Source organism: Sporocytophaga sp. (assembly GCF_017745095.1).
GTDB lineage: Bacteria > Bacteroidota > Bacteroidia > Cytophagales > Cytophagaceae > Sporocytophaga.
Genome location: NZ_JAGHZZ010000005.1, coordinates 1 through 57671, shown reverse-complemented (window position 1 = coordinate 57671; position 57671 = coordinate 1). Strand labels below are relative to the sequence as shown.

Annotated in this window: 44 protein-coding genes, 1 tRNA gene and 2 rRNA genes; 21 read left to right on the top strand and 26 right to left on the bottom strand. The window is 35.5% G+C overall.

The window, feature by feature from the left end; all coding sequences use genetic code 11:
* Nucleotides 1-28: 28 nt before the first annotated feature.
* From J7604_RS09140 to J7604_RS09100, 9 genes are all read left to right on the top strand, one after another.
* A complete protein-coding gene (locus J7604_RS09140; RefSeq protein ID WP_293894460.1) occupies nt 29-880 on the top strand; it encodes a hypothetical protein in 852 nt (283 codons plus the stop codon).
* Nucleotides 881-1035: 155 nt separating this feature from the next.
* On the top strand, nt 1036-3144 hold the full coding sequence (locus tag J7604_RS09135; protein ID WP_293894458.1) for a T9SS type A sorting domain-containing protein: 2109 nt from the start codon (nt 1036-1038) through the stop codon (nt 3142-3144).
* A gap of 240 nt (nt 3145-3384) precedes the next feature.
* Nucleotides 3385-4056, top strand: a complete 672-nt coding sequence (locus J7604_RS09130) for a hypothetical protein (RefSeq protein WP_293894455.1) — start codon at nt 3385-3387, stop codon at nt 4054-4056.
* A 100-nt stretch (nt 4057-4156) separates the two neighbouring features.
* Nucleotides 4157-4795, top strand: coding sequence for a hypothetical protein (locus J7604_RS09125; RefSeq protein ID WP_293894452.1), 639 nt, complete (start codon nt 4157-4159; stop codon nt 4793-4795).
* Nucleotides 4796-4874: 79 nt separating this feature from the next.
* Nucleotides 4875-5426, top strand: a complete 552-nt coding sequence (locus tag J7604_RS09120; RefSeq protein WP_293894449.1) for a hypothetical protein — start codon at nt 4875-4877, stop codon at nt 5424-5426.
* A gap of 14 nt (nt 5427-5440) precedes the next feature.
* A complete protein-coding gene (locus J7604_RS09115; RefSeq protein ID WP_293894446.1) occupies nt 5441-5758 on the top strand; it encodes a hypothetical protein in 318 nt (105 codons plus the stop codon).
* A 187-nt stretch (nt 5759-5945) separates the two neighbouring features.
* A complete protein-coding gene (locus J7604_RS09110) occupies nt 5946-6968 on the top strand; it encodes a T9SS type A sorting domain-containing protein (protein ID WP_293894443.1) in 1023 nt (340 codons plus the stop codon).
* A gap of 589 nt (nt 6969-7557) precedes the next feature.
* A complete protein-coding gene (locus tag J7604_RS09105; RefSeq protein WP_293894440.1) occupies nt 7558-8892 on the top strand; it encodes a T9SS type A sorting domain-containing protein in 1335 nt (444 codons plus the stop codon).
* A 266-nt stretch (nt 8893-9158) separates the two neighbouring features.
* Nucleotides 9159-9557 carry an immunity 22 family protein gene (locus J7604_RS09100; protein ID WP_293894437.1) on the top strand — a complete coding sequence of 133 codons (399 nt, stop codon included), beginning with the start codon at nt 9159-9161 and terminating at the stop codon, nt 9555-9557.
* Nucleotides 9558-9619: 62 nt separating this feature from the next.
* Here J7604_RS09100 and J7604_RS09095 read toward each other — a convergent pair whose 3' ends face one another.
* From J7604_RS09095 to J7604_RS09085, 3 genes are all read right to left on the bottom strand, one after another.
* Nucleotides 9620-10849 carry a hypothetical protein gene (locus J7604_RS09095; protein ID WP_293894434.1) on the bottom strand — a complete coding sequence of 410 codons (1230 nt, stop codon included), beginning with the start codon at nt 10847-10849 and terminating at the stop codon, nt 9620-9622.
* Between the two features lie 285 nt (nt 10850-11134).
* Nucleotides 11135-14380, bottom strand: coding sequence for a WG repeat-containing protein (locus tag J7604_RS09090; RefSeq protein ID WP_293894431.1), 3246 nt, complete (start codon nt 14378-14380; stop codon nt 11135-11137).
* Nucleotides 14381-14388: 8 nt separating this feature from the next.
* Nucleotides 14389-15750, bottom strand: a complete 1362-nt coding sequence (locus J7604_RS09085) for a hypothetical protein (RefSeq protein WP_293894428.1) — start codon at nt 15748-15750, stop codon at nt 14389-14391.
* 307 nt (nt 15751-16057) lie between these two features.
* Here J7604_RS09085 and J7604_RS09080 point away from each other — a divergent pair, with 307 nt between their 5' ends.
* Together J7604_RS09080 and J7604_RS09075 are read left to right on the top strand one after the other, a co-directional pair.
* A complete protein-coding gene (locus tag J7604_RS09080) occupies nt 16058-17557 on the top strand; it encodes an arylsulfatase (RefSeq protein WP_293894425.1) in 1500 nt (499 codons plus the stop codon).
* An 8-nt stretch (nt 17558-17565) separates the two neighbouring features.
* Nucleotides 17566-19077 carry an arylsulfatase gene (locus J7604_RS09075; protein ID WP_293894422.1) on the top strand — a complete coding sequence of 504 codons (1512 nt, stop codon included), beginning with the start codon at nt 17566-17568 and terminating at the stop codon, nt 19075-19077.
* Nucleotides 19078-19449: 372 nt separating this feature from the next.
* Here J7604_RS09075 and J7604_RS09070 read toward each other — a convergent pair whose 3' ends face one another.
* The 3 genes from J7604_RS09070 to J7604_RS09060 all read right to left on the bottom strand — a co-directional run bounded on the left by J7604_RS09070 (nt 19450) and on the right by J7604_RS09060 (nt 28345).
* Entirely contained in the window at nt 19450-20409 is a 960-nt protein-coding gene (locus J7604_RS09070) for a type IX secretion system membrane protein PorP/SprF (RefSeq protein WP_293894419.1), read from the bottom strand.
* Between the two features lie 242 nt (nt 20410-20651).
* The gene (locus tag J7604_RS09065; protein ID WP_293894416.1) at nt 20652-26822 is read right to left on the bottom strand and encodes a gliding motility-associated C-terminal domain-containing protein; all 6171 of its coding nucleotides are present in this window, start codon (nt 26820-26822) and stop codon (nt 20652-20654) included.
* Nucleotides 26823-28271: 1449 nt separating this feature from the next.
* A tRNA-Met gene (locus tag J7604_RS09060) sits at nt 28272-28345 on the bottom strand.
* Between the two features lie 115 nt (nt 28346-28460).
* Here J7604_RS09060 and J7604_RS09055 point away from each other — a divergent pair.
* Entirely contained in the window at nt 28461-28856 is a 396-nt protein-coding gene (locus J7604_RS09055; protein ID WP_293894413.1) for an START-like domain-containing protein, read from the top strand.
* A 109-nt stretch (nt 28857-28965) separates the two neighbouring features.
* Here the strand turns inward: J7604_RS09055 and J7604_RS09050 are convergent, their stop codons facing one another.
* A complete protein-coding gene (locus J7604_RS09050; protein ID WP_293894410.1) occupies nt 28966-30420 on the bottom strand; it encodes a hypothetical protein in 1455 nt (484 codons plus the stop codon).
* Between the two features lie 154 nt (nt 30421-30574).
* On the opposite strand from J7604_RS09050, the gene J7604_RS09045 reads away from it, so the two are divergent.
* On the top strand, nt 30575-31159 hold the full coding sequence (locus J7604_RS09045) for a hypothetical protein (protein ID WP_293894407.1): 585 nt from the start codon (nt 30575-30577) through the stop codon (nt 31157-31159).
* Nucleotides 31160-31345: 186 nt separating this feature from the next.
* Here J7604_RS09045 and J7604_RS09040 read toward each other — a convergent pair whose 3' ends face one another.
* Nucleotides 31346-31633: an HU family DNA-binding protein gene (locus J7604_RS09040; RefSeq protein ID WP_028978625.1), complete on the bottom strand. Its 288-nt coding sequence runs from the start codon at nt 31631-31633 to the stop codon at nt 31346-31348.
* Nucleotides 31634-32132: 499 nt separating this feature from the next.
* On the opposite strand from J7604_RS09040, the gene J7604_RS09035 reads away from it, so the two are divergent.
* Both J7604_RS09035 and J7604_RS09030 read left to right on the top strand, forming a co-directional pair.
* A complete protein-coding gene (locus J7604_RS09035; RefSeq protein WP_293894401.1) occupies nt 32133-34526 on the top strand; it encodes an MMPL family transporter in 2394 nt (797 codons plus the stop codon).
* A gap of 69 nt (nt 34527-34595) precedes the next feature.
* On the top strand, nt 34596-35513 hold the full coding sequence (locus J7604_RS09030; RefSeq protein WP_293894398.1) for a cation diffusion facilitator family transporter: 918 nt from the start codon (nt 34596-34598) through the stop codon (nt 35511-35513).
* A gap of 9 nt (nt 35514-35522) precedes the next feature.
* On the opposite strand, the gene J7604_RS09025 is transcribed toward J7604_RS09030, so the two are convergent.
* From J7604_RS09025 to J7604_RS09015, 3 genes are read right to left on the bottom strand one after another with little or no spacing between them, the layout of a single operon-like run.
* Entirely contained in the window at nt 35523-36266 is a 744-nt protein-coding gene (locus tag J7604_RS09025) for an MBL fold metallo-hydrolase (RefSeq protein ID WP_293894395.1), read from the bottom strand.
* A gap of 21 nt (nt 36267-36287) precedes the next feature.
* Nucleotides 36288-37157 (bottom strand): hypothetical protein, encoded by an 870-nt coding sequence (locus tag J7604_RS09020; RefSeq protein ID WP_293894393.1) that lies wholly within the window; start codon nt 37155-37157, stop codon nt 36288-36290.
* A gap of 39 nt (nt 37158-37196) precedes the next feature.
* The gene (locus J7604_RS09015; RefSeq protein WP_028978629.1) at nt 37197-37994 is read right to left on the bottom strand and encodes a M48 family metallopeptidase; all 798 of its coding nucleotides are present in this window, start codon (nt 37992-37994) and stop codon (nt 37197-37199) included.
* A 201-nt stretch (nt 37995-38195) separates the two neighbouring features.
* Between J7604_RS09015 and J7604_RS09010 the strand changes: the two genes are divergently transcribed.
* Nucleotides 38196-38726 carry a DUF4468 domain-containing protein gene (locus tag J7604_RS09010; RefSeq protein ID WP_293894387.1) on the top strand — a complete coding sequence of 177 codons (531 nt, stop codon included), beginning with the start codon at nt 38196-38198 and terminating at the stop codon, nt 38724-38726.
* 3 nt (nt 38727-38729) lie between these two features.
* Here J7604_RS09010 and J7604_RS09005 read toward each other — a convergent pair whose 3' ends face one another.
* The 4 genes from J7604_RS09005 to J7604_RS08990 all read right to left on the bottom strand — a co-directional run bounded on the left by J7604_RS09005 (nt 38730) and on the right by J7604_RS08990 (nt 41524).
* On the bottom strand, nt 38730-40130 hold the full coding sequence (locus J7604_RS09005) for a deoxyribodipyrimidine photo-lyase (RefSeq protein WP_293894384.1): 1401 nt from the start codon (nt 40128-40130) through the stop codon (nt 38730-38732).
* Between the two features lie 22 nt (nt 40131-40152).
* Nucleotides 40153-40422 carry an acylphosphatase gene (locus J7604_RS09000; protein ID WP_293894381.1) on the bottom strand — a complete coding sequence of 90 codons (270 nt, stop codon included), beginning with the start codon at nt 40420-40422 and terminating at the stop codon, nt 40153-40155.
* Nucleotides 40419-40937 carry an O-acetyl-ADP-ribose deacetylase gene (locus tag J7604_RS08995; RefSeq protein WP_293894378.1) on the bottom strand — a complete coding sequence of 173 codons (519 nt, stop codon included), beginning with the start codon at nt 40935-40937 and terminating at the stop codon, nt 40419-40421. The genes J7604_RS09000 and J7604_RS08995 overlap by 4 nt, the downstream gene beginning before the upstream one ends.
* 185 nt (nt 40938-41122) lie before the next feature.
* Nucleotides 41123-41524: an Hsp20 family protein gene (locus J7604_RS08990; protein ID WP_293894375.1), complete on the bottom strand. Its 402-nt coding sequence runs from the start codon at nt 41522-41524 to the stop codon at nt 41123-41125.
* A gap of 156 nt (nt 41525-41680) precedes the next feature.
* On the opposite strand from J7604_RS08990, the gene J7604_RS08985 reads away from it, so the two are divergent.
* Together J7604_RS08985 and J7604_RS08980 are read left to right on the top strand one after the other, a co-directional pair.
* Nucleotides 41681-42127: a DUF2383 domain-containing protein gene (locus tag J7604_RS08985; protein ID WP_293894372.1), complete on the top strand. Its 447-nt coding sequence runs from the start codon at nt 41681-41683 to the stop codon at nt 42125-42127.
* 117 nt (nt 42128-42244) lie between these two features.
* A complete protein-coding gene (locus J7604_RS08980) occupies nt 42245-43015 on the top strand; it encodes a phosphatase PAP2 family protein (protein WP_293894369.1) in 771 nt (256 codons plus the stop codon).
* On the opposite strand, the gene J7604_RS08975 is transcribed toward J7604_RS08980, so the two are convergent.
* The 3 genes from J7604_RS08975 to J7604_RS08965 all read right to left on the bottom strand — a co-directional run bounded on the left by J7604_RS08975 (nt 43012) and on the right by J7604_RS08965 (nt 45023).
* Nucleotides 43012-43932 (bottom strand): YihY/virulence factor BrkB family protein, encoded by a 921-nt coding sequence (locus J7604_RS08975; RefSeq protein ID WP_293894366.1) that lies wholly within the window; start codon nt 43930-43932, stop codon nt 43012-43014. The two genes, J7604_RS08980 and J7604_RS08975, sit on opposite strands and share 4 nt — an antisense overlap.
* Before the next feature lie 85 nt (nt 43933-44017).
* Nucleotides 44018-44503 (bottom strand): hypothetical protein, encoded by a 486-nt coding sequence (locus J7604_RS08970; RefSeq protein ID WP_293894362.1) that lies wholly within the window; start codon nt 44501-44503, stop codon nt 44018-44020.
* A 106-nt stretch (nt 44504-44609) separates the two neighbouring features.
* Complete coding sequence (locus tag J7604_RS08965) at nt 44610-45023, bottom strand: response regulator (RefSeq protein WP_293894359.1); 414 nt, start codon at nt 45021-45023, stop codon at nt 44610-44612.
* Nucleotides 45024-45170: 147 nt separating this feature from the next.
* Between J7604_RS08965 and J7604_RS08960 the strand changes: the two genes are divergently transcribed.
* Together J7604_RS08960 and purB are read left to right on the top strand one after the other, a co-directional pair.
* Nucleotides 45171-46055, top strand: coding sequence for a cation diffusion facilitator family transporter (locus J7604_RS08960; protein WP_293894356.1), 885 nt, complete (start codon nt 45171-45173; stop codon nt 46053-46055).
* Between the two features lie 258 nt (nt 46056-46313).
* The gene (gene purB, locus J7604_RS08955) at nt 46314-47669 is read left to right on the top strand and encodes an adenylosuccinate lyase (protein ID WP_293894353.1); all 1356 of its coding nucleotides are present in this window, start codon (nt 46314-46316) and stop codon (nt 47667-47669) included.
* A 31-nt stretch (nt 47670-47700) separates the two neighbouring features.
* On the opposite strand, the gene J7604_RS08950 is transcribed toward purB, so the two are convergent.
* A complete protein-coding gene (locus tag J7604_RS08950; RefSeq protein ID WP_293894350.1) occupies nt 47701-49914 on the bottom strand; it encodes an amylo-alpha-1,6-glucosidase in 2214 nt (737 codons plus the stop codon).
* Nucleotides 49915-49916: 2 nt separating this feature from the next.
* Nucleotides 49917-50981 (bottom strand): glycosyltransferase family 4 protein, encoded by a 1065-nt coding sequence (locus J7604_RS08945; RefSeq protein ID WP_293894348.1) that lies wholly within the window; start codon nt 50979-50981, stop codon nt 49917-49919.
* Between the two features lie 120 nt (nt 50982-51101).
* Here J7604_RS08945 and J7604_RS08940 point away from each other — a divergent pair, with 120 nt between their 5' ends.
* Nucleotides 51102-51863: a class I SAM-dependent methyltransferase gene (locus tag J7604_RS08940; protein WP_293894346.1), complete on the top strand. Its 762-nt coding sequence runs from the start codon at nt 51102-51104 to the stop codon at nt 51861-51863.
* Between the two features lie 2 nt (nt 51864-51865).
* Here J7604_RS08940 and J7604_RS08935 read toward each other — a convergent pair whose 3' ends face one another.
* The 6 genes from J7604_RS08935 to J7604_RS08910 all read right to left on the bottom strand — a co-directional run.
* On the bottom strand, nt 51866-52837 hold the full coding sequence (locus J7604_RS08935; RefSeq protein WP_293894344.1) for a glycosyltransferase: 972 nt from the start codon (nt 52835-52837) through the stop codon (nt 51866-51868).
* Complete coding sequence (locus J7604_RS08930) at nt 52834-53808, bottom strand: glycosyltransferase family 2 protein (RefSeq protein ID WP_293894342.1); 975 nt, start codon at nt 53806-53808, stop codon at nt 52834-52836. Before J7604_RS08930 ends, J7604_RS08935 begins: the two co-directional genes overlap by 4 nt.
* A 1-nt stretch (nt 53809) precedes the next feature.
* Nucleotides 53810-55072 (bottom strand): dihydroorotase family protein, encoded by a 1263-nt coding sequence (locus J7604_RS08925; protein WP_293894340.1) that lies wholly within the window; start codon nt 55070-55072, stop codon nt 53810-53812.
* 1 nt (nt 55073) lies between these two features.
* Entirely contained in the window at nt 55074-57110 is a 2037-nt protein-coding gene (locus J7604_RS08920) for a BatA domain-containing protein (RefSeq protein ID WP_293894338.1), read from the bottom strand.
* Nucleotides 57111-57323: 213 nt separating this feature from the next.
* A 5S ribosomal RNA gene (gene rrf / locus J7604_RS08915) occupies nt 57324-57435 on the bottom strand.
* 97 nt (nt 57436-57532) lie between these two features.
* Nucleotides 57533-57671 (bottom strand): 23S ribosomal RNA (locus J7604_RS08910); the annotation flags it as partial.

The following is a 57671-nucleotide window of genomic DNA, read 5'->3' as shown; positions in this document are numbered from 1 at the left end:
CCAAATTAATAAACCACAACCCAAACCAATGAGAAAACCTTTTTTCAAACAGATGCTAGCAGCCTTGTTCGCTGTTTCACTTGTTATGACAGCGCAGGCACAAAGGAAACCCAGCGATCCTAAGCATGAAAATCATTATAAGGTAGAACCGATAGATACCGACGTATTGCATATCGAATTCATTGATGCGCATTCTCAGCAGGCCTTTACTCAGGTAAAACTAAAGATCACCAATAAGACTGAAGACTTTATCTATTTCAAAGGCAATGAGCCTACATTTAAATATGAATTCGGGGAAGAGCATGCCACTGGAGGCGGAATGTTTCAGAGTATGAATATGGTGATCGACCCGAAAGCCACAGAAACAAAAATCCTTAAAGTGAGTGGAGGCCAAAACTTCCATGTGGAAAAGCTTACCTTAATTTTAGATGGTTTTTACAGAATTTCCTCAGAAGGTAAAAAGCTCAGCGCTCCTGACTTTCAATTACCAGCTTCAAAAAATGATTTCCAGGCAGGAGGTTTTACTTGTAACCTGGAGAAAGTAAAAAAAGAAACGAAGGAAACTGCTGTTCACTTCAAATGTAATTATAGCGGTTCGGATGTTGGTAAAATTGAAGCAAACAAGTTGGTTTTAAAAACAGAAAATGGCCAGGAGTTTGCTAACGAAAACAGAAAAAATGAAGTGGACCTGGTACTTCCTGGAGAAAATGCTAAAGTTGTTGGAGTCTGGCATATCCCGGGTAAAACTGTAGATATGCAGTTTGCCACTATGAACATTGTATGGAAAGACACTTTTACGGAATCAAAAATGAAACCAATAAAAGTCGGAGATGCTAAATTCGTATTAGACCCGGGCGTGACGGACGCGAAGAATAAATAATAGAAATCATAAAAAAGGGATCTTATTGATCCCTTTTTTTATTGCCTACCATTAGTCTGCTTTATTTTCATATATTTATAGCGCATTAGCGATGAAATACCATTTTGATTTACATCAAATTTCTTTTTTATCAAATTTTTAATCTATAACCAATTATGAAAAAACAGTTACTGTTAATTATCCTTTTACTTATTTTCAATTTTTCCTATGGCCAGAGAGCGGCGATTCCGGATCTTATATTTAAAAATTACATTCAACAAAAATATCCTCAATGCATAGAATCTGACTCACTGAAGATTGCATGTGCTGACACAATTACCGGGTACATTCGGTTAGACAGTCTTGGGATTGAAAGCCTTGAAGGAATTCAGTATATGCAAAGCATCTCTGGTCTTTTATGCAGAAATAATAAGTTAAATGCCTTACCAGAATTACCTAAAAACCTTGTCGACCTTTATTGTGCTAACAATAATATAACACAATTACCCGCTTTGCCAGAGAAGCTGGAGATTCTAATTTGTGACAACAATCCATTGACATCCCTGCCGCAACTTCCGGCACCACTCTTTATTTTACACTGTGCAAATGCCAAGCTTTCGGCTCTTCCTCAGTTACCTAAACTTCAACATCTGCTGGTGCCTAACAACTCAATTTCAACACTACCTGCACTACCCGTAAGTCTGACACTACTGGATATTTCAAGCAACAATATTGATGCCATCGGTTATTTTCCAAGTAAACTTAAGGTGGTATCTGTTTCTAATAACAAATTGAAATGCTTGCCTAGGATGCCAGACTTGGTAAAACTATATTGCAAAGGCAATCCATTAACCTGCTTACCAAACATACCTTCAACATTAAATGAATTTCAAAGTCCTACGGATGAGATCTGCGTAGCAGAAAACGTTAATGGATGCACTTCATATCCCCACATAAAAGGTATTGTCTTTGTTGACAGGAACAATAATCTAATCAGAGATGACAATGAACCTGGTGTGGCAAATGTAAAAGTAAGCGCAGATCGAGGGACAATTGTGGTAGAAACAAACCATAAAGGCGTATACGCAGTGGCGCTTGGAGCAGGAGTTCATAGTCTGGAGCTTGATAAGGATATTCTTTTTCGCAGCGACATACAACATATTGTTACAGATCCTGATTCTATCTATGAGTTCCCAGTTCCCTATTTAGAGCCAGTCAATAACCTTAAAGTTGCGATAACACCGATTTCTTTCCCAAGGCCAGGATTTATCACTGGATATAAAATTACGCTTCAAAATTCAGGGAATAATTATGTGAATAATGCTTTGCTTTCATTTAACTATCCTTCTCTTTTAGATTTCATAAAAACGGATGTACAATTTTCAAGTCACATCAATAATGCTTTGACATGGGACCTAGGCAGCGCTGCACCTGGCGAGAAAAAAGAAATTAGAGTATATTTTCAAGTACCTGCAGAAACTGATCTAATCGGCACCGAATACATCGTTTCTGCCAAAGGCAAAGGAAATTCTGAAGAGAACATACTACTTTCTAATCAAGTAAGTCATACCTCTCTTATTACAGGATCATATGACCCGAATGATAAAGCTGTTTCTCCGAAAGGTCCGATAAGTGATACTCAGATTCTTCAGGGTCAATTCCTCGATTATACAATCCGTTTTCAAAATACAGGAACAGATACTGCATTTACAGTAATCGTCCGTGATACTCTTGAAGATAAGTTTGATCTCTCTTCTGTAGAACTTATCAGTGCAAGCCATAACTATGAATTTCTTCAAAGAGGCAAAGCACTACGCTGGACATTTAATAACATCAACCTTCCGGACAGCACTAAAAATGAACCTGAGAGTCATGGATATGTAAGATTCAAGCTTAAACTAAAAAGCACTCTTACTGATGGAAGTGTAATCAGAAATTATGCTGCTATATATTTTGATTTTAATGATCCTATTATAACAGATACTGTGAGTACAGAAATTAACTCAGCTATTGTTGCTGGTTTAACTCCAAACACGCTGAAAAAACTTTCAGTATATCCACAGCCAGCTAAAGATATAGTTTTCATAAATAACACTTTCAATACAAGCGGAAATGGCTGGGCATCTGTTGCAACATTGTCCGGACAAGTCATCAATCAGGTCCCTTTTGACAAACAACAAAGTGATACAATTACAATTCCTTTAGCAGGAATAAAAGGAGGAATGTATATTCTATCTTTACACTTAAATGGAGAGTACTTCCATGAAAAAATAGTAATAGAATAAAATTACTATGATATAATATAAACATACAAAACAGCCAGTTTCTCTACTGGCTGTTTTATTTGAGAAACCCATTCTATATCCTCCTCTCCCTCCATACTCTAAGTCAATGGGTTGAAAAAACAGAGCATTTTTCCAACTCCTTTAACACTTTGCATCCTTGATTATTGCTTCTTAAACAGGTATCTTAGAAAGGTGGGTAAATAAAAGTATGATAGTCATGTATATTAATCAGACTAAAAAATGAAAGAATTCGAACTTAAAGACACCGACTCTGAGGACATTGATGACACTCTTAGAAAAGTTGAGAGCTCATTTGACATAGAATTCACTGATGATGAACTATTCCATCTGAAGACATTCGGAGAACTTTGTGATCATATTATCAACAAGATTCAACTCGTTCACTCAGACGACTGTACAAGCCAGCAGGCGTTTTATAAGCTGCGTAAGACAATTACCCAATCACTTCATATTAGTCCTGAGGTAATTACTCCCGAAACTACTCTTGCATCCATTCTACCGAGTAACAATAGACGTTCCAGAATAAAAGATATGGAGATGATCTTAGATTTCAAGCTTCATATTTTAAGACCACCTTATTGGGTATTCATAACTCTTTTGATTTTGTCAGTTGTATCCCTTGCCGGACTTTTCATTAAATCACCTATCAGTTTGGCAGGCCTGGCTCTTTCTATATCCGGATTTTGGTTAGCATTTAAAACTGCTAATGTACTTAGCCTGCAAACTGTTGGTGAGCTCACTGAGAAGATTACAAGAGAAAACTATCTGAAATCAAGACGTAATCCAAAGACATTTAACAAGCATGAAGTTGAAAAAGTATTGATAGACTTGTTTAGTGATGATCTTGGCATAAACAAAAGTAAATTAACGAGAGAGGCGACGTTTAAATGAATATCCCGTGACTGCTCTATTCAAAGAAAATATCATGATATGTTAGTTATTGATATGTTGAAATACACGATTAAAGAGTAATAAAAAAATATCTAGATCAATGAAAAGGTTTGAGTTCAAAGTAGCACGAGAATCAAGGGTTTTAACTGCACTTTTTATTTTTGGGATATCTATGGTTGCTTCCTATTATTCAACTCAATTAATTGAAAATATTGTCATGAAGAATATTACTCCAATATTTTTGATGATTATTCTAAATGGCCTATCTATATATTATGTTCCTGCAAGTCTCACCGTAACATTAATAGAAGATAAGTTGCAATTTACATTTAAGAAAAAACTTTTTTTCAATTATCCTCCAATAAGTGATATACACTTAAAAGACATCAGAGTAATAGTGATTGATAGAGATTCTGTCAGAAAAATCACTACTATCAATCAGAAAGTTTCAATTTGTAATTTAAAGTCTAACACAAACGATTCATTGGAATTTACAGGGTTTCTGCACAGAATGACCAGAGTTAGAGTAATTGATAGTTGGGATGCACTTAAAGAAGGTGGATATTTAAAAATTATCTATATTATAAATATACTAATAATGGCAGGAGGAATGGGCTTATTAATATATTCCTTGTTGCTAAAAGGTTTTATTTCAAACCAAGCATTGTTTTTAGCTGGAGGAGTGTTTCAAGCAATTCCAGTTCACTTTATCATTAAAAATAAATTAAACAAGCAATAAAATAAAAGGAATATATAAGATCTGTTGAATTGGAAACAATATCTTCTCAGATGACAAACTAATAGTAATAAATCCATACATGAATCTTTTCAAAAAAAAGAAACCAGAATTATTAACAGACTTTGTACAAGAGCCCCCATTGCCGTGGACAAATAGAGTTGTTATACCTGCTGCCGGTATAATAGCAAGTGGATGGACACTTGACAATAAGGTATTTTTACTTTCAGCAGATGGTTATTCTGTATCCGACCCAACATCAGGGCTTCGTGAAATAAGGAACTATGATGAAGATGATATTGCAATGAGTAAATTTTCAAATGATAATCTTGAATTTACTATTGACGAACTTAAACAAACCATTAAAGTATTCGGACTTAGAGGAGGAAATGGAAATCATACAACATCTGATCAATGGAGCTTAGATTCATTTACTCCTTCGCTGGGAGAGCAAATTGTGGGAATCCAAAATTTTAAGACAAGTAAGAACAATAGTATATACTGGAAACAATTCACCCTGATATCACTCATAAGACTTGAATATACAACAATGACATATGGTTTTTCACCCAATGAAAAGCACGTTGGAATTTTTGGTTCTGCAGGTGCAGAAATATTTACAAGAAACGAATAATCACTTTTGTTTTAATGTTCGAATCAAAAACACAAATAAAGACTAGGAATTTCCTTGGACACATTAAACTCTTAAGTCAAAATTCATCTGACAGAGCAGTTGAAGGATTTCAGAAAACAGAAAAAGAATTGATAAAACAATTCATATCTGAAACATCCGACTTCATTGACCATAACGAATGGGGAACAGGATTAGAAAACCTATTAGACAATCTTTACGAAATAGGATTTACTATTGATCAAAAAGGAATCGACCTTATAAAGGATGCAATTCAAGAGTGTGGTATGGAATATAAGGATTGGATTTTCATTGAAGAGTTGGTGAAACGATAGTTAATACTAGCAATTTAAAAAAATGAGAAGGAACCTGTAATTATTTTTTTTAGATATCCAGTAAAACCTTCCCCATCTTATATTTGGCCAACTATTCTTCTTATTTCTTAATAAGAAAAGAGAGTTTTTAACTAAAAAAATATATCTTTAATATTTATTTATAATTAAACAAAACAAATACCACAAAATGAAAAGACTTTTTATTGTATTCACAGCTTTTTTGGGAACTTATGTAGCACAGGCCCAGCCTGAATTTAACTCTATCATTACTCCAAAGGACGGACAAATTTTTAAATCTTATACGCTGGAAGACGTTACTGTATCTCCGGGAAATGGCGGAGCCAATCAATATTGGGATTTTTCAGAGATTACTTTTCCTGAAGAATCTGCTGGCATTCAAACGTATTTCTTTGCGAATCCGTCTAATGCATCGGCCTTTCCAACAGCAAATTTTATAGAAAATTCAGACGAAATTACCACTTATTATAATTATACATCAACCGAGGAAGTTGAACTTGGATATTATGATTCAGCTGAAGATGCATTCCCTTCAACGATGGTTTATTCCGATCCTAAAACCACCTTTAAAGCTCCCTTTGCTTATAATGAGACACAAACAGATGATTATTATGGAAGTATAACCATTGGAGAATATTCATATATTGAATCAGGAAGTAATACCAATACTTATGATGGTTATGGCACTTTAAAAACTTCCTTTGGAACATTCAACAATGTAATTCGAATTAAAATATCCGGTATCTCCAATTACGAAATACAGGGATTCGGGACTCATTCCACAACCATTGATGCATATGGATACTTTATTCCAGGATATACTTTACCTTTATTTGGTATTGTGGAAGCAACGGTTAATGGTCCTGAAGGAGAAACTTCATTTAGCGCAATAACTGCATATGATCCAGCTTCCTTAACTTCAAATAAAAACGCATACCTACAGAATCTAAAATTATCTGTAAGTCCTAACCCAGCGTCAGACATCATATCTGTCGACTTTAAAGATCTTGCTTCTGATAATTATATATTAAAGATTACAGAACAAAGTGGGGCTATTGTAAAGGAAAACAGCATCTATGCTGCAAAAGGTGAAAGCCACAACATTGATATCTCAGATCTAAAAAATGGTTTATACTTCCTTGAAGTATCTTCGGACAAAGGAAAAGCTGTTAAGAAAATCGTAAAGCTATAAGCACTTCAGAATAAATAAAAGTCCTGTCTTATGTTTTGTTTCATTAAGACAGGACTTTTATTTTATATAAAAAACAGAATCCGCTTATTCAACGAGACTTATTATGAGGAGTAAGCTTTTACTTTTTGATTTATTTCGTCTCAAAGATCCACCACATCTCCGTATCACCTGTTCTATCAAAGCTGACGAGTATTTTGCCAATATATAACAGCTTAGTTGTTTAGTTTTCAAAAAAATGTGAGAACAATCAGACGGCCTTAAACAAGGGCTTCATTCAGCAATAATTATTTTAAATCACACTATGATCTAGTAGTATTCAGAAATGATAAAATTAAAATACAGTTATAATTTCTAGTATTTCAAATTCTCATATATATCATACAATACTTATTATATCATTGAATGCTTCCTTCCCTTATCTATTTAAAACCACATCAAATCCGAAAGCATCAATGACAACTAAAATATTAAAACATCATTTATATGAAGTAACATTGATTTTTTATAAATATTTTTTTATTCCACCAGGCTACGTTTTTTTTTTCGACTCAGTCTTGATAAAAAAACAACACAACTAACAACAAAAACTATGAACGCAAAAATCTACTTTAAGCAATTGCTTGTGCTGGTGATTGTATTCGTTTATTCCATCAATGTCAATGCTCAGAAGCATGGCTGGTATGGCTTTAAGAATGTAATAAGCAGCGTATATCCCAACCCATCTACAGTGGGAGATACATTAGTATTAAAAGTTCATGCTGCTGCAACTGATACATTTTCAGTTGCTATTTTTAATGATGCAGATAGCATTAATCTGAATGTTAACGGGGGAAAAACAACCTTACCCCTCCTTAATGTCGGAGTATACCAATATATAGTATCAGACACCGATGGCAAAAAAGTTTCGTTTGGTGCTATTATAGTAAAAGAACCAAGGGTAAGAACTATTGTATTCCCTAACCCTTCTACTGTAGGAGACACGGTTTCCATTAAGATTGAAGCCCCTGCTTCAGAATCTTTCACGCTTACAATAGCAGACACAGGTGACGTAATTTTACACACTTTAACAGTAACCGGAGGCACTTCTCTATTGCCTCAATTGTCGGTGGGCAACTATACTTATTCTCTAGTGAATGCTGATGGAAAGACAGTATCAAAAGGGAAAATAAATGTAAAAACGCCAAGGGTGATTTCACTTGTAAAATACAATCCTTCAGTAGTTGGAGATACAGTCTCTCTTTTAGTTTTTGCATCGCCGACCGAAAGTTTTACATTAACTATTGCTGATACTGCCGGTGCTATATTAAACACATTGAGTGTTCATGGCGGAGCAAATGTACTTCCTGTTCTTTCGGTGGGAGTTTATTCCTATGCACTGGAAGACGCGCAAGGCTATATTGTGTCAGGAGGTAAAATAATTGTAAAAGCACCTACAATCAAAAGTTTTGTACATCCTTATATCACTCACGCCGGGGATACCTTATCCATCAAGATAATTGCAGACGCAACGAAATCTTTCACATTAAACATTTATACTTTCAGCGATAGTCTGGTACAAACCTTAACTGTTAGTGGAGGATCTAACAGCTTGCCAACTCTTGCTTCAGGATTTTATTATTATGAGCTTATTAGCGTTGAAGGATATAAAGTATCTAGAGGAAAAATTGCCATACTTCCTCCAAAGGTACATACAGTCATAGCACCAAATCCATCTAATGCAGGGGAAGCAACCATTGCAGTAGATGCTGATGTTACCGAAACTTTCACCTTAAATATTTATGATTCAGCAAACCTAGTTTCTACACAAACTATTACAGGTGGAATTACTTTACTTCCTGCGACACTTGATTCCGGAATACACTTCTATACAGTAGTGAATGCTGACGGATCCATTGTGTCCAAAGGAAGAATTATGATTTATTAAGTACAGGTGTTATGACAAAGTGAGCTCATTGGTCGAAAGATCAATGAGCTTTTTGTTTTGGTTTGAAAACATTTGAATAGACTCAACCATATAAGAATCTTCACCATTGATTTACTGACCTTAAAAGGGTCCTATGCGATACATAAATGCTTCCCAGATAATCAATTTCTCTTTGTGATAACAATAATTATTTTTATAATTATGAGATATTAATATTAGCTGATCAATAAACAGCTTACTTCGAATAACTTTAAGAAACTAACCTGATGAGAAAAGAAGTTTCAGACTTTTGGATTGGAAGTTTTGATAGCAAAGATGAATACTTTAATTTTTTTGGGGAAAATCCTGACTTCTATCAAGACGAAGATGATATTGAAGAAAAATACATTTCCAAATTTGCAGAAAGTCAGAGTGAAAATTGGATTGATCACGACTTTATGGAAAGCGGATTTGAAGATGGGAATGGAACTTTTATAGAAAGGTTTAAAAAGTACTCATATTCTGATCAGTGGATAACAGAGCTATCTGGAAAAGCTAAAGAATCAGATTTAAAGAAAATTAATACTATTGTATTCATTACTAAAGGCAGGATCAAAAAGCCTGTGTCTATATCAACTTCTGAGTATTCATTGCAATATATCGGACAAATTGAATATTACATTTAACAATAATAATACTGCTTTAACTATTAAAACAATGCTAAGCATATAGAGCAATTCAGAATGTATTACCAATCCTGATGAGTAATCTTTTCTTTTACTGTCTCCTGTATTCTCTCTTCCATATCTTTGTCAAACTGCTTTATAGCTTCAAATGAATTTTGCACAGATAGTCCTGTTGTAGTGATACTTCGAGGACTTCCATCTCCTTTGATATACACTTTGCCTCTCTGCTTGTGACTAACCCTATAGTTTTCAAGTGCATCTATACAATGATTGTATCTAGCATATAGATCCTGGTCATCTTTTCTTTTCAAAAAAGACTTAAGTTTATATCTATAGGGTTCAAGTGCTTCTAAAAACTCCCGGCTATGTTTTGGGAAATACTTTCTGGAGGCAATCATTGCTTTACCCATTGTAGATTCCATTTCCAGTCCCAGAATGAGATCTATCAGCTGAATACAGCCAATCTGCAAACCACTTACCCCTTCAAGAAGACTTTGGCTTTGAGTATCCTTCAATCCCCAGACGAAAGAAGGCTGGATATGCTCGCGCCATTGTTCCATATTAAGCTTTTGCCCCCTTACTTCTCTGTTAAAGACAGTGGTTATACCAAGGATGCCTTCATATAGCATGTCCAAAGCATTGGCAAGCATTTCTTTATCATTTTCTATCATTGCATTCAATATATTCATACAGGCTTTGTTAGCGGTAGTACCAACCACTTCAGTCATTATGAAGATTTTTATCCAGTGTTCCAACTGTCCTTGAAATTCCTTGCAAAGCCAGTTATGGATTAAGGAAAGATCATTAAATTGTATTTTGTCTATCAGAATGTTTGTTCCAGGGGCTTGCCCATTTATCTGAAAATTCATGAGCATAATGCTCCACAATGTGCCGCAATGAGGGTGTTCTAGCTTGTCAGCAAGGTAAGTTAAAGGCTTCCAGATTGGATCAGGAAATTCCATCTGTTGTTTTTGAAATTCTTCAGGCTCAGGAGGCAGATAGTTCCAGCGATAGCAATGTGCAAGCAATGTTAATACAGAAAGGAGCTTTTCTTGCTCCCAATAATTCAAAGCATCTATTTCAGTATCAGTGATGGATACATCTAAAAGAGTTTCATAAACGAAACTTCTGACACCTCCCCGCTCCTTGCTATTCCACAGATACATTGAATTCAACAAATCTACATATATATTAAAAGGCTCAGGCAATTGTGCAAGAGGCACATTTTGAGGCAGGAAACTTGGATGTTTTAAGAATAGCTGAATTTGCTCTGTGAGGACAATAGGAGGCATATGATCTATACTTTAGTCTAACAGAAGTGAATATAGACAATGCTGGTTTGGGAAGGCTGAGCAGTTTGTGAATGCAGCCTTTCAGCATGTGAAAGTATGTTTTGGATTATTAATATTAAAAATTAATCAGAAGGTATTCCCTCAGAATTGCAGCTAATAGGATTAAGTTCAATTCTATGAAAAATAAATACTTCTTTATATTCATTAATAATTATGACTAATGAATTTAGTTCACTTTTATGTTGCAATTGCAGTTTCCATTGTCCTTGCTTACACTGTTGAGCTTTACAATTCCGGTTTCCATATCCACGATCCATCCTGTCTTATATATCCGAAATTACCGTAATTCTCTATTCTGAATATATTGTTTCCAACATATTTAATGTTTTGGAACTTACATGGCAGTAATATATTTCCGTTAGACTCTGCCAATCCATTGTTAGATTCAGTAGAGATCGTATAATAGCCGCTTTCCTGAGGAACAATGGTTGTATAGGAAGCTATTGGTGTTAAATTTATATCCAGCAATTCATTCCTGAACATCCTTTGATCGGTTCCGGCAACCTTCTCCTCAAGCCCTATAATTGCCCGATTGTTTTTAAAAGATTCAGCCTTATTAGCCTTTAATACCATCTCTCCGGACTTATTATAAAACTTGTTTCCTACTACAAGATAATTGTTAGAAAATTGGCCTATCTGAGTTTCTTTTGCTGGTGCAAATACAACATTTCCAAAGTGATCTATAACTGTTGTATGGCCTCTTACCAGACAAACAGCCAAACCTTCCGAGAAAGGTCCGCAACTCTGAAACTTACCCTGGATCTGAAGACTATCACCAAACGTTATAAAACCACTTCCTCCTCCTTTGATCCTTACAAAAGCAAGGCCTTCATGAAAGCCTGTTCTATTTGTCACATGATTAGTATAGAATGCAACATTTCCTGTCGTATCTAAAAAGCCATTTTTATTACCTTTTACAAATGACATCTGTCCTTCAGAAGGTGATCCCAATTGCTTGAAGGCATCCTTATTTAACTTTTTTCCGGAATAAGCATAAATAACACTTTTTCCATTTTTCTTTTGGGCCAGCACCAGATTTTCTGACATGGTAATATTTTTATAGCGAGGTTTGATCAGTATTTTACCATCTCTGTTTATAGTCCCCCATTTCCTGTTTTGTTTTACTAATGCAATTCCATCTTTAAAGCTTTCTGCTCTTGAAAATTTTCCACGAATAACTATTTGTCCATTATGATCAATATATTTCCATCCTGAACGATCTTTAACAGGTGCAATACCTTCAGAAAAGTTTCCTGCTGAAGAATAAGCAGGAGCTATCACATATTGGCCGCCCGAATTAATATACCCCCATAATCCATTGCTTTTTACTGCAGAAAGACCTTCATTAAAGCCATTTACTTCAGCATAAGCAGATTCTATAACTAAGTTACCGTCCAGGCTGCAAAAGCCCCATAATCCATCTTTCTTAACAGGGATCAAATTTTCATTCACCTCTCCCACATTTTCGTATTCAGTTTTAAGGAGAACTTTTCCATTTCCATCTATAAGACCTTCCAGCTTCTTAATCTCCTGCAGCTGAAAGAATCTATGCTTTGATTCCGGTAGCCAGCCAATAAAGCCATATTTAGGCTCAATGACATATTTTCCAAGTGAGTCTATAACACCATATTTCTTATCTATACTTATAATTGCTTTGCCATTTATAAAATCTGAGGCATATTCAAACTTAGGATCAATGAACATCTTTCCCTTTGTATTTAAATAGCCCCAACGCCCTCCAACGATTTTCAAGGAATGTCCAAACATGGTCCTGCGATCATCATTAATATCGTTGCCATTTACATAAGAACCACCAATATTCACTCTTGCCACTCCATTCTGAAAAGGACCAATATAAGTAATTAGCTGATTGACCATACGTCCTCCTACTTTCAAATTCAGCTGGGTTGTTAAATGGCCGTTCGATTTTAAAAGACCATGTCTGCTACCTGGCAATATCACTCTTGTCAAGCCATATTTTTCCATCTCTTCCAACTGAATATCCCAATACTCTGTATTGGCAATATATTTGGCACTATCTGTTTCTTTAATGCCAATTAAATGAGTAACATCATGTAAATTGTTTTTAATTAAAGTTTTTATTTTGGCATTAACTGCGTAGGTATGTCTCTTGAGCACTAAAGTATACCGCTCTCCTTTTGTCACTGTAAATGGCACATTTCTACTATTGAGAGATATACTATTCGTATCAAAATTAACAGTATTGAAAAAGTTTCCATTCCATGGCTTATACACCCTTCCTCCTACCACAATTCTATGAACATTGTGATAGGTAAGTTTTTCTTCCAGATTATTATTTTGAGTGAAGCTAAAAATATCAAGATCAGTACCTCTGTAACATTTAAGTCTGTTATCTTCAACTTCCATATCATCATATTGTGGTAACTGAAATACTTTACCATTCGTCTTCAATAAACCTAGCTTATTCTCCAAAGAAAAAACCGACATTCCAAAACTATTAAACGGATCAATGAAGTCGTACTTGACAGGAAGAATCACATTGCCCTTATGGTTTAGCAAACCTACATGTTTACCTTTTTTTACTATTAAATGGGCTTTATCTAAAAGAGCAATAGCATCAAAAACAGGTTCATGCAGAACACTCCCCGCAGTGTCAGCCACACCTACTCCGTTTAGGTTCTTTATGATAATATACTCGCTCATTAAAATCGAAAAATTACTATACCTTTTTTCTAACAGGTATTTTTTATTTCTCAGATTTAACAAGGTAAGCTCGCTTGGCTTATTATAAACGATTACAAAATCTTTATCTATAACTTTAAAATATCTCCATTCTCTATCTCCTGATACTATTTCATTCAATGTGTTATAGAAGCTATACAGCTCATATTTTTTAAAAGCGAAATAATTACCTGTCTTAATAAACTCTCCTCCGAGCTTAGGTGATATTATAACATTATGTAAAGAATCGGTTACACCTGCTTGCCCATCTATTGTCCATACCTGAAAGTATCCACTGCTATCAAACTCAGAGGCATTGCTCCATAAGTCATTTGAAATCTTAAGCAGGCCTGAATGGAATAAACGATAGCCTTTCTCTTTATCCTGAAGCAGAAAGGAGTATTTATTTATCTGAAGAATACCAGAATAGACAAAAGGAGTCAATACTTTTCCATTCACATTGGCAAGCGCAAAAGCAGAGTCTTCAAGAATAAAAAATCCGGATTTAAGCGCCTGAACACTTTTATATCCGAATGGTATAACAACATTCCCCTCTCTATCTATTACACCATACTTTTCATTTTTTCTTACAATTGAATAACCTTCTGAAAAATTTGAAACACGATCATAATCGAAATTAATTTTCAGCTCTCCGTTACAATCAACAAATCCCCATTTGCCATTACTTTTAACAGGAAGTAAAGGGCAGGCAGTGATCACCTGCTCTTTTAAAAAAATTATAATAAAGATGAATAAGATCTTTCTCATTGCATGAATCAGGCGCCTATCAATCGTCTGATCTGGTCCGCTGAAACAATATTCTCAGGCATGGTTTCCAGATCCACATTTAATTTACCTGTCTTTCTGATTTCTTTAAGATCAAGCTTCTTAAATTCATTATTAGAAAAAACAGCAACCTTTTCATTGGGAAGTATAACAACTAATGCATTATCTGCATCTTGTAAAAATCGAAATTTATTCAAATTGCTTTTTGCAAACTTATAAGCAACTCTGGCATCCCCTGAAATCAGATAAACTTTACCTTCACTGTTATTATTATATTCGTCATTATCAGTATTAATGCTGAGATCAGCTGCTACCGCTTCATTAGAATAATAAATTCTATCACAGTTATAAAAACCGAAACGATTTATTGCGAGGACTCTTGAAACTATACTTTTTGAATCCGGCAATATCCCCATCTCTTCTTTCTTCTTTCGGATATACTCCTCCTTATTTGCTATAAATTGTTCATAAGCCTTATCAAAAGCTTTACCAACTAATACTGGCTTTACGAGAAGTGTATCGAATTTAGTATTGCTCTTCAATACCAATTGAAAAACAGACTTCTCACGATCTTTTGGAAGCAGTTCCATATTCCTCCAATTAACCTTATAAAGGTCCTTATTATTTACCAAATCTGCATTCACATCGTCTCCCGCATACTGCCACATCAATCCTTTCAGAGAGGCAAGCTCTGGGTAATTTTTTACATCTATTTTAAGATCAACAATGTGTCCATTAGGGTCATATGCAGCAGGACCTATTGGAAATTCATCATCTAGTTTATTACCATCGGTATTTGCAGGTCCAGCCAAGACAGGCATTGGAACGAGATAAGTCCATTTTCCTGTGACTGTATCAAGTTCATATCCATTATAGCTCCCATCTGATATACTTGTAGTCATTTTAATTTTAAGACTACTTCCTTCTTTTATAAAAATCGGACTATTATTCTGATATCCGTTTATATCAAACATACCAGCAGTCTGAAATATATTTTGCATCCCGGCACTGTCATATTCCATTGGGATACCGTTTAAAATTACATCTATGGCATCTTTGAATTCCCTGTATTTAAACTGTACCTGTCCTTTTACAGGAGTGCCGTCAGCATATACAAATGCATTTACAGGAACCTCCATTTCTGTCATTGCTGATAACCGAACCAAACCACCATTTTCTACATCACGAAAATTGATAAATTCGGCCTTTGTTTTGAGGATTGTTATTGGAGGCTGAAGCAGCTTATTTTCAATCGACTCAGTACTTTCAGATGAAAGCTCCTTCTTAGTGGTGCATGAATACAAAAAGCTGTTAAGGATAATAATACCAAGGAAAAGATTAGATCTGCTCATTATTAAAAAGTTTATATTTAATCAGATTGAACGATAAAATTTAACAAAAATTATTCTATTATAAAATTTCTTTTTTTCTAAATATAAACAGTAATGAGGACTTCTCTTACCTTAAAAGTAACCTTCGAGAACCCAACAACATAATTCATTGATTACAAAAAGCTTGTTTGTTTTCCTCATTCACTGTCCCACTCTCCTTGTGGTATAGTATACAACATTGACAGAGCTTATTTTTCCTTTTTATTACTTTTATCGTCCGTCCAGCTAGCGGATGAATAATTATCTCTATTTCAATGAAGGTATATAAATGAAAAGAAACCAGATATTAAGTATTTTATTTCTATTCCAAATCTCTTTCCTATTTGCACAAAAGCCTAATATCGTAATCATTTATGCGGACGACATCGGCTATGGAGATTTTCATTGTTATTATCCTCAAAATAAATTACAAACTCCCAATGTGGACAAGCTTGCAAAGGAAGGACTTGTTTTTACCAGAGCCTATACCACTGCTGCTACCTGCACTCCTTCCAGATATTCTCTTCTTACAGGTGAATATCCATGGCGAAAAACTGGAATAAAGGTATTGCCTGGTGATGCCACAGCACTTATTAAATCAGGTAGCCCAACAATAGCATCTGTTTTTAAAAATGTAGGTTATGAAACCGCAGTTATAGGAAAGTGGCATCTGGGGCTTGGAGACTCACTTGGTCCTGACTGGAACGCAACGATCAAAGAATCCCCAAATGACATAGGGTTTAAATACTCATATATCATGGCTGCAACAGGTGACAGAGTTCCAACAGTGTATGTAGAAAACGGCAAAGTAGTGAACCTGGATCTTAAAGACCCGATAGCTATAGATTATAAAAACAAAATCGGCAATGAACCAATCGGTCGAGAACATCCTGAACTGCTTAAAGTGAAACATTCCCATGGTCATGACTTTACAATCGTCAATGGTGTGGGAAGAATTGGTTACATGTCAGGAGGAAATGCTGCAAGATGGGTGGACGAAGACATGGCAGATACCTTTACTAATAAAGCAGTGGGATTCATTGAGACAAACAAAGACAAGCCCTTCTTCCTGTATTTTGCCACTCACGACGTTCATGTTCCAAGAGTGCCAAATGCAAGGTTTGCCGGCAAAAGCGGATTAGGAGCCAGAGGTGATGCATTATTGGAATTTGACTGGGCTGTTGGTGAAATATTGAAAACACTTGAACTAAATGGACTGAATAAAAATACTCTGGTAATCTTAAGTAGTGATAATGGGCCAGTACTGGACGATGGATATCAGGACCAAGCAGTAGAACTATTGGGCGCCCATCAACCTGCAGGAGATCTAAGAGGTGGTAAATACAGCATCTTTGAAGCAGGCACCCGAGTGCCTTTTATTGTCAGATATCCGGGAAAAGTAAAACCAGGTGTAAGCAATGCCCTGATAAGTCAAGTCGATTTAATTGCGAGTCTAAGTACCTTGATCGGACAAAGCACTCCTAAAGAAGCTGTAGATAGTCAAAATCAATTGAATGCGTTGCTTGGCAAAGACAGAATAGGAAGAAAAGATTTAGTCATCAATACTCAATCAGGAGGCGCATATGCCATTGTGGAAGAAAGATGGAAATACATCACTCCTACCGACGGACAGGCCAAATCAAGAACGAATGTTGAGCTGGGTAATAGCCCCTCTCCACAGTTGTATGATTTGAAGGCAGATACACGCGAAAGGAACAATCTGGCAGAAAAAGAAACAGAAGAAGTAAAAAGACTTGAAAAGCATTTGGAGGAGATCAGAAACAAATAGTTTAGCAAATGAAAAAACACTTTATCATACTGGCAATACTCTTATGCCATCAGCTTTCAGCCCAGCAAAAGCCCAACATCGTTTACATCCTTGCCGATGATCTCGGTTTCGGTGACATTGGTGCAAATGGCCAAAAAATTATTGAGACGCCTAATATAGATGCTTTAGCAAAAAATGGTATCAACCTGAAACAGCATTATGCCGGTGCTCCCGTTTGTGCACCTTCGCGCTGTGCTTTACTTACCGGCAAACATATGGGCCATGCCTATATCAGAGGTAATGACGAATGGGGAGAAAGAGGAGATGTATGGAGTCTGAAAGCTATGAATGAAAATCCCAAGCTAGAAGGACAAAGACCAATGCCTGACAGCATTCTTACTATTGCTGAAGTATTGAAGAGTAAAGGATATACTACTGCACTGGTTGGTAAATGGGGACTTGGAGCACCATACACTGAAAGCACTCCTAATAAGCAGGGTTTTGATTTCTTCTTTGGATATAATTGTCAGCGTCAAGCGCATACGCTATACCCTACTCATCTTTGGAAGAATGAAGAGATTGTACCACTTAAAAATAAGTTTGTAGATTATCATTTAATGCTGGACTCACTTGCAGATCCATATCAGAAAGCATCCTATGCCAATTATGAACTTATTGATTACGCTCCTGAAGTGATGCATAAAGAAGCCCTTGCATTTCTCAATACCAAACATAAGAAACCGTTTTTCCTCTTTTACGCTTCTGTGATTCCCCACGCTCCTCTCCAGGCATTGCATAGATGGGTAGAATATTATGAGAAAAAAATAGGCAAAGAAGAGCCATACTATAAAGGAAAATATTATCCTAACCGTACACCTAAAGCAACACGTGCTGCCATGATATCCAATCTGGACGAGCAAGTAGGCGATCTGGTAAAAACATTAAAAGCAACCGGACAATATAACAACACGTTGATTATATTCTCGAGTGACAATGGTTCTACATTTGCAGGAGGAGCTGATATTGCCTATTTCAACTCAGCAGGTCCATCTCCGGAGGAAGATGGAAGGTTAAAAGGAACAGTATATGAAGGTGGTATCAGAGTACCTTTCATAGCCTGTTGGCCGGGCAAGATCAAGGCTGGAACTGAGAGTAATCATATCAGTGCATTTTATGATTTTTACCCAACTGTACTTGACATTGTTGGAGAAAAAACAAAAAAGAATGATGGCATCAGCTATCTTCCTGTTTTGTTAGGCAAGCAGCAAACGCGTCACGAATATCTTTATTGGGAATTTCCTGAGCATAACGGACAACAGGCCATCAGGTGGGGTAAATGGAAAGCTATAAGAGAAAATCTAAAAGATGGTAATTTGCATACATCTCTGTATGATCTTGAGAAGGATCCTCAGGAGTTAAAGGATATGTCAGCACAATTCCCTGATATTATAAGTCAGGTAGAGCAATTTTTCAAAGAAAGTCACCAGCAGCCCGAGGTGAAGAGGTTTAGGTTAGAGGCTTTGGGGGATAAATTGGAGTAGAGAAAGGAGGATTCTGTTATTTCTTAAATTCTGCTTGCTTCTTATTCCAAGTAAAAGTCCTATCAGAATGATGGAAGACTACAATAATAAACGACCACATGAATCATTAAATGGGCTTACTCCAAGAAAATTTGTAGAAGTCAATGTTGTACTTCAATAAATTAATCAATCTACTTTAGGATTGTCCTAATAATGGGAAGGTTACAGTAACTTTATCAAATATCACATCACAAAGTCTCTCAAAAATCATGAAAAAAATAAAGGTTCGCTCTCGCAAACCCTTTTATATCAAATATAAACTATATTAATGCTCAAAGATAATTCTGTATATCCTTTAATCCCATAAATCCCAGTTCAGACATTTAATTCCTGTTACCAGAAGTGTGAAGGACAAATAACTCTGTTCTTCATTTTAAGTCTGTATCCGACAACTATCTCATGAGAACCACCACTATATAGTCTTATATCACTTGTTGTATAATCGTATCCGTAACTGATATCCCATGTATTGTTAATGATAACACCTGCAAGAAAAGCGATCGCATCTGTATTACGATAAGATACTCCTGCCCATAAGAAATCTTTGTAACGAAGTTTTGCATTGATATCATAAGAAACAGGTGCCGGAGATACTGATTTAACACAGAAAGACGGAATTAGAGCAAAGTCATACCCGATTGGGAATCTATAACCTGCCATGACAAAGAAGTGTTGAGCCAGTTTGCCTGACGTAATAGCCCCATCTTTTTGATTGTAAAGATTTTGTGGCATTACCTGAACCATAGAACCTCCTACAAAGAATTTATCTGAATATACCCAAAATCCAGTGTTTATATCGGCTAGCGAAGTGTTGGATGAGCTTGCGAGTAAAGCATCGTCAGGATTAGCAGTATGCAGCATATTGGCATTTAAAGAGTACTGTTGAAGTCCTCCCATTATACCCAAAGATGCATACAGGTTCTTTGCAAATTGAAGATGGTAAGAATATGCAAGGTCTATGGTTGTGTTTTTCGTTGGTCCTATAACATCGTTAGATATTATAGCTCCTACGCCATGAAACCCATTTTTTTTGTTCTTTGACCTGTTATTGGTAACTCTTGACTTACCAAGAGCTGTGTGAGCACTCAGATACATTGTACGAGGAGCACCTTCAAAACCAACCCACTGCTTTCGGAAACCTAATCTGATGTCCGTATAATCCTCAGTTCCTGAAACTGCAGGATTCAGCATAAATGGATTAACCATGTACAGGGTGTATTGTGGTTTCTGCTGTCCCAAAGCAAATACCGAACAAACCAATACTAGTAAGGCTGATAAGTAATATTTTTTCATTGTTGCCATTTAACTCTTACTTAAATCTTTTGTTAGTCCGTCTGCCCGCAAGGAGGGAGACTTTAATGAATGTGAATTACTCATTCTCAACTCTAATCTTTCTCTCTTTTGTCATTCCGAGGAACGAGGAATTTAAGTTCTTTAAACCTCAGATCCTTCGCAGGGCTCAGGATGACAAAGAAAGCTTTTAACTTTATATTTTCAACTTTATACTGCTAAGCCTTATGCTTTCCGCTTTAAGCTTACTTCAGAATCTGTACATATCCCGAATAAGGCTCATTGAAGATCACACTATGCAGATCTATCACATAGAAGTATGTTCCATCAGGAAGCACTTCACCATTGCGGTAGTTTGTTCCATCCCATTGTTTCAGGTTTCCTGTCCATTTCCAAACCAGAGTTCCCCAACGGTTATACACTTCGAAGGTAACATTAGGAAATCCGTTAATATTTTCAATTTCCCAGGTATCGTTATTACCGTCTTTGTTAGGTGTGAAAGCATTCGGAATTTTAACAGGTCTTTCTACAAATATTTCAACTTCATCTGTAGAAGAGCATGTGTTCGTAGCATCAGCAACAGTTAACACATAAATAGTATTATCAGTCGCAGTAAATGTAGGATTTGGTATATCAGTGAAGTTTAGTCCTGTTGCAGGAGACCATGAATAAAGGTCGCCCCCGCTACCGTTCAATGTGACAACTGTATTTTCAAGAACATAGATATCACTTCCTGCATTAGCAATTGGAGTAGGAATAACAACAACAGTTACTGTATCAGAGAATCTAGGACACACGCCGTTATCTTCATTTAAGTAGTACATACCAGGTTGTGACACAGTTAATGATGGTGTAGTGATATTTAATGGTAATCCGTCTTTATACCACATTAATGTTGTCCCTGTACCAACTGCTGAAGTAAAGGTTGTATCATCTCCTGAGCAGAAAATTGCATCAGACTCAACTATATTAGGCTGAGGTATTGAAAGGACTTGCATGCTAATGGTATTGGAAGTTGCAGGGTTTGATCCTGGCACAACACAACTTAGAACAGAAGTCATCACAACATTTATCTGGTCTCCATCATTAAATATACCACTGTAAGTACTTGAAGTTCCATCTGGCTGACCATTTTTATACCACTGATAGGAAGGAGTTGCTCCTCCACCATTTGAACTCGGAATAAATGTAGTAGGAGTGCCTACGCAAATTTTACCAGGATCAGCAAGCGTAATTGATGGCGTTATATTGGTCATTATCTGAACTGTTACTGCATTTGAAATAGCAGGGTTGGTAAGCGGAGTAATACACTGTTCAGAAGATGTTAGCTTAACAGCAACCACAGCCCCATTAGCAAGAGTACTACTTGAGAAACTAGTACCCGTGCCTTGTACCGTACCGTTTACAGTCCATTCGTAAGTCGGATTTAAACCTTCGTTTTCTTTGGTAGATACATTAAATGTCATCAGAGCTCCGGTACAGGTTTGTCCAGGATCATTTATTGTTACCTTAGGAGTTAAATTCGGATTTACAGTAACAACCACTTCATTGCTATTTACAGGTCCGCACCCTAAAACATCGTTAACTACTCTTTTATATCTAGTGGTAATATTCAACGCACCTGGATCATAAACCGGACTGTTAGTATTGCTTATTGTATTCCAACTCGTTCCATTTGTTGAATATTGCCAAGAATACTTGTATGCAACATCATCCTTTCCTCCCGTCGGAGCAACAAGTTCAGTAAAGGCTGCAGGATCGCCATCTGCACAAATGGTTTGATTACTTCCTATCTGTCCACCAGTTAAAGGAGCTCTTGTGACAATCTTAACAGGAGCTGTTTGTGCAGTATTACAAAGAGGAGGACCGTTAGGATCCTTTACATCTTTTATAATCCAGATTGTTCCGGCTGTTAGAGATGCCGGATATTTGTAAAATACATCGCTTGGCACTAACTGAGCCGGTGCATTTGACCATGGTCCGGAAGCACTTGTTGTGGATATTTTCCAGACCGAAGTGGCTGCAGCTGAAACATTAGATGGAAGCGTTTTGGTTTTTATAGTATCAGCATATGACCCACTACATATATCCTGATCAGAACCTATGCTACCAGCAAGAATTCCAGGCAAAATAGTAATTTTAACTGGAATAGATAATACTGCCTGACAGCCTGGAGAATTATCCAAACGTGCGAAGTAGATAGTTGAAGCCTGAGGAACCGGTGTAAAGCTGCTTCCTGTTGCAGCAGGTGTTACATCTGCAAATGACCCAGGTGTACCTGTCAAAGAATATTGCCATTGGTAAGTGTAAGTCGTCCCATCACCACCAGTTGGAGGAGTTTTTTGGGTTAATGCATTGATTGTATTTCCGCTGCATAATTGCTGATCATCACCTATCGTTCCTGGCTTAACAGTTGGATTTACTGTGTAGGTCACAACGTTACTCTCTGCTGATGTTAAACATTGATTGGACTTTACAATTCGTTTTATTGAGTACGTAACTGCAACTGAGCCATTATTAGCAGGGAATACTGGTACAGAGTAACCTAATGTTCCCGGAATAGCTGGAGTCACATCCCAATCGTAGGTATAATCTGCTAATCCATTTGCACCAAAAGGTAATGTTTGATTGGTAATATCGGCAGGATCCTCACCGCTACAAACTGTCCCACCTCCGACTATTGTTCCTCCTTTCAGGTCAGGTAGCACAGTAACTTTTACTACATTTGAAGTTCTTGATGCTGCACCGCAGCTTCCTGTTACCACAAGTCTGTATTGCATGGTGTCAGTCAAAGTTCCCGGTGCATATCCTGCAGTAGTCCCAATTGGTCCTGTCCATGTGCTGCCGGAAGCATCCGCAAGAGACTCCCATCTGTAAGAATAGGAATCTCCAGATTTTAATCCTCCTGTCAGAGGAGTAGAAATTGTAATGTTTGCAGCAGGAGTATTATAGCAGATCGTCTGGTCCGACTTAATCTTAACTTCAGCTATATCTGGCACCATTGCTATTTTTATTGTATCAGAATAAGCTGTACAAATCGCACCACCAGCCGTAGAGGTAACCTTTCTTGTATAATAAATAGAGTCGCTAAGAACAGGAGGTACATACAGCGCATTAGTTGGCCCTGTCCCAACTGTTACAACATCAAACACACCTTCAGGATCTTGAGAAGATAACCATTGATAACCATAAGTTAACGATCCTCCGGTTGCAGGTGTCTGAGTCAATGGAGCAGGAGCAGTACCTTTACAAATGACCTGGCTGGCACTGATAGTACCAGGCTTTAACTCAGGCAATACAGTAATTGTTACCACATTACTTATAACTGTAGGACAAACGCCTGAGCTATCTCTTCTATGATAAGAATATACTTTATTTGTAGTTCCTGTATTATAAAATGCTGTATCTGCAGCACCTGGGAAAGTATAATCTTTAGTATTGGCCCCAACAATATTTTTAAAATTAGTTGCACCGCTTAGATTTGCAGGAGTTACTCTCCACTGAAATTTAGTGCCAGGAGTTAATGTATTAATATTTTGCAAATCGTCTGGTTTACTTCCACTGCAAATAATCTGATTAGTTCCAATCCCCCCTACTGGCAGAGGTACGTCTACAGTAAGTTTTAATGAATCCTGCAAATAGCAAGAACTAATACTTGTAATACCGTCACTATCCTCTACTTTAAAGAAATATATCCCTTCATCCGCAGCAGTAACATTGCTCAATGTTAATGTAACCGGAGATGTCGTTACAACAGTAGGAGCCGTGATGACCGTAACAACTGTTCCCACTTTTTTATACCATGAATATCTGTGCTTATTTTGAACAGGCTTAGTTGCATCCAGCATATATTCTCCAGTGATAATCAGGTTGCTACCTGCGCATATTGTGGTATCGTTATCAAACCCCTTGTTGACTATTACAGTTTTAGGCTGAGAACAAGGACAGTTTTCTGTAAGCTTTACTTTTAGTCTGTCACAATATCTTTGCTCAGAGTGGAATTTGATGTTGGCAAATAATCCCCATTCAGGAGCGTTTGCAGGATTACCATAATTGTCAACATTAATCATATTCAGAAACTCCCCGCCAGGAACATCGTCTAATACTGGCCAATTAGGATTGCATTTGAAATAGATACCAGTTCCTGTAGTTGTTGCGCTAAAACCAAGCCAGTAATCTGTTCCTGTTGCAGATCCAGGCAGCGTTATTCCCACAGGAAGCTTAAGCTGACCTATTCCAGGCTGATCAACCCCAGGACGGGTTACTACAGTACCACAAGCAATTACATTTGACCTATCCGCAATTGGTTTTCCATTAGTTAATTTAGTTCCGTAAACACAAACCTGCCATGTATAATTCTTGGTAGATCCCTGGTATTCCGAATTCTGATATACAGTAACAGTATCGATTGTAACAGATTCAGAATAAACTCTGATCATGGTGTTAGAATTTGAAGGCGGGTTCATAGAGTTTTGATTTCCAGACCCACAAGTTGCAGGCTTAATTTCACCCGTATTTCCGCTTGCATAACCTTTTTGCTCCACATAGGCAAAATAATCTGTACCAACTTTCTCTGTAATAGCAGATTTGGCAACACCAACGCTATCCTGACGGTAACTTGTTCCTAATTTTGTTCCTCCAGTAGCAGCTGTATACCAATCATATAAACCATTGCCGGTTGCAGTTTTGAGATACACTGTGCTTCCACAAAATGTCAAACCATTAGGCACAGTAAAATCTTGTGGATATGTAGATATCGTAATTTCATCAATAGCAGGCACATATTTGCTACAGGGTACATCAGTTCCTACATATTCAACTTTAACCTGATAGGTACCTTCTGATATAGCTTTATAAGTCACCGCGGATCCATCTCCGGTGGCTACCTGTACGCCATTTTTGTACCACGTAATTTTATAACTCGATTCAAGTGAAGCACTGATGACAAATCCTGAGTTTAAAGTAGTTCCTGACCATTTTGAAAGGCATACTGAAAAGTCTCTTGGAGAAATAGTAGCTTTCGGTTTTGGTGCTGGGAATGCACAAGGAGGTAAGGTAAATTGTGTGGCATAACTAGCACAGGTAGTACTTCCGATACCTAATTGTCCCATTGCATTATTACCCCATGTATAGATAAGATTATTGGATGTTGTATAAAACCCCCATGTATCACCATCTGAAATACTTACCACATTATTATCAACGGTCGTAGCATTTCTTCTGATAAAAACAGGAAATGCAGACTGAGCAGTAGTACCATTTCCTAAATGCCCTCCTGAACCTGAGGTTCCACAAGCTCCATTATTACCCCAAGCGACAGGTTTTCCGTCTATGGTAACAGCCATACCATATCCTTGTCCTCCGGAAATAGCTTTTGCTTTAAGAAAAGTTTCACCTAGTCCAGCCCCAGCAGTGGTTCCCCATTCTCCGGCTACTACTCGTCTTGGATCAGAGAAGTTTCCTACTGTAGCTCCTTGTCCTGTCATAGAACCCCATCCATCATTTCCCCATGCCCAAACATAACCTGTAGCGTCCATAGCAAGACACATAACGTCTGCAGCTGATATAGAAACTACTCCATCAAGTGGAGTACCATCTTTTTTCAATACAGGGCGAGCATAGTTATCGTTTGCAACTTCTGCTCCATTATTTGCAGTTCCTGCTGCATTTCTTCCCAACATTCCTGTACCTCCGTAAGTACCAGTCCCAGCACCCCATGAATAGACAGTACCTAAACCATCTCCATCAGGATCAACAAGAGCATAGGCAGTTTCATCACCAGCTTCTATCTGAATAACATTGGTTAAAGGATTCCCATCTGGTGTTCTGATATAAACTGGCGTCGCGCTGTTTGTAAAATTTCCATTAGCTAATTGACCTTTGTCATTTCGTCCCCATCCAAGTGCGGTACCATTATTTAAGATTACGTAACTATTGTCATTACCACCTGAAACATATTTCACATCAACCAGATATTGTGAGAGTAAAGCATTGGGAGATGCAGGTGCTTCTCCTCTTTTTACACGGCCAGGAACTGTAGTAGCAGCAGCATTGCTTCCTGTACCTGTTATCCCCATTGCTCCTCCGTTATTCCCCCACGACCATGCACCACCATAACAATCCACTGCTATAAAGTGAGCTCCAGATCCGGCATCAACGGCTTTTACAGTTATGCCAGAATTGATAGAATTAAAATAGGGATCATTGGTAGGAAAAATAACCTTTACCGGGGAACTTTCAATTGCATTAGTTGTTCCGCCCCCCAAAATACCCAATACTTCACCTCCTGTCGGGCCCGCCTTGTTATTACCCCAGGTAAATACAAAGCCATTAGAGCAAATAATGGTTGACACTGTATTTCCTCCAGAAACCAATAAGTCCTGAGCCTTTAGTCCTGAAGAAAATAAAATTGACAAAACAATAAAAAACCTTACAAATTTGACCATACTATTAAATCTATATATTGTTTTCAATACACATTTCCGCATTTCCTTTTTTTGTGAAATCGCACAAATGAATTGTACAATTTTTTTATTTCAATTTATTTATTTCTAATAGTAATTTATTCAATTACTAACTTATTTCGTTGACATTCAACTCTAATATGAGATTGAGGATTTTACAGGCAGCAAAGAACAACTCTTAATGGGGTTACTCTGAATTTTACGCTCCTAAGGAAAGGCTTGTTCCTTAACAAGCATCCTTTTCCTTACATTATATCTAAATTAAGTCCTCTTTAATTTTTTTGTAGATACTCATATCCCCACGAAAAGTAACCAGTGAAGTAAAAAAAATTGCTACAAAATTCTTAACCAAAAACATAGTCCGTTATAAAACATTGATAATAAAAAGAATATATTCAATTTAAAAACAACGCATTGTAGCAACCAATCCTTATTCAACAGTACCAAAGAGATCAAGTCTGAAACACCTTGTCTCCATATTGAGAGAGTTGTCCCTCGATGCTCAAATATACTAATGGTTAGGATATTTTATTCTGCTGCAAAACCCTCATTGCTGTATTTTGTTCAGAATCAGCCGGAATACTTTCATTAAAAAAAATTATTGGTAAAATGAATTAAGAGAGGAAAAAAATTTTATTTTTTTTTGCTAAAAATTTTCCTTAGGTTTAATAGTATACCTTTTTTGAACTATCCTCCAAATCCCTTGCAAATATTGAGAAGTAGCCAGTTCACGTATAGTTCTCGTATACCTCACGTATAGTTTCCGTATAGTTCACGCATACATTAGCCGTACATTAGCCATATATTAGCCATGCATCAGCCATACATTAGCTATATCTGACATTACTTACAACCTTGAAAAATTCGTTTTTGTCCCTTGCTGAAATAACTATACATTTTGGGGTATTACTAGAATTGATATACTCCCCTTCATATCCTTTTGGAGGTATCTTATTAAAGATTAGAATAAAGTAAAAAACCGCTGAAGGATTTCGATTGGTACTCTAAAAAAAACAGGCTGCTCTTGTATGAGCAGCCTGTTTAATTTTATTCAACTTAACCTTTTAAAAAATGGACTATGTCAGAAATAACTGGTTGAAAGACAATGCAAAGGTATCTTAACAAGTATTCGCTATCAATACCGTAAAATGGTATTTTCATCATGTATATTAAATAAACCTCTACTTAACTGATTTTAAACAGTATAATTCTAATTGATTTTCTCTAAGAAATTTGAGTGCTATAGTGAAATGATTTTGATTTGGAGTAAACTTCCAATTTTTCAAAGTCGAACATATATATAGCTGGGTAGAAAAAAAATAAGCAAGAGTTTGAGCAAGAGCAAGAGTTTCTCTATATTAAAATTCTCTTGCTCTTGCTTCCTACTCTTGCTGTATCACGTAGCGAGGGGGGGAGTTGAACCCCCGACCTTTGGGTTATGAATCCAACGCTCTAACCACCTGAGCTACCTCGCCGTTTCAAAATCGGAGTGCAAATGTAACAAACTCATCTATCAAAAAGCAAGTTTTTACCAAAACTTTTTTATCTTGCTTCAGAATTGGGGCAATACCCCTTGAGAATCTTTTTATTATGGAAAATAAATTCAAATACACTGCGGAGTTTGAAATCAATGCCTCCTCAAAAATGATCTTTCCTTATCTAAGCACAGCCCTAGGTCTAAAAACCTGGTTTGCAGATAAGGTGATTGCTGAAGATGAAAAACTCTTTGATTTTTTCTGGGATGGCAGGTTACAGAAAGCACGGAAAGTAGCTCAAAAGAATAACCACTATGTAAAATTTGAATTTACACCTGAAGAAACAGAAACTCTGAAAAACAATTCATACTTGGAATTCTCTCTTCAGGAAAATGAAATCACTCAAACTTCTTTTCTTAAAGTCGTGGATTATTCAGATAATGACAGCAATGATCTCCAGAATATGTGGAAAGGACTTATTGAAAACCTAAAAGAAAAGGTAGGAGCCTAAAATAAAAAGCAGTAAAGAGAATCCTTAACCCTTCTCTTTACTGCTTCTGACAAACATATCAGTTTCCAGCTCCTTTTACTTTAATCTTTTCACTTTACGTGTTTAGCCTTTAGCTTTTTGCTTTAAGCTTCACCTGAGAAAGTAATAATTTATATTCATTTTGGTCCGGAGCATTTTTAAAAATCTTATCCTCTTCCACTCTATGAATATCTATAAAACCAAGACTTACTGCCTTTTTCAAACTTTTATGTGCAAGATTCCAGTTTCCTTTTGCAGCATAAACCTTAGTATGCAGATAGGCATGTTCAGAGTTTTTAGGTTCTATAAGTTCATAGATTTGTAAGAACTTCAACGCTTTTTCATAATCAGTCTGCTGAATGGCAGAGTTGGAAAAGCTGAAAGCTGCAAGTCCTAAGAATCCTTTCAATCTCTTATACATACTTCTCTCTTCACGCGGAAGTGTATTATTCTGGGCCATACTCACAAGACTGGAATAATTGCTTTTCCACCATTGGATATCTTCTTTTTCGAAAGCAGTCCAGAACTTTCTTGTTAACTCTATCTCTTTCTCTTCTACGATAGTAATCTTTGCAAGTGTGGCTTTTACAGGTTCAGATTGAAACAAGGCATTTCCCTCTGATTTAAAAGCATCAACAGAAGTCAGATCTTTTAAAATGCTTATCCATTTTTTACAGGCCAATAGAGCTTCATAATTTTCATTTTGCTTCTTTTTCAGGTTTATTTCAGACATTCCTACATTTGACAATGAGTCAATAAGGGATTGATTTTTAGGAATTGCATTTTTTCTCATAGCATTCATTTTTAGCCATAGAAAAGCTATTTGCATATCCTGAGCTTCTGGCCATTGGTGTCCACCTTTTACCTCATAAATGAAATGTGACATTCCGGAATTATTCATAGACATATCCAATTGTCTCATTTCTCCAAGGTTAAAATCCTCCTCCCCTACTATTCCATAGTAATCAAAAGGATAACCTATATTGTTCGACTTTCCGGGAAATCCTCCTCCACATCCAATCACACCTTTTATTTCTTCACCTGAAATTGCCATTCCACTGGCAACCCTTGATCCACCTGAAAACCCTGAAGTGTAAATTCTATTTTTATCAATAGACAATTTAGATTTACAATCTTCCATCATTACCATTATTTTTGGTTGAATCTTATCCCAGGCAAGGCCATTCTCCGAATTATAAGATCCTGCCAAAATCATTTCAAACCGATCCGCAAGCTGTTTGTACTTTTCCACAGGTAAGTTTCCATCCCCCTGAGGATCGAACAGATATACAATAGGATATACATTTGATTCTGAATAACTCTTGGGAACATAAAGACTATATCTGACCAATGAATCCCTGGATGCTTTAACTTTTTGAATCTTTCCAGGTGTTAATTGTATCTCAAGCCTCTTTTTGGTGACAGTATCCGAACTAGTTTCACTTACTATTAAGTCCTTCCCCTCTTTATCAGCTTTCTTTTCTTCACAACCAAATGTAAGTAGCAACGCAAATACTATTATCCAATAAAAATTTTTTAAAGTCATGTTTTAAAAGAAGTCCAGGTTTGATTAATTAAACACAAACATAAATAGAAAAAATTCAGTTGCCTTATAGCTAAGGAGTTTTTCATAAATGGAAGTAAATCTGATTATTCATAATTCATGAAAAGCTACCAAAAACTCTGCGAATCAAAATCTTATGGAAAATCTTTTTCAATCTGAAGAACCAAAACATTTTTATGTATGGATAAATCCCAAGGATGTCTATGCTTATTATAATGCATTAATGATGGGATCTTTTGTTTCTGTAAGTAATCGTGAGGATAATTTGATGTTTTTACCCAACCAGAACTTCTCTGGATATATTAGTCCCTTTCAGAGCAATCTCTTACGAGGCTATCAAACAGAACATAACCTGGAGCTGGTGAGAAAAAATAAATTTAAAGAATATCCTTCTCGCCTCGTTGCAACTTTTTTATTTGAAAATGAAGAAGATGCAATGCTTTATAAAGAATCTCACGATTTTCACGTAAGCCAAAGAGAATTAAAAAAAGGAGTTACTGTAGGGACTTATACTTATTCCAAACACGATCTTTCCTGGATTGATTTTCTAAAATCTCCTCTATTGGTTGATAACCACATAAAAAATGGAATGCACTGTGCATATTGGGAAGGTAAATCTGTAGCTAATTTTAAACTTGAATTAATGGAAAAACCACTTTCAGCTGTGGCTCAGTCAATTTACGAAATCTTATTTCTGGGAAGAATAGATTTTTTAAAGTAGAAAGTTAAAAGCTGAATGCGAAAAGCTTAAAGTATTAGTTTGAAAGTACTTAAACAGTTTACCACTTAAGTTGAAGGGAAGTCATACTCCTTCATTTGAAGGATTTAGAATGAGTATTTCTTAAAATAAAAAATCAGAGCAAATATGAAATTTGCTCTGATTTTAAAATTATTTTTTAATCAGGAATTAAGCTTTTTTGCTTGCTTTAATAAGATCAATAAACTCAGCAGAAGGCTTAAATTTTGGAGCATAGTGCTCATCAATAACCACTGCAGTGTTTTTAGATATATTTCTACCGATTTTTTTAGCTTTTTTCTTAATGATAAAGTTACCAAATCCTCTGAAGGAGATTTCGTTACCTTTTGCCATTGAATCTTTGATAACAGTGAATAAAGTTTCTACAACCTGAGTAACTTCTGCTTTATCCTGTCCTGTTTTGTCAGCAATTCCTGAAATGATTTCTGCTTTAGTCATATTAATATTGAATTTTTTCTGCTTGAATTATTACGTAAAACAATAAAATATAGTGCAAATAACGAAACAGAAGTAAGTTTTTTGCCATATTTACTGAATATGACGCCCAAAACTCTGAATCTCCTAAACACTTTTTTTTATCAGTTTATTATAAAACGTCATTTTACATAAACTGTTACATATCAATTTAATAAATATAAAAATAAATGTTCAAACAAATATATTTTTATGTATAAAAAAATAAAATTACTTACAAATTATTGATAACCAGTAAATTTACTTTCTTGAAGGTATTATTTTAATTTTCCCCTTATTTTTTTCATTTAATGGATTTAATTTTGGCGCGCGAATGTTAATCGATGGATTAAATTTTGGTACTTGTGCAAACTCCATATTCAGCCTCATTAAATTCTGAATTAATAAAAAAACTATAATAAACTGAATCTTTTTCAGTCATATTTCATTTATTTAACCAAGCCTAAAAGGCTTTGTAAACTTTATGTGGTCTAAACTTTCATCTCTTATTATTAAAAGTAGGGTTTGGCTTCTCCTTATTACAGTGCTGTTCACTGCATTTATGGGATACCAGGCAAAAAAGATTGAAATCACCTACGATTTTATTAAAGTAGTTCCTGACGAAGATCCGGATCTTATTTATTTCAAGGAATTTCAAAAGACATTTGGGGAAGATGGAAACATTTTGGCTATCGGATTAAAAAACGATAACCTCTATGAATATAAAACATTTGCCAAATACCAGCAACTTGCCAAAGATCTTGCTAAAGTAGAAGGAGTTACGGGAGTCATTGCTTTGCCAGAGCTAATGAATTTTCAGAAAGATACAGTAAATAAAAAATTTGCCATTTCTCCTGTCTTCACTAAAGAAGTGAATAGCCAAGCAGAGCTTGACTCTTTGCTGAAAACTGCTGAAGGTGTCAAAGTTTATGAAAATCTGATTTTTAATAAGAAAACAGGTGCTACCCTTCTGGCAGTTACCATTGACAAAGATTTTCTGAATTCTGCCAAAAGAACAGTCGTTGCTAACAATATCCTTAACCTGACAGAAAAGTTTTCTCAGGAATCAAGTATAAAAATGCATTATGCCGGTTTGCCTTATGTAAGGGCAATTATGGTAAGTAAGGTTAAAGATGAATTAAACCTGTTCCTGGGACTTGCTGTACTCGTGACTTGTATTTTCCTCTTTATTTTCTTCCGTTCTTTCTTTGCAGTATTCTTTACATTCCTTGTAATTATGATTACTGTGCTCTGGACACTCGGATTCATTGTTGTCCTGGGATATAAAATAACCCTGCTCACGGGAATGTTGCCGGCCCTGATAATTATTATCAGTATTCCTAACTGTATTTATATGTTTAATAAATACCATCAGGAGTTCCGTAAACATGGTAATAAAATTAAAGCAATCAGCAGGATCATTGAAAAAGTTGGCTTCCTGACTTTTATGACCAACATAAATACAGCTGTAGGTTTCTTCGTACTTCTATTCACTGATATTTCAATCATCAGAGAATTCGGTATGGTTGCGGGGATTGTCAGCGTGGCTACATTTATCATAACATTGATTGTAATACCATCTTTATTGCTTTTCCTTCCGGAACCAAGCAAAAAGCAACTTAAACATCTTGACTTCAAATTATTCAGACAGATCAATACTTTCCTTGAAGGATTGGTAATGAACAAAAGAAAATGGATCTATATTGGAACAGTCATTGTACTTGCCGTTTCTGTCTGGGGGATATATAAAATAAAGGCTGTTTCATACATGGTTGATGACCTGCCTGAAAATAGCCATGTAAAATCTGACCTTGGATTTTTTGAGCAAAACTTCAAAGGTGTGATGCCTTTGGAAATTGTAGTAGATCTAGGTAAGAAAAATGGAATTAAGAGTATCTCAAACCTTAAGAAACTGGAAGAGTTGGAAACGTACCTGAAAGAACAGGAATATGTATCTCCTCCCCTTTCAATCCTTAACGTAGTAAAAGGAGCGGTTCAAGCTTTCTATAACGGAGATCCTGAGCAATACAGATTACCGACAAACAGGGAGGCTCCTTTTATCACTAAATACCTTGGAAAAAAATCTCAGGAAAATACATTAAAATCATTTGTTGACTCTACAGGACAATATGTACGTTTTACCTGTAAAGTGGCAGATATCGGTACTACCAATATGAATATTCTGATTAAAGATAATATTCAGAAGAAAGCTGATGAAATATTCGCAGATAAACACTTTAAGACACATATCACAGGTACAACACTTCTTTTCCTTAAGGGAAACGAATACCTTATCAATGACTTGAAGGATAGTTTGATTCTTGCCTTTATTCTGATTTCTCTGATGATGGCATTTATCTTTACCGATATCAGAATGATCATTATTTCATTGATCCCTAATATCGTTCCGATGGTCATTACTGCAGGTATTATGGGAATCTTCCATATAGCCCTGAAACCTAGTACTGCATTGATATTCAGTATCGCCTTCGGTATATCAATTGACAGTACCATCCACTATCTGAGCAAGTTTAAGCAGGAGTTGAAAAACCTGAATGGAAATGTATTTGCTGCTGTAATTAAAAGTCTTGAAGAAACAGGTGTAAGTATGATCTATACTTCCATGGTACTTTTCGGAGGATTTGTAATTTTCTCATTCTCTCAGTTTGGCGGAACTATTGCTCTTGGGGTTCTTACTTCATTAACCTTATTCTTTGCAATGATCACCAACCTTATTCTACTTCCGGCCTTGCTTATAACATTTGTGAGTTCGAATCAGAAGAAAGAAATGAAAGGCTTTAAGATCATAAAAAACTTAAGAGCTAAGCGCCTTCAGAAGAAGGCTGAAAATGATGAAGAAACCAAACAAGCAGTTTAAAAATTAAGTTATACAAGAGCCGGAAATTCCGGCTCTTTGTTATTATACAGAGAACCTCCTTTTTCTTCCATGCACAAACATTCACACGGCCATCACCATCATCATCACGGTCATGATCACCACCACCACGATTCTGAAGGTGGCTTAAGAATGGCTTTTTTCATCAATCTGCTTTTTACATTTATCGAACTTGCAGGTGGCATTTATACCAATAGTATTGCTATTATATCAGACGCTGTACATGACTTCGGAGATTCATTCTCTCTAGGTCTTTCATGGTATTTTGAAAACCTTTCTAAGAAAAAAAGAACACCATCATTTTCTTTTGGATATAAGAGATTTTCACTACTAGCAGCCTTAATAAATGCAACCATTCTTCTGGTTAGTTCAGCATTTATTATTTATAAAGCTGCGGAACGCATTTTTAATCCTGAAGAAGTAAATGCTGAAGGCATGCTTATCCTTGCTATTCTTGGAGTTGTCTTCAACGGTATTGCCTTCTTAAAACTCAGCAAAGGTGATAGCATGAACGAGCGCGTAATGAGGCTCCACTTCATCGAAGACATAATGGGATGGATAGCTGTCCTGATTGGAAGTATAGTTTTGCAATTCTGGAAGATTCCTGTTCTGGATCCCATTTTATCAATCGGAATTTCAGGATATATTTTATTCAATGCCTTCAGAAATCTGAAAGGAACTCTCAGAATATTGCTTCAGGCAGTTCCTGATGATAAGAAGGTGGAAGAAATAAATGAAATTCTGCTAAGCTTTAATGAAATTAAAAATGTTCATGATCTCCACGTATGGGGACTGAATGAAACTTATGTTATTCTTACAGTTCATCTTATCGTAGCTCCTGAGAAAACGATATCCGAACTCGCCCAAATAAAAGAATCAATCAAGTTAAGGCTGGCAAACTATGGAATTGAACATGCCACCATTGAATTTGAAACAGCTGATGAAAAATGTAATCTTGAAAATTGTTGATTTTATTACCTAAAATAAGATACACTTTCCTTCTTCTGCTTTTTCTCCCTTAATCTCTGAATAACGAGCCAGGCTTTCTTTTCCAAAGTGAGTTAAAAGCATGCGTTTAGCTTTAAGATTCTGCTGCTCTGATACTATTTTCTTATAATTTAGGTGAGTTAAAGTTTCTCTCTCATAAAAATTACATTCACAGATAAATAGGTCAGCATTGTCTGCAATCTGATATAGAACATCTGTCCATCCTGTATCTCCGGAATATCCAAGTGTTTTAGAATCCTTTTCAATTCTGAACCCATGAGGATTCACCAAAGGATTATGGCTTACCTTAAAAAATTTCATTTTAAAGCCTTCTATTTCGATATCTTCACCTTGTGAATATTGAACAAAACGAATATCAAGGTTCTGATACATTGCCATTGCATCCGGATATAGGAGTGCAGAAACTTCTTTAATCCTTCTTTCGCCGTCAGGAGGTGTAATAATTGTTAATGGCTTTTTTCTTTTATCTGCTTTATCCGCTTCCAGAATTAGAAAAGGTATTCCTGCTATATGATCACCGTGGAGATGTGAAATCACAATAATATCTACAGCCATTGGATCAAGGCTGCACTTTCTTATAGCAGCAAGGGAAGTGGGGCCACAATCTAGCAATATTTTTTTATCACCCCACTCCAGATAGTAACACGAATTAAATCTTCCATCACTGCAGAAGGCGTCACCACTGCCGATGACTGTTAAACTTATAGCGGTCATTTTTAATATTACCTTGAAAAATTAAAGTATAAAATACCAGCCCAGACTTAGAGTTATATTATCCGCATTTGCTTTGTATTTCAGCTTTTGCATTGGTTTATTAGGATTCTGAGCGGCTTTTTCATCTATTTCATCAACAAATACTACTTCTTTCTCTGAGGTTGTAAGTGGTCGATTCCTATACATATTCTGATAAGTATCACTGATCATTTTACCCTTTTTGACGCCAAAACTTAGAGAATTATATGATGCTTCTATAACAAAAAAAACTTTATCATTTGGAGTCTTAAATTTTATACCTCCCGCTGTACTAAATCCTAAACCAAATCCACCAGTATATTCCCATTCTGCATTTTCTGTTCCTTTAGCTCCATTTAAAAATCTAACTTTAGCTTCATACAAAGTTTTGGTTTTTCCAAATAAAAATGATGGTCCCAGTTTTACATATGGTACCACTGTTTTTGAATTACCAGGAGCAATTACAAGATTGGGATTAATGATTCCATAATTGGCTCTAAACTCATAATTTTCCTCAACCCTCTGAGCAGAAGCTGTATCATTAATCCAAATATGTTGCTTCTTATTGCTTCCGCCAAAATGATATCCTAGATTTAATTCTGTCCCTATGTTTTGGGTAATCATAATTCCAGTCACGAATGATAAATTAAATCCCTTCCCAAAAGAATGAGCTTTCGCTGACACGACACTTTTTGAAGATGTTTGCTGAGTCTGAAAGTTTTGGCCTGTTCCTATTCCGAATCCATATCCAGCTAAGACACTTACGTAAACACTCTTTTTTTCTTTAACTCTGATACTTTTATTATTTGCACTTTCCTGCCCAAATACACTCAGATGAAAAAATAAAATTCCTACTAATAAATAAACTCTCATAATATAATTTTAAAATGTATACTCTTCCTGATTTCCCGTTTAACCTTTCTTGTAATACTTCATAGCTTCAGGAAGCTCTTTTTGTATTTTCTGAATCCTTTGTTCATCTGATGGATGCGTTGACAGAATTTGTGGAGGCTTAGCGCCGCCCTGGGCTTTCATTCTCTGCCAGAATTCTACAGCTTTAGATGGATCATAACCAGCCATTGCCATGAATATCAATCCCAAATGATCTGCTTCTGATTCATGCAAACGACTGTATGGCAGTAATACTCCTACCTGACTACCAGTATTGTAGACTGTATTAAAAAGCGCTTTTGTTTCAGCAGGCTTGCTCGCCAATGCAATATTCATTGCTGTTCCTCCCATCTGAGTGATCAATTCCTGACTCATTCTTTCTGAACCATGCTCTGCGATAGCATGTGCAATTTCATGCCCTAGAACTACAGCCAAGCCGGTTTCATCCTGCACAACAGGAAGTATCCCTGTATAAACCACAACCTTTCCCCCAGGCATACACCAAGCATTAACAGTAGGATCTTCAACCAGGTTAAACTCCCATTGAAACCCTTTAAGCCTTGAAGTCAGATTGTTCTGAGCCATGTATTGCTCTACCCCTCTCTTAATATTTTCACCAACCCTCTTTACCATGGCAGCCTTTTCAGCGTTGGAAGACAATTGATGACCTCCTAAAAATTCTTTATAATTGGTATAGCTCATGGACTGCATTTCTGAAGCAGGTATAAAATCCAGTTGTCTTCTACCTGTTACCGGTACTTTTTGACACTGCAGCAAAGAAAGGCTTAATAGGGAGCTTAATAATATTTTCGTTTTCATAAAAAATAGTTTAATAACTCGGTCTTTATAATAATGTGTAAACAAATTTACCAATAGTAGACAAGGATTTAAACTCACTTTTTCAATAAATTTTACATGCTCGCAACAAATGTTCTATTGCATTTTTTCAAGATCGTTTTTAACTTTCACTAATTCTTATACATTTGCATCAGAATTAATCTTTAACCAAATCGATTAAGCATGAGGACAAAAATTTTATTATTCCTACTGGCTTTATTGCCAGCTGTGACTTTTGCCCAATCTTTTCCGACAGATCCTGAGACAAAAAAATTCACTTTCCAGGAAACCGTGAACATAGACACTCTGACAAAAGAACTGATCTATGAAAGATCTAAAGAATGGATGGGAAAATTTTACAACAGTACAAGTCTGGATTTTGACAACAAGGAAACAGGAAAAATCAGTAAAGAAGGTACTTTCAATGTTTTAATCACGTATGATTTTAAATATAAAACCGATTACGTGTTAACTTATAACATCAGTATCTATCAGAAACCTGGTAAGTATAAATATACTATCACAGATTTCATGATCTATGACAGCAAAAACGGAGCTAAAACGGCCCAGACTCTGGAAGCTTTTTATGCAAAAATGAGGTCTCAGAGCAAAGGTGATTTCGTAAACAAAGTAAACGCTGAGGTTAACAAAACTATAGAAAATTTAAAGTCCTACATGATCACAGGACAAAAGAAAAACGAAGAGGACTGGTAGAAATCAGTCCTCTTTTTTTTGTACTTTCTCCTTCAGCAAATTTACTTTTTCAATATAAGCCTTGGGATTTGTTTTTCTCTCCAGCCCTGAAGCTACCATAGTTCTTACAGTGCCATATATCGGTCGCTCCCCCCAAGGCCTGTCATGTAATCCAAATATCCACCCGATATTTGCATAAGAAGCCGGATCTCGTCCATCCAGGAAATATTTATTATTAAGGTAAATTAAATTTTTATACGCTTTCTCTGGAGTATCTGACCATTCCAATATCTTTTTCCCCCAATACATTCTCATATAATTATGCATGAAGCCTGTAATCTTCATTTCATCCATAGAAGCATTCCAATAAGGATCATGAGTTTTTGACGCTTCTAATTGTTTTAAAGTATACCGGTGAGGACGTTCATCTGCCTTGTGTTTCTCCAAAGTATTCTTAGCCCAATCCGGAAGAAAACTGTAGCGATCATAATCGGAAGTGTAATAAACAAAATTGATGGATAGCTCTCGTCTTACAAGTAACTCTTCAATATACGAGTCTGCATTTTCCTTTCCTGATTTATGTTTTTTGATTGCTAACAATATCTCAACAGGACTGATCTGCCCAAAATGCAGATACATGCTCATATGCGAAATATCATCTGTATAAGGTTGATTTCTGTTTTCTACATATAAAGCAAGTTTCTTGGCAATAAAATGAGCCAGTCTCTTTTTTGCTTCTGTTGGCCCTCCTTTAAAAAACTGATCAACTTTGCCAACACTAGCATCAAGCTTCAATGAGGCCATCAAAGCATCAATACTATTCAATGATAAAGTATTTTTGAAATTTAAATTTAGAGAAGAATGTTTTAATTTCACTTCTTCCAAAGGCACTATAAAAATATCAGCATGGAGCCATATTTTTCTACGAATAGTCCTGGCGGCATATTCAGCTTTTGTGCTTGCTATTTCAACCGGAACAACAGTATCAGATTCAACCTGAACTACCCTGCAAGAAACTGTTTCTGATAGTTGTTTCCTCCATAACCTCTGATGCCTCAGATACCCCATATCACAGAAAACTATAGCAGCATCATCAGCAAACTCTTTTGCTATTTCAGGTGGAGTACCTTTTTTCAGAATAAAGTTTATATTTCTTTTCGATAATAGATTTGCTGTATCTCTAAGTCCTTCAAGCATGAAACGATAATGACGAAGGTTAGCTTCAGGATAATCGTCCATTAAACCGAAAACCACTAATAACGGGAGCTCTAATTCATTCGCCTTCAAGGCCGCATATTCAAGGGCATGATTATAATCAACCCTTTGAGATTGTTGCATCCAGTAAAGCACATACTTCCCCTTTTCCGATATAGGTTTATCATTCAAAAGTTTTACTCTTTCCTTTTCTACTTTTATCTTTTTCACTAAAAATACCTAAAAGACATAACTAATAATTAATATCAAAAGATGTAGAATCGCCAAGTGGAATTTCTTCTGTTTTAACTGATGCTACATGTGCCATCATTGGCCCATGATTACACCATTTCAAAAACTTTTCCAGATTTTCTTCCTCTCCCATTGCTTCTATTAATACATCTCCATCCGGAAGGTTTTTAGCAAATCCTACTAGGTTTTGAGCTTTAGCCTCTGATCTGGCTGAAGCTCTGAAAAAAACACCCTGAACTTTCCCTGATATTAATATCCTTAAGTTTTTCATAAGATTTCTTCAAGAGTTTTCTTGTATATATTAAACATTTCCTCACTGAAACAAACAAAAATAACTTTTTCCGCCAAATTGTTTTGCTTCAGAAATTCAGTTGTTGTCTCAATTGCTATTGCAGTTGCTTCTTCAAATGGATATCTGTAAATACCTGTACTTATAGCAGGAAAGGCTATCGAATTACAATTATTCTTAACTGCTAAAGCTAGAGAATTAATATAGCATTTTTTGAGTAAGGTAGATTCATTATGTGTTCCTCCATTCCAAACCGGCCCTACAGTGTGAATGACATACTTTGAAGGCAAATTATATCCTTTAGTAATCTTAGCCTCACCGGTTTTGCAACCATGAAGTAACCTGCATTCATGCAGCAACTCTTTTCCAGCTGCCCTGTGAATAGCACCATCTACACCTCCTCCACCCAGTAGTGAAGAATTAGCTGCATTTACAATTGCATCGACTTGTATTTGAGTAATATCTCCTTTTACAATTTCAATCTTTTCTTTTATCATAAAAACAATAATAAGATAAGCATTATTATTCATGTAAATATATTTAAGAAAAGAATGAAGAAGGATTTGTTTTGAATTTAAAACACTTAATTAAAAATTATAATTGATGAATACAGAAATCAAAAAGTTCCTTAAATAAAACATGATCGTAATAAAAATGAGGCTGGTCAACTCCCAGCCTCATTTTATCTGAACTTTATGTCAATCATTCTATGCGCGTTTTCCTGGGGTGATTTGAATGGAAGAAGAATGTTTAATTCTTCATTTTCATAAACAGCTTCAATATTTTCGATGTCAACAAATGAAGGAACCTCAAAAGTCCTTATAAACAAAGGTATCTTCACCAGGTCTTCATCTTCATAATCATCGAACCCTTCCAGCACTGTATACACTGTCAATTGATTAAAATCAAGCATAATATGGAATGCTTCTGCAGACACAGAAGGAGACTTAATGGTAATAACAAAATTAAAATCAGTCTTGCTGAATTCAAAAGATGTCATGCTAGTTCCTCCATTTGCAGTATTAAGGTAATCTGTCTGCTTTAACAACCCCCTTAGTAGTTCTCTGTTTTCCAAAAGATTCATAGTCTGTCCTCTCTTCTTTTTATTACAACAATAATTCTTATAAATAAATATCATTATCTACAATCATTCCTTTGATATCTTATAGAATTTAAGAAGTAATTTCAAGTAGAACAAAGATGATTTTTAAACTGTTTTTTCAAATACATATATATAGCTATGAAAGAAACGTTTGAGCTGGTTTCAGGAGTTAATTCTTTAATAAGAACTCTCAATGATCGATTATTCTTTTTTAAGGAACTAATTGGAATGACAGAAAATAAGGCATTTCAAAGTATATCAAACCAAAATTGCAATCAGAGTAAAGCTCTTCAGAATGACCTTTTAAAATATTCTGATGAAACTCCAGAAGAAGCAGGAACAAGCTTCTTAGGAGATTCCAAAAGATTCTGGATAAAGCTAAAAGACAATATCGCTGGCACCAGTTTGAATACCATATTGCTGGAGGCTGTTAAAGTTGAAAAAAATACATTGAAAGGATATCAACAAATACTGGCCTTAAATCTTCCGTCAGACCTGAAGAATCTGATATATGGCCAATATTTACAAATCGAAAAAAACTATAAAGAGTTGATCTTGCTTGGAAAGGAATATTCAGATGTTTAAATCATCTTAAACATTTGATTGATGTTTTTTTAAAAGTAATTGAACAAATGCCGTTTTAACATTTTTTTAATATAAAAGTTCTTTAAATTAATTAGTCAATAATTTGGAGGACCGTCGATGAAACAATTGAACTTTTTATTGATTTTTATTTTCGCAATTCAGCTACAACCCGGAATTTGTCAGACAAACGATAGCATAAACCCGGAGATTACTAAAATAAATGAAATAAAAGACCATCAGAATAAGAAATGGTATAAATCAAGAGTATTTAAAGCCGCTATTGCACCTACAGTTCTCATAGGTCTTGGGGTTTCCACCATTCAGAATCATGGATTCTATAGCAGTTATGATGCAAGGAATGATATACAAAAGCTCTTTCCTTCTTTTCGAACAAGAGTTGATGATTATCTTATTTTTGCACCTTACGCTGAACTTGTAGTATTGAACCTTTTAAAAATCAGATGTCAGAACGATTTTATCAATACCGCAATACTAATTGTAAAGACAGAGTTGATCATGACTGCAATCACATTTCCTCTAAAAAACATCACTCATATTCAAAGGCCAGATAGTTCAGATTGGAAATCATTTCCTTCTGGTCACACAGCCCAGGCCTTTGCTGCGGCAACTATTGTGCATAAAGAATTCAGATACAAAAGTCAATGGTATGGAGTAGGTGCTTATACTATAGCAACAGCAGTAGGATTTTTCCGAATGGCCAACAATAAACATTGGATGTCCGATGTGCTTGCAGGTGCCGGATTTGGAATTCTTTCAGCCCAAATTGCTTACCTTACCCATAGAAACAGGTGGGGAAGAAAAACCCAATGCCTAATACCGACATACTATAATGGTGCTATGGGAGTATCTTATCAGCTTACATTTTAGGATTTACTGTATTTCTCCTTATAGAAGTCCTCCATCTTCATTGCATATTTGGAATACTTGATGGAGTATCCGTATTTTTTTGCATATACATGAGTGAATTCAGCACCGAAAAATAGGATAAGTGAAGAATACGAAACCCAGATCATAATTAATATCAAAGATCCGGCAGCACCATAAGCAGATGCTGGGTTCATATGTACAAAATAAAATCCCATGGCAAGCTTTCCAATAACAAATAGGAACGAAGTTAACGCAGCACCGAACCATACACTTCCCCAGGCTATCTTTACGTCCGGTAAATATTTATAGATGATAGCAAACAATAAAGTAATGATACCGAATGATACCAGGAAATTTATAACAAAAAACCAGGAAACTATATGATAGGGTAAATGTTGATTGAGCCAGGTACTAAATGCATTGAGAGCTGTAGTAATCAATATAAAAGCTAAAATCAGCACTCCGATAAAAATAATGATAGCGAAAGAAGTAACCCTACTCATGATGTATTTTAATATTCCACTTTTAGGATTAACCCTTACTTCCCAAACTTTATTAATTGATTTCTGAAGTGCTATAAAAACTCCTGTAGCTCCAAAAATCAATGTACCCAAACCAACAAAAGCTGTAAATCTTGAACTCGCTTTTAAACTTGCATTGGCAACTATTCCCTGAATTATACTTCCAGCCTCGTATCCAAGCACTTTGCCTACTTCAAGGGCAATTTTACCTTCCACTGCATCTTTCCCAAAAATAATTCCTGCTGTATTGATAACTATAAGTAATAATGCAGGTAATGAAAGAATAGCATAATAAGCAACGGATGCACTCATTTCAAAAGGATCATCCTTTATCCATTCTTTATAGGTTTGAGAAAAAAGATAGAATATATCTTTGGCAACTTTTTTAAACTTCATTAGGGAATTTTTAAAAGGCAAGAAAATTAAAAAAAAACTACCACAAAAATGACTTATTAAAAAGAAAAAAGAGTAGGAAGATTTCCTACTCTGTCAATACTTTCTCTTTTTCCTCTTCGGATAAAACGCTTTCCGCGTCCTTAATATTAATCTCTTTTAGAAGCTCTTCTTCCAATATAGAAGCCCAGGTGTTAAGATATAAAATTACATCCTCTCTCTTGTCTCTTTTAAGATAAACATTCTCTCCCATTCTCATCAATATCCTTCTGTCTGTAAGATTTTCCAGATTTGCAAAATCATCCAGAATCAGACCAGCATCAAGCATTACAGCTATGACTTCATCAATTTCATAACCACTTTCTTTTCTGAATAAACGAGATAGCATGTCCCAGTCACCGTGCTTCTTTATGCCAAACTTCGTGATTTGCTTTTTATCTAACCCTGTGAGAATCTGCGCCAAATTGCCACAGTTGCATGATCCAATATCTTTCCAGTTATAATTGGTTTTATTTCCAATCTGTTTTGCTGCAGTCCTAAGGGCTTCGATTAATCTTAAACTAGGTCTAGCCATAACTTTAATGTTTTTAATGGAACATCTGATTATATAAATAAGCAATTTTTGTCTCATTATGTTTCAGATCAGGCAAACCTTTATTTTGGGATTTATTCAGAAGTACTTATTTGGATGAAGTGGCTGGTTTTAAGTTTAATATACTAAGGACCTTTTCTTCTGTAAGGGGCTTGACAAAATAATTAGTTATGCCAAACTCCTTTTTTAATCGCTCTTCGTCCCTCGGGTTATTCGATGAAGAAAGAACAACTATTTTTACATTATTCTTATTTTCAAAAATTAGCTTGTCAAAAGATTCAAGGAACTCATATCCATCAATGACTGGCATATTGAGATCTAATAAAATAAGTTCAGGACAGATGCCCTTTTCGTCAAATATTGTGATATATTTTAATCCATCGATGCCATTTTTTACCACTTTAATTTCGCTCGCTACTCCCATTCTTTTCAATAAAGTTTCATTTATGAAATTGCTAATCTCATCGTCATCGATTAGTAATATGCAATTAATTTTTTTCATACAATTTTAAAAAGTAGTATAGATAATTGTTTTGTGGTTAAAAGGTTTGAAAACTTTATTGATTAAGGCAAAATAAAAGTTCCGCGGCAAGAACAGTTATTGATTACCTTTACACACGTTTTGTAATTTTAAAGAAAAATACATAGAATGATCGAAGTCTCAAAAAAAACTTCTGTTCCGGGTCAAAAAATCATCATTGGAAGTCTCTTTTCAAATCTATTTCTGGGCATACTAAAACTGCTAACAGGTATATTTGGTAATTCTTTTGCACTTATTGCTGATTCTATTGAGTCTTTTTCTGATGTAATCAGTTCTATTATTCTTTTCATAGGATTAAAAGTTTCTGTTAAAGAACGTGATGAAAACCATCCCTATGGCCATGGAAAGGCTGAACCAATTGCATCCATTATTCTTACTTTCTTACTTTTCGCAGCTGCTATATTTATAATTACAGAAAGTATATACAATATTCGTACTCCTCATAAGGCCCCTGCTTCTTTTACATTAATTTTATTGGGTGCTATCATATTCGTAAAAGAAATTCTGTTCAGATTTGTCAATAAGGCCGGAGAAGCTCATCAAAGCTCGGCAATGAAAGCAGAAGCCTGGCATCACAGGAGTGATGCTTTATCTTCTCTAGCAGCATTTATTGGCATCACAATCGCCCTCATTGGAGGAGAGGGGTATGAAAGTGCTGATGACTGGGCAGCACTGGTGGCTTCAGGTTTAGTCATATATAATGCATGGTCAATAATGAAATCCGCATTGGATGAACTGATGGATGTGGCCCCCGACCCTTCTATAGCCCAACAAGTAAAGGACATTGCCAGAAAAGTACCAGGAGTAGTTGAGCTTGATAAATGCCTGGTAAGAAAAATGGGATTCGATTTCTATGTAGACCTTCATGTAATGGTTAATGGCGACATTTCTGTTAAAGAAGGCCATAAGCTCGCACATGATGTTAAAAATCAATTACTAAAAGACCTTCCCAAGGTTAAGGATGTGCTTATACATATTGAACCTGCGGATTAATAAGTTTTAAGTTCTTACAACTTATCACTTACTACTTAATAACTAAAAAAAAGCCGGCATAGAGGGATGCCGGCCTTATAGAGGGTATTGGTGGGATAAGCCATTGGCTTATTGTGCTTCAAAGTAACTTAGAAATTCTGAAGCAAATCTGAACTTCCAAATCACTACAAATAACTATTAATCAGAATATTGATTTTAAAATTTATTTTTTCGGGATAAAAGCGTATTATTTTTATCTTTGCTGTTTATTTTGAAAAAATGGAATTAAACGCATTGACAGCGATCTCGCCTATTGATGGCAGATACAGAAATCAAGTTAAAAATCTTGCTCCTTATTATTCAGAATTTGGCTTAATCAAATACAGAATTCAAGTTGAAATAGAATATTTTATTGCACTGGCAGAATTGCCCCTTCCCGGCCTTGAATCCTTTAGCAAAAGCCTGTACCCTTCTTTAAGAAATATTTATTTAAATTTTAACGAAAAGCAAGCTCAGGAAATTAAGGAAATAGAAAAGAAAACCAACCACGATGTCAAAGCTGTTGAATATTTCATAAAAGCTGCTTTTGATAGCTTAAATATTTCTCAATACAGCGAATTCATTCACTTCGGATTAACTTCTCAGGATATTAATAATACAGCGATTCCAATGCTGTTAAAAGATTCCGTTCAGGAAGAAATATTACCACTGATCTATCTTCTCCAAAATTCATTAATAGGAATTGCAAAAGAATGGAAAGGAATTGCAATGCTTGCCAAAACACATGGTCAGCCTGCTTCTCCAACTACTCTCGGGAAAGAATTGATGGTATTTGTTGAAAGAGTTAACAACCAACTTGAGTTATTAAAGAATGTCCCATATTCTGCAAAGTTCGGAGGCGCAACAGGAAATTTTAATGCTCATTTTTCTGCATATCCGGAAATAGACTGGATACAATTCGCTAATGAATTCCTGAATACTCAGCTAGGATTACACAGAAGTCAGTTTACTACTCAGATAGAGCATTACGACAACCTCGCTGCCCTGTTTGATAATTTGAAAAGAATCAATACGATTCTGATAGATCTTGACAGAGATATGTGGCAATACATTTCAATGGAATACTTTAAACAGAAAATAAAAGAAGGAGAAATTGGCTCATCCGCAATGCCACATAAAGTAAACCCAATAGACTTCGAAAATTCAGAAGGTAACCTTGGTATTGCAAATGCTATATTTGAACATTTATCCTCTAAACTTCCCATATCAAGATTGCAAAGAGACTTAACTGACTCTACAGTACTTAGAAATGTTGGAGTACCTATTGCTCATATGTATATAGCTATTAAATCTTTATTAAAAGGACTTGAAAAAATTGAGCTAAATAAAGCTGCGATAGATAGGGATCTTGAAAATAACTGGGTTGTTATTGCGGAAGGAATTCAAACGATTTTAAGAAGAGTTGGATATCCAAAACCTTATGAAGCTTTAAAAGATTTGACCAGACAAAACAAGAAAATAACTCGAGAAATCTTCGAAGCATTTATTGAAACACTTAATGTTTCTGCTACTGTGAAGGCCGAGTTAAAAGCTCTCACCCCTTATACATACACAGGGGTTAAGTTTGAATATTAAAATTCAATATTGCTGGTGGAAGCAGAATAAATTACCCTGCTTCTACCAGTTTATTTTTCTTGATAAGAAAATTTTCATTCTCTACTTTTTTAATCTTTACATCACCATCTTTGTGAAGCGGATAGACATCAATTTCATTATTTAAATTTCGTCTAATCTGAATAACCACTTTCGAGTCATTCACCTTCAGATTTGTGATCGTAAGTTCATTTATAAATGACGGTAATGTTGGATTTACAAAGTTAATTGTATTCTCCTTTGCATTGATTTCAATTCCCAAAGATGCCTGTAGTAGAAAATAAACTGAAGTAACAGCCCAAGCCTGTGGAGAGCAAGCTACAGGATATGCGGTAGGCCCCTCATTTTTTCTTTTTTCAAAACCACAGAACAATTCAGGTAACCTTTGCAAGTCCACAAAGGTAGTTACATCAAACATCCCCTTAAGTACCTTATGTACTTCTTCATAATTACCATACTTATACAATCCATAGGCAATCAATGAATTGTCATGAGGCCAGATTGATCCGTTGTGATATGACATAGGATTATATCTAATTTCATCTGTAGCAATAGTTCTTATACCCCAACCCGAAAACATTTTTTCATTAAGAAGTGTGCAAGCTAACTGCTCTGCATGCTCTTTTTTGGCTATTCCTGAAAACAAGCAATGGCCTGCATTGCTTGATACAACATCACAGGGGTTCTTTTGTCCATCTAGTGCAATGTAATAGCACTTTTTCTCTTCAGACCAAAAGGCACTTGCAAACTTTTCCTTTAGTTCATTGGCCTGAAGATTAAGTTCATCTGCCTTTTCCTCCATCCCAAGTTCTCGCGCTATCAAACTTGCACTCATCTTGGCGTCATATACATAACCCTGTACTTCACATAAAGCTATAGGACCTTTTGCCAGTTTTCCGTTAGAGTAAAATATAGAATCATGAGAATCTTTCCATCCCTGGTTGTTAAGACCGGTTTCAGATTTTTTCTGATATTCAACAAATCCATCACCGTCTATATCTCCGAAATTGTCAATCCATTTCAATGCCGCTTCAATATTGGGCCAGATATGTCGAAGTGTTTCAAGATCGTTTGTTCTTTGAAGATAAGCTCCAGCCAGCGCGACAAAGAGTGGTGTTGCATCTATAGTACCATAGTAGAGCTTAAATGGAATTTCACCAAGTTCCGCCATTTCTCCCCCTCTTTTCTCATGAAAAATTTTACCAGGCTCTGCATCCTGAAAACCATTTTCAATCTCGGCCTGTGTTGCTGCTAGATACTTCAATACCCCTTTAGTTATTTCAGGATTTAACCATAAGCATTGCCAGGCAGTTATAATTCCATCCCTTCCAAAAGGTGTGCTGTACCAGGGAATACCTGCATAAGGATATATGCCGTATTCCGTATTCGATACCATAGTGATCAAATCAGATTTTGATCTGTGCAACCACTCATTGAACTGCTCATTAGAGGTCAACAACTCACATGACTCCTGTTTAAATTTCTCAAGCGTTTTAATAACCTGATTACATGCATCTTCATATTTCAGAATTTGCGTTTCTTTTTTTCCGATTTCACAAGCTACTGCAAAAGAAATGTAATCACATGCCTTAGGCGCTAATTGAATTTTATAAGCAGCTTTTTTATTTTCGACAGAATCAGGAGCTTTTTCAAATTTGATTCTTGTTTTTCTGGGAACATTATCAAGACCTTTGTAGCCGAGAATAATCTGATCTTGCAGATATTTAGGAGTTGCCTTTCGTCCCGTCTTCTTTCTTGATAAACCTCTGACTTCAAAAATATCTTTAAAGTCAGATTCAAAGCTCAAGGATAGATTGAAGGTCAAGGGCTCCATTCCAAAATTGCATAGTCTTATTTTTTCATAGCAAACATTATTGTATACAAACTTTGATCTGTGAATATGCAACGAACCTTTTTCAGCGATAGAACCATTTTTATTCAAATAGTCAGAATTGGTAAGGTCTATTGTCATCAACTCATTTTCCTCCCTTAAACTGGAACTCAGAAGCAAAGGTCTGTGTCCTTCGATGAGCATTTCCAGTTTGCTTAAAAATCTTGTTCCTTCACAAAACAATCCTTGTGCACCATGACCAATCGGAAAGACATCGCCATATCGATCAAAAACCCCAAACATATCTTCATGCTTGAGCACCATAATCCTGTCATCGGCAAGAGAGGAGGAGGCAAGGATAAAATATTGATTTTTATACTTGATATAACTTCCCATGCCTAAACATTTTTATAAACAAAATTAATATTGGACATACTTTTAGTTTTGATCAGCTGATCATAAACCTCTACATAATCCCTAGTCATTCTTTCTGCTGAAAATCTCTTATCGAAACAAGCACGCACTTTATTTCGATCAAGTTTTTTTACCTCCTCAATACTACAAAGGGCTTCTTCCATACTTTCTACAATTCTTCCGGACACACCGTCTTCTATAACTTCAGGAACACTTCCGTTTCTCCAGGCAATTACGGGAGTACCACAGGCAATTGATTCTATCATAACCAGACCAAATGGTTCAGGCCAGTCTATCAGAAAAACCAGAGCAATTGCATTTTCAAGGAATTCCTGTTTTTCTTTTTCACTGACTTCTCCAATATAGTCTACCAAAGGATGATTGAGCATTGGTTTAATAACTGTTTCAAAATACTCATGATCTTTAGTATCAACTTTGGCTGCAAGCTTAATAGGAATACCTGCATCAATGGCTAGTTGTATAGCCCTTTCAGGCCTCTTTTCAGGAGAAAATCTACCTAAGAATGCCAAATATTTACCTTCTTTGTTACTCCCCTTATAAAGGTTTGAAGGAAGCCCATGATATACGGTTTCTATCCAGTTAGCCTCTGGAAGTGGCTTTCTTTGAAAATCAGAAATTGACACTACCGGAATTTCTTTATATTCCTTGTATAATGGAATAAGATCAGTCATATCAAGCCTTCCATGCAAAGTGCTGATATGCGGCGTAAGCATTCTTCTTGATAGCGGAAAATGAAGGTAATCAATATGAAAATGTATTATATCAAAATTATCAACTTCCCTTTGCACCATTTCCATTAAAGTAAAATGGTGGGCAAGCGGGTCCATACTCTCACTATCCAATCTTAAAGCTTTGTTACAGGGTGCAATCAGTTTAGCTTTAGTTTCAGAGTCTCCTGAAGCAAATAAAGTTACTTCATGTCCCTGATTTACTAATTCCTCTGTCAGATAAGAAACAATTCTTTCAGTCCCTCCATATAATTTGGGTGGCACGCTTTCAAAAAGCGGACTCACTTGTGCTATCCTCATAGTTCTTTATCATAATACTATTAGATTAACCAAGGCTAATATCGAAAGTTTTTCTTTTTATTTTTCTTAGGATAAAGGGCAAAATATCAGCTATCTTTGGAATGGTAATTTGGCATTTAAATGAAAAAGTTAATAAGTCTGGTCATCAGAAAAATTCCCAGAAAATATCTACAGATATTTAGTCCGCTGGCACTTAAAATTATTGCTCTATTTTATGCAGGTAATAATGTAGAATGTCCAATATCAGGGAAAACATATAGAAAATTCCTACCATATGGGAGAATTCCAAGACCTAATGCTTTGGCGCCTGACAGCCTTTCTCTTGAAAGACATCGTTTGATGTGGTTATATCTGAAGAATAAAACCAATTTCTTTACCGCTAAGTTAAAAGTGTTGCATATAGCTCCGGAACACTGTTTTATTCATCGTTTTGAAGCACTTAAGAACCTTGATTATATCACCGCCGATCTCGAATCTCCTTTGGCTAAGGTTAAAATGGATATACACCAAATTCCATTTGAAGCCAATACCTTTGATGTGGCTTTCTGTAATCACGTAATGGAACACGTTGATAGTGATATTAAAGCAATGAGTGAAATTTACAGGGTATTGAAGCCAGGTGGATGGGCTATCATCCAATCTCCTCTTGACTTATCCCGCGAAACTACTTTTGAAGATTTTTCTATAACTGATCCTGCTGACAGAGAAAAAATATTCGGACAAAATGATCACGTACGCGTTTATGGAAGAGATTACAAAAAACGACTTGAGCAGGGAGGATTTACAGTTATTGAGGATGACTTCGTAATGCAACTTGATCCTAAAATTGTAGAGAGATATGCTTTGCCCAAAGAAGAAATTATTTATCTATGTAAAAAGTAAGATTATTTCTTCTCTTTAATCAACTCTCTTTTAAGTTCTGTTAAAAAGCCGATCCCATAGCCCGTAAGCTGTGTATATACAGCGGCAACACTAAGAAAACCAATTTTTAAACTTCTGTTTTTTATAGTTGCATCTATCAGAATCAGCACTGAATATAAAAGCAATATTCCGGAGCATAAATAGAATAAGTTATTTCTAAAAATTGCAAAAAGTATTGTAAATGCGCAGAACAAGGTAAACACTGCTGGCATAAAATGAATTGGCTTTAACTCCGAAGGAAAAAATCTGTAAATATTTATTCTCGCCCTTCCAAAAAAATGTAACTGCTTAAAGAAATGTGAAAAGTTAGTCCTCCTTTTATGATAAACGAAAGCATTCTCTATAAGGCCAGATTTGAATCCACTATTTAATATTCTTATGCTAAATTCAATGTCCTCTCCCATCCTGGTAATAATATATCCTCGGGTTTTCTCAAATACCTGCCTTGATATCCCCATATTAAAACTTCTTGGATGGAAAACTCCAACGCTTTTTTTATTCCCTCTTATCCCCCCTGTAGTAAATAGAGAAGTCATAGAGTAGCTAATTGCTTTTTGAATATCTGTAAATGAAGGATGACTTTTATCCGGACCTCCAAATGCATCCAGATAATTCTCATTTAAAGCTTTTTCTAGCTCTTCAAAATAGTTTGCAGGGATAATGCAGTCGGAATCAAAAACTACAAAGTAATCTCCTTTGGCTCTTTCATATCCATAGTTTCTGGAAAAGCCCTGCCCGGTATTTTCTTTATAATAATACGCTACTTCAAGTTGCGATTTAAAAGAATTAACTATACCCTCACATTTTATTGAAGATCCATCCTCAACAATAACAACATCAAAATTCTTGTAAGTCTGTTTGGTAAGACTTTCCAAAAGCTCTTTAATTTCATCAGGACGGTTGTAGATTGGAATAACTACAGAATACCTTCTCATGCAATATCTCCGACTTTATCAAGAACTATATAATCAGTCTTTTTATGAGAGTTCATTGTTAGGATTTCTCCGATAAAACCTGCCAAAAATAGTTGTACACCAATAATTATAGCTACTAATGCCAAGTAGAACCAGGTATTATTGACCACATCTCTCCCTTTAATCCCCATAGATAGATTATATATCTTATCTGCAAGCAAATAAAAAGTAGTAAAAAAACCGAAGATAAAAGACAAAGTGCCTAAAGAGCCAAAAAAATGCATTGGTCTTTTTTTGAATTTAGTTACAAAGGTTATTGATAACAAATCAAGGAAACCATATAAGAACCGTTCCAGACCAAATTTAGTGGTTCCATATTTCCTTGCCTGATGCTGAACCACCTTTTCCCCGATTTTTCCAAAACCGTTTCTTTTAGCTATTACAGGAATATAGCGATGCATTTCCCCATATATTTCAACATTTTTAATCACCTGGTACTTATAGGCTTTCAAACCACAGTTAAAATCATGAAGCTTAATTCCTGATATACTACTGGTTACACCATTAAATAACTTAGTAGGGATTGTTTTAGAAATCGGGTCAAATCTTTTCTTTTTCCAACCGGAAACTAGATCAAAACCCTGTTTTTTGATCATATCATACAATTCAGGGATCTCATCCGGACTATCCTGTAAATCTGCATCCATTGTAATTACAACTTCACCTGAGGCATTATGGAATCCCTGGTTCAAAGCTGCACTTTTACCATAGTTACGACTAAATCTTATCCCCTTAATATAAGGATTCTCTTTATTTAATTTTTCAATGACATCCCACGATTCATCTGTACTGCCATCATCCACAAGAATAACTTCATACTTAAAATTATTCGTATCCATTACTCTACTTATCCATTTAGTAAGTTCGGGTAATGATTCTGCCTCATTCAGCAAAGGCACTACAACAGATATATCTGGTCTTAGAGAAGCCATCTTAGTTATTAATAAAATACATTCCTTTGTTAATTACTGCCAAGGGTTTCCCTTTGAATTTCCAACCAACAAATGGAGTATTTTTAGATTTTGATTTAATGTCATCTTTTGTAAACTCCCATTCTCTTTCAGAATCAAAAATGGTAATTTCAGCAAGTTCGCCCTCCTTTATAACAGGCTGAGATATACCAAGAATTCTGCGCGGTGCATAGGCTATTTTATCAAGGAGAGTTTCAAGAGGAATATCTCTTTTAATTGTATTTACAATGGAAAACACCGATTCTAATCCAATCATTCCAAACTCAGCAAGGTCAAATTCTAAATTCTTACTCTCTTCATCCTGAGGATTATGATCTGATACAATAGCGTCAATAATTCCATTTTTTAAATAACTCCAGAAAGCGTCAACATCTTCCTTAGATCTCAATGGTGGGTTCACTTTTAAATTAGTATCAAATGAAGCTAATAAAGTATCATCTAAAGCGAGATTGTATGCTGTAATATCACAAGTAACATTCAAACCTTCAGCTTTAGCTTCTTTAATAAGTTCAAATGACCGAGGACTACTAACGTGAGAAAAATGAATCTTACCTCCTGTATATCTTAATATTCTAAGGTCTCTTTCAACAATTATCTCTTCAGCCAATTTGGGAAGCCCCTTCAATCCCAGCAGCGTACTGGTTAAGCCTTCATTCATCTGACCATACATTGAAACATATTTATCCTCAGCATGAACAAGCAATAAACCATCAAATGACTGAAGATATTGAAGTGTTTTTAATAACACATCTGAATGCCAGATAGGTTTATTCCCATCAGAAAAAGCTATTGCTCCAGCTTTATGCAAATCAATCATTTCTGTAATCTCTTCACCCTTATTGTCAATAGTTACAGCAGCTACAGGGTAAACAGAAGTTATTTTATTTGCAGACCTGTTAGAAATATATTCAACCAAATCTTTAGTTTGTAAAACCGGCTTAGTATTCGGCATACAAACCATACCGGTAAATCCACCCGAAGCAGCAGCTTTGGTAGCAGAATGAATATCTTCTTTATGTTCGCTTCCAGGATCTTTTATAGACGCCCTTAAATCAAACCATCCTGGTGAAACTTTTAAATCGGGGCTTTCCAGTACAATATCAGCTGTCTCATCAAAATCTCCAATCTTTTCAATTTTACCATCAACAATAATTATATTCTTTTTCTGAAAATGATAAGGTGAATTTTTATCTATTATTTCAGCAGATTTTAAGAGAATTTTCATTTTAAAAGAAACGAATCAATAAAATTTCCGTGAGTAAAAACAACAGGCACAAAATTAAACAATATTTCCAAAGAGGCCTTCCCTGCTCTTCATTTTTAAAATCTTTGAGAAAAGAATCAGTATTTTCAAGAGGAAGAATTTTAACATTAGGATGTGTCGCCTGAACTTTTTTCAACTCATCTATAGAATAAAAATCCATAATGGATTCTTTCTTGCCAAAATTTAGAGGAATAATCCTTTCAAGATTTCCTTGCTTGTTTACAAGAGAATAAAATCCAGGTCCCATTTCCTTGTCAGGTATTTCAACAATAAGCTGCTTTCCCAAAATTCTTTGATCTGGAATAAACTTAACCCCATTACCTTCTATTGTAAAAATATTTTCACCACGAGTATCATTTAATTCTATCGTAAAGTTTTTATCCTGAAAACTGTATCCTAACTTTTCATACGAAGAAAAACTATCAAATCCGATTTTATATAAAACTGGAACAAATAATGCATGCCTTGGAAAGTTAGTATAACCAGAATTGAATGGGGCTGCAAAGAAAAATAACTTGCCTTTTCCTGAAGTAAATTCTGACAAAAACGATCTTCCATTCTTAAATTTTAATAATCCATTAGATTGATTTGGGGAATATAAAATTGGAAAAGCATATGGCATTGAAATATTTTGATCCCTTTTCTCAAATATATTTTTAAAGAAAGGATTGTTAAAGTCTGGAGGCACTAAAGTATAAAGCCCCTTATCACCTAAAGTATCTGAAGCATACGAATCAACCTGAGATATATTTAAGCTTTTTAAAAATCCATTTAAGTTATTTATATCGGTATTGCTTGCAGGGACATATATAAGATCCCCACCTTTCTTAACATATTCAGCAATGGATTCAGAAAGAGAAGCTGGAATACTTTTAACAGCATTAATTACTACTAAATTGGAAACTGGTATAGAAGAATAATCAAGATTACCTGATGTAGTTGATGTAACAACAAAAATATCTTCGTTATTAAATAAATTTCTCAAATAGGTATTATTCCCATCATCCACTAATAAAACATTAACCTTTGGGCTAGGATTAATTGTGAAGAAATATTGATTATCAAAAGAAATAGGACTATCATCGATAGTAAGAATACATTTTTTAACTGTATTTCCAGTTATGTTAAAAGGTATTTTCACGACTAAAGAAATTCCATTGCCAACTTGTGTTACAGCAGAACTAACTTGAATACCATCAATACTTAGTTTCAAATTTACTTCTTTATTATCTTCGTATCCTTGATAATTAAGCTTTACATTTATTTCATTATTTTGATTAACTTTTACATAAGGAGTTCCCAACCAAACTGAATCAATGAAAACATTAGACACTTCTTTATTTTGAACTGGAATCCAATAATATTCAGATAAAGAATCTAATACCAAGTTTTCTAAGGATCCCATGGTTGATTTTTGAAAATCAGAAAACCAATAATAGTGATTAATAAACTTACTCTCTAAATCACCCAGATTTCTAAATCTATTATTAACCTCCTCAGCACTCCTATATTCATTGGAAAACTTTATTTCAGACAGTCTTTCGCTAAACCGGCCTTTGTTTCTTTTAAATAAATCTTTTCCCTCAAAATTATTGGTCAAAAGTGCATAGTTTGTGGATGCCGGATTAAGATCTACTAGAGATAACAATGATTTTGTTACCACATCGAGAGCTTTTCCATCCTCTAATTCATTTTCCATGCTATATGAATTATCCAGATATACCCCTACATTATTTTTTGATTTAGCCCCAATGCCATTCCCTTGAATTATTGGCTGAGCAAAAGCCAAAACCAGAAACAAAATAAATAATATTCTGCTGAGTAGGATTAATATTTGTTTTAATCTAAATCGAGTTGATGTTGATTCCTTAACTACCTCCAGAAAGGAAACATTGGTAAACAACACCTTAACTGGACGTTGGAAATTAAAGAGATGAATAATTACCGGAATTAATATAGCCGATAATGCAAACAAAAAAGAAGGATATAGAAAATTCATTAATTCAAAACAAGAAATCTGGTTTCAGGACTGTAATATAAAAATTAAATTTTCAATTTGACTAAATGAATAGGAGCAAATGTGAATTAAATCTAAAACGATAACACTAAAAAATTAAATATAAAAATAAGCATTTGTTTCTGTTGATTAAAATATGCCGAACCATATAAATAAAAAAAGCTCTGAACTGTCTTCAGAGCTTTATAATAATAAGGTTGGCGACTACCTACTCTCCCGGGTGTTATCCTAGTACCATCAGCGCCACGGGGCTTAACTTCTCTGTTCGGAATGGGAAGAGGTGAACACCCGCGCTATAATCACCATTAAGGTTTTAAATGCTTTTATTTTTTTGACTCTTAAACCTTTTGTTTAAGGTCATGACAACATCTGAGAAAAAGATATATACTATAACACACAGCGCTAACGGAAAGTCTACGGGTAATTAGTATTGCTCAGCTTAGGACATTACTGTCTTTACACCTGCAACCTATCAACGTCATCGTCTATGACGACCCTTATAAAGAAGCCTCATCTTGAGGTGAGTTTCGCACTTAGATGCTT

Excerpts from the sequence above, each read along its gene's own strand:
- J7604_RS09140 (WP_293894460.1), top strand. The coding sequence starts at position 29 with ATGAGAAAACCTTTTTTCAAACAGATGCTAGCAGCCTTGTTCGCTGTT.
- J7604_RS09135 (WP_293894458.1), top strand. The coding sequence starts at position 1,036 with ATGAAAAAACAGTTACTGTTAATTATCCTTTTACTTATTTTCAATTTT.
- J7604_RS09130 (WP_293894455.1), top strand. The coding sequence starts at position 3,385 with ATGAAAGAATTCGAACTTAAAGACACCGACTCTGAGGACATTGATGAC.
- J7604_RS09125 (WP_293894452.1), top strand. The coding sequence starts at position 4,157 with ATGAAAAGGTTTGAGTTCAAAGTAGCACGAGAATCAAGGGTTTTAACT.
- J7604_RS09120 (WP_293894449.1), top strand. The coding sequence starts at position 4,875 with ATGAATCTTTTCAAAAAAAAGAAACCAGAATTATTAACAGACTTTGTA.
- J7604_RS09115 (WP_293894446.1), top strand. The coding sequence starts at position 5,441 with ATGTTCGAATCAAAAACACAAATAAAGACTAGGAATTTCCTTGGACAC.
- J7604_RS09110 (WP_293894443.1), top strand. The coding sequence starts at position 5,946 with ATGAAAAGACTTTTTATTGTATTCACAGCTTTTTTGGGAACTTATGTA.
- J7604_RS09105 (WP_293894440.1), top strand. The coding sequence starts at position 7,558 with ATGAACGCAAAAATCTACTTTAAGCAATTGCTTGTGCTGGTGATTGTA.
- J7604_RS09100 (WP_293894437.1), top strand. The coding sequence starts at position 9,159 with ATGAGAAAAGAAGTTTCAGACTTTTGGATTGGAAGTTTTGATAGCAAA.
- J7604_RS09095 (WP_293894434.1), bottom strand. The coding sequence starts at position 10,849 with ATGCCTCCTATTGTCCTCACAGAGCAAATTCAGCTATTCTTAAAACAT.
- J7604_RS09090 (WP_293894431.1), bottom strand. The coding sequence starts at position 14,380 with ATGAGAAAGATCTTATTCATCTTTATTATAATTTTTTTAAAAGAGCAG.
- J7604_RS09085 (WP_293894428.1), bottom strand. The coding sequence starts at position 15,750 with ATGAGCAGATCTAATCTTTTCCTTGGTATTATTATCCTTAACAGCTTT.
- J7604_RS09080 (WP_293894425.1), top strand. The coding sequence starts at position 16,058 with ATGAAAAGAAACCAGATATTAAGTATTTTATTTCTATTCCAAATCTCT.
- J7604_RS09075 (WP_293894422.1), top strand. The coding sequence starts at position 17,566 with ATGAAAAAACACTTTATCATACTGGCAATACTCTTATGCCATCAGCTT.
- J7604_RS09070 (WP_293894419.1), bottom strand. The coding sequence starts at position 20,409 with ATGAAAAAATATTACTTATCAGCCTTACTAGTATTGGTTTGTTCGGTA.
- J7604_RS09055 (WP_293894413.1), top strand. The coding sequence starts at position 28,461 with ATGGAAAATAAATTCAAATACACTGCGGAGTTTGAAATCAATGCCTCC.
- J7604_RS09050 (WP_293894410.1), bottom strand. The coding sequence starts at position 30,420 with ATGACTTTAAAAAATTTTTATTGGATAATAGTATTTGCGTTGCTACTT.
- J7604_RS09045 (WP_293894407.1), top strand. The coding sequence starts at position 30,575 with ATGGAAAATCTTTTTCAATCTGAAGAACCAAAACATTTTTATGTATGG.
- J7604_RS09040 (WP_028978625.1), bottom strand. The coding sequence starts at position 31,633 with ATGACTAAAGCAGAAATCATTTCAGGAATTGCTGACAAAACAGGACAG.
- J7604_RS09035 (WP_293894401.1), top strand. The coding sequence starts at position 32,133 with ATGTGGTCTAAACTTTCATCTCTTATTATTAAAAGTAGGGTTTGGCTT.
- J7604_RS09030 (WP_293894398.1), top strand. The coding sequence starts at position 34,596 with ATGCACAAACATTCACACGGCCATCACCATCATCATCACGGTCATGAT.
- J7604_RS09025 (WP_293894395.1), bottom strand. The coding sequence starts at position 36,266 with ATGACCGCTATAAGTTTAACAGTCATCGGCAGTGGTGACGCCTTCTGC.
- J7604_RS09020 (WP_293894393.1), bottom strand. The coding sequence starts at position 37,157 with ATGAGAGTTTATTTATTAGTAGGAATTTTATTTTTTCATCTGAGTGTA.
- J7604_RS09015 (WP_028978629.1), bottom strand. The coding sequence starts at position 37,994 with ATGAAAACGAAAATATTATTAAGCTCCCTATTAAGCCTTTCTTTGCTG.
- J7604_RS09010 (WP_293894387.1), top strand. The coding sequence starts at position 38,196 with ATGAGGACAAAAATTTTATTATTCCTACTGGCTTTATTGCCAGCTGTG.
- J7604_RS09000 (WP_293894381.1), bottom strand. The coding sequence starts at position 40,422 with ATGAAAAACTTAAGGATATTAATATCAGGGAAAGTTCAGGGTGTTTTT.
- J7604_RS08995 (WP_293894378.1), bottom strand. The coding sequence starts at position 40,937 with ATGATAAAAGAAAAGATTGAAATTGTAAAAGGAGATATTACTCAAATA.
- J7604_RS08990 (WP_293894375.1), bottom strand. The coding sequence starts at position 41,524 with ATGAATCTTTTGGAAAACAGAGAACTACTAAGGGGGTTGTTAAAGCAG.
- J7604_RS08985 (WP_293894372.1), top strand. The coding sequence starts at position 41,681 with ATGAAAGAAACGTTTGAGCTGGTTTCAGGAGTTAATTCTTTAATAAGA.
- J7604_RS08980 (WP_293894369.1), top strand. The coding sequence starts at position 42,245 with ATGAAACAATTGAACTTTTTATTGATTTTTATTTTCGCAATTCAGCTA.
- J7604_RS08975 (WP_293894366.1), bottom strand. The coding sequence starts at position 43,932 with ATGAAGTTTAAAAAAGTTGCCAAAGATATATTCTATCTTTTTTCTCAA.
- J7604_RS08970 (WP_293894362.1), bottom strand. The coding sequence starts at position 44,503 with ATGGCTAGACCTAGTTTAAGATTAATCGAAGCCCTTAGGACTGCAGCA.
- J7604_RS08965 (WP_293894359.1), bottom strand. The coding sequence starts at position 45,023 with ATGAAAAAAATTAATTGCATATTACTAATCGATGACGATGAGATTAGC.
- J7604_RS08960 (WP_293894356.1), top strand. The coding sequence starts at position 45,171 with ATGATCGAAGTCTCAAAAAAAACTTCTGTTCCGGGTCAAAAAATCATC.
- purB (WP_293894353.1), top strand. The coding sequence starts at position 46,314 with ATGGAATTAAACGCATTGACAGCGATCTCGCCTATTGATGGCAGATAC.
- J7604_RS08950 (WP_293894350.1), bottom strand. The coding sequence starts at position 49,914 with ATGGGAAGTTATATCAAGTATAAAAATCAATATTTTATCCTTGCCTCC.
- J7604_RS08945 (WP_293894348.1), bottom strand. The coding sequence starts at position 50,981 with ATGAGGATAGCACAAGTGAGTCCGCTTTTTGAAAGCGTGCCACCCAAA.
- J7604_RS08940 (WP_293894346.1), top strand. The coding sequence starts at position 51,102 with ATGAAAAAGTTAATAAGTCTGGTCATCAGAAAAATTCCCAGAAAATAT.
- J7604_RS08935 (WP_293894344.1), bottom strand. The coding sequence starts at position 52,837 with ATGAGAAGGTATTCTGTAGTTATTCCAATCTACAACCGTCCTGATGAA.
- J7604_RS08930 (WP_293894342.1), bottom strand. The coding sequence starts at position 53,808 with ATGGCTTCTCTAAGACCAGATATATCTGTTGTAGTGCCTTTGCTGAAT.
- J7604_RS08925 (WP_293894340.1), bottom strand. The coding sequence starts at position 55,072 with ATGAAAATTCTCTTAAAATCTGCTGAAATAATAGATAAAAATTCACCT.
- J7604_RS08920 (WP_293894338.1), bottom strand. The coding sequence starts at position 57,110 with ATGAATTTTCTATATCCTTCTTTTTTGTTTGCATTATCGGCTATATTA.